Origin of the sequence: Dermacoccus sp. NHGro5, from assembly GCF_017565385.1 — a bacterium.
Classification (GTDB): domain Bacteria; phylum Actinomycetota; class Actinomycetes; order Actinomycetales; family Dermatophilaceae; genus Dermacoccus; species Dermacoccus nishinomiyaensis.
In genome coordinates, this window is the sequence record NZ_JAGEKQ010000010.1 from 1 (window position 1) to 52,435 (window position 52,435).

The window sequence follows — 52,435 nt, forward strand, 5'->3', positions numbered from 1 at the left end:
CGAGGGCTCCGAAGTAGAACGCTTTGCGCCACGTCATGATCTGATGACGCGACACACCCTGCTCGAGCAACCACGCCGCTTTCGTGCCATGCGGCAACGCCACATACTGCTGCACCAACGCGGTCTTCTCTTCCGCAGTCCATCTGCGCATACCCACCTCCTGAGTGACTCACACCCAGGCTGACAGTCAGGGGTGGACGAAAATCGCAGGTACGCACGGGCCGCTGTGGGGCGCCCGGGCGGCTTTGCCGGCCCCGCCACCGTCATCACCGCATGCTCGCGTGACGTCGCACAGCCGAACTAGCGAGTCCGCTTCATCCCAGACATGCAGATCGCCCCGCCCTTCCAGAGGAAGGGCGGGGCGATCTTTGGTGCGAGTGATCAGATGGCGTGCTCGCCACTGAAGTATTCGAACGTCCACAGCACGACTGCAACGCAGACAAGCGGAGCGGCGATGAACACGATCCACCAGCCGACAGCCATCCCGAACGCGAGCAGCGCAATCGCAGCGGCGAGCCACAGCGGCGTCCACGAGTAGGGCGAGAAGAAGCCCTGCTCGCCGGACACTTCGCTGATCTCGCCCTCGGGGCGGTCGCTCGGGCCCGCACCCAGCTTGCGGTCGGTGACCGCGAAGTAACCGGCGATCATGAGGCCGAAGCCGGTGCTGAGCGCGAGGCCGACGACACCCACTGGCTCGTCCCAGTGGCTGAAGTGACCGTAGATGAAGATCAGCGGCAAGTAGAAGAGGCCGAGCACGAGGAAGAGCTTGTATGACGTCTTCATGCGGTGTGAGCCTTTCCACCCAGCTGGTCAACCGTGTCCTGCGCCGGCAGGACGGAGAAGACCCCGACCTCCGGGTGGTGCAGGTCGAACGCGGGGCGCTCGGAACGGATGCGCGGGATGCTGTTGAAGTTGTGACGCGGCGGCGGGCAGGACGTCGCCCACTCGAGCGAGGCCCCGAAGCCCCACGGGTCGTCCTCCGTGACGAGCGGCGCCTTCTTCCACGTGATGTACACGTTGTAGAGGAACGGCAGCATCGAGGCACCCAGCAGGAACGAGCCAACGGTCGAGACCTGGTTCAAGGACTGGAACCCGTCCTCCGGGAGGTAGTCGGCGTAACGACGGGGCATGCCCTCGACACCCAGCACGTGCTGAACGAGGAACGTCAGGTGGAAGCCGACGAACAGCAGCCAGAAATGGATCTTGCCGATCGTCTCGTTCAGCATGCGGCCGGTGAACTTCGGCCACCAGAAGTAATACCCCGCGAACATCGCGAACACGACGGTGCCGAAGACGACGTAGTGGAAGTGCGCCACGACGAAGTAAGAGTCGGACAGGTGCAGGTCGAGCGCCGGGCTGGCGAGGATGACACCCGTCAGACCACCGAAGAGGAAGGTCGCGAGGAAGCCGAGCGCCCACAGCATCGGAGTCTCGAAGGTGAGCGAGCCACCCCACATGGTGCCGATCCAGTTGAAGAACTTCACGCCGGTCGGGACGGCGATGAGCATCGTCATGACGGCGAAGAAGGGCAGGAGCACCTGGCCGGTCGCGTACATGTGGTGAGCCCACACCGAGACCGACAGCGCGCCGATGGCGATCGTCGCGAAGACCAGTGTCTTGTAACCGAAGATCGGCTTGCGCGAGAAGACCGGCAGGACCTCGGAGATGATGCCGAAGAACGGCAGCGCGATGATGTACACCTCGGGGTGCCCGAAGAACCAGAACATGTGCTGCCAGAGCATGGCTCCGGCCGTTTCCGAGTCGAACACGTGCGCATTCATCGTGCGGTCGAGGCCGAGGCCGAACAGCGCAGCGGCGAGGACCGGGAAGACGAGCAGCACGAGGATCGAGGTGATGAGCACTGTCCACGTGAAGATCGACGTGCGGAACATTGTCATGCCGGGAGCGCGCATGCAGACGATCGTCGTGACGAAGTTGACCGCACCCATGATCGAGGCGAAACCGGTCAGCGCGAGGCCGTAGACCCACAGGTTGCCGCCGAGACCGGGGCTGTAGGTGGTGCTCGACAGCGGCGCGTACGCGAACCAACCGAACGAGGCCGCACCCTGCGGCGTCAGGAAGCCGGCCACTGCGATGAGGCTGCCGAAGAGGTAGAGCCAGTAGGCGAACATGTTGAGTCGCGGGAAGGCGACGTCGGGCGCGCCGATCTGCAGCGGCATGAGCGCGTTCGCGAAGCCCGAGAACAGCGGCGTCGCGAACATCAGGAGCATCACCGTGCCGTGCATGGTGAACAGCTGGTTGAACTGCTCCGGGTTGTCGACGATTTGCAGGCCGGGCGACCACAGCTCGGCACGGATGACCAGAGCCATCGCACCACCGAGCAGGAAGAAGATGAACGACGTGATGAAGTACAGGTTGCCGATGACCTTGTGGTCGGTCGTCGTCAACCACTTGACGATGGTTCGGCCCGCGTTGAAGTCCTCAGGACGCCGTGCCTCGGGGCGCTGCTGAAGGCCTGCGGCGGGAGTCGTAGCCGTAGCCATTACTTACCCTCCTTGACGATGTCCGGCGCGCCGACACCCTCGGGCAGGTACTGCTGGTCCTGCGGGGCGACGCTGGAACGGTTGAGGGAGTTCGACAGGAAGCCGGACTTGCCCTGCTTGCGCAGGTCGTCCATGTGCTTGTCGTACTCCGCCTGCGAGACGACCTTCACGTTGAAGAGCATCTGAGAGTGGTACGCACCGCACAGCTCGGCGCACTTGCCCTTGAAGGTGCCCTCTTGCGTCGTGTCGACGGCGAACTTGTTCACCTTGCTCGGGATCATGTCGAGCTTCTGCAGGAACTGCGGCACCCAGAACGTGTGGATGACGTCGCGCGTCGTCAGCACGAACTCGACGCGCTTGTTCACGGGCAGGTACAGCGTCGGCAGTCCGGCCTCGGCGCCCGGCTTGCCGGCCTTCATGTCACCCATGACGCCGGTGTCGTAGGTCTTGGCGTCGACGTAGTTGAAGTCCCAACTCCACTGCTTGCCGACGACGTTGATCGTCACGTCGGGCTTCGGCTTGGTGTCGAGCAGCTTGTTCTCCAGCCCGACCGTCTTGCCGAACAGCACGGCGACCATGAAGATCGGCACGACCGTGTAGAGGATCTCCATCGGCACGTTGTACTGCATCTGCGCCGGGAAGCCCGTGTCGCTCTTGCGACGGCGGTAGCGCAGGATGCACCAGAGCATGAGGCCCCAGACGAGCACGCCGACGGCGAGCGCCCAGTACCAGGTGTCCACCCAGAAATCGATCACATGGTGGGAGTTCTCGGTGACGCCCTCGGGCAGCCAGCCGCGGCTGACCTCTCCGGAGCACGCGGTCAGCGGCAGTACCGCTCCACCGACACCGACAGCAGCAATTCGACGACGCCACGAGGGGCTCGTCTTCCGTAAGGGCCGACGCACAGCGTCCACCTTCCTCAGATCCATACCAGGCACATTCAAACCTTATCCCAGGCTCAGACTTCGCCAAGGGTCGGGGGGTATCTCCTGGCTCTAACGATTGCCTAACGGCACCCGCGCGCCCGGCACCAGACCGGTGATCGGCGGCGAGGTGACGAGGTGCGCGACGGCGTCGCGGTACGCCGGACGCTCCATGGTGGTGATGCCCAGGCTCGCGAGGTGGTCCGTGCGCCACTGCACGTCGATCAGACGCGGCCCGGGCTCGGCGAACACGACCTCGCTCAGCGCCCACAGCGCCACCTTCGATGCGTCAGTCGCGACGTGGAACTTCGACTCGCCGGCGAACAACCCACCGAGCGCGAGCCCATAGAGGCCGCCGACGAGTTCGCCGTCCTGTCTCACCTCGATCGAGTGCGCCACCCCGAGGCGGTGGAGTGCGCCGTAGGCCGAGGCGACGGCGGGGGTGATCCACGCGCCGTCACGGCTCGGGTCGGCGCAGGCGGCGACAACGTCGTCGAACGCGGTGTCGATGCTCACCTCCATCGTCCGGCCCGAGCGACGCAGGCTGCGGGAGACGTGGAAGTCACCGCGACGCAGGACGCCGCGCTCCAGCGGCGACCACCAGCCAAGCGGTTCGCCGCCGCCCTCCCCCAGACCCATCGGGAAGACGCCCTGGGAGTACGCCCCGACGATCGTCGCCGGTTCGAGGTCGGCGCCGAGGGCGACGAGGTCGTCATCGGCGTCGAAGTCGGCGTCGGCGAAGTTCCACCGGCACTCGAGCTCGAGCGGGTTCACGACCGCCGATCACGCAGGCGCGCCGCCACCTCGCCTGCCGCGGCGTCACCGTAAGCCGCGCGGAAGCGGTCGAGGAAGGCGGGCGCCTTCAGCACGTACTCCTGGGTGCCGACGGTCTCGATGACGTGAGCGGCGAGCACCGAACCCAGCTGGGCGCAGCGCTCCAGCTCGAGCTGCCACGACAACCCGGCCAGGAATCCAGCGCGGAAGGCGTCGCCGACGCCCGTCGGGTCGACCGCCTGCGCGATCTGGGCGACGGGCACGTCGATCGTCGGCTCACCGCGGCGGTGGATGCTCGCGCCGTCCTTGCCGCGGGTGATGACACGTACCCCGACGCGGTCGAGGATCTCGTCGGCGCTCCAGCCCGTCTTCTGCTCCGTGAGGTGCGATTCGTACTCGTTGGTGAACAGGTACTGCGCGCCGTCGATGATGTCGCGGATGAACGCGCCGTCGCCGAAGGCCAGCTGCTGGGAGGGGTCCGCGACGAACGGGATGCCCCGACGCCGGCACTCCTGCGTGTTGCGACGCATGCCCTCCGGGTCGTGCGCGCCGATGAGGACGAGGTCAAAACCCCCGTGGCGCTCGGCGATCGGGCCGAGTTCGACCTCGCGCCCCTCCGACATCGCACCCGGGTAGAACGACGCCATCTGCGCCATGTCGTTGTCGGTCGTGCAGACGAAACGCGCGGTGTGCTGCGTCTGCGAGATGCGCACCTCAGAGGTGTCGACGCCATGACGCTCCAACCAGGAGCCGTAGTCGGCGAAATCGGCGCCCACGCACCCGATGAGGATCGGGCGCAGGCCGAGGTCGCCGAGGCCGAACGCGATGTTGCCCGCCACGCCTCCGCGGCGGATCTGCAGGTCGTTCACGAGGAACGAGACCGAGATCTTGTCGAGCTGCTCGACGACGAGCGAATCGGCGAAACGCCCGTCGAACGTCATGAGATGGTCGGTTGCGATGGAACCCGTCACTGCGATCTTCACCGCATCAACCTACCGTGAAACGCGTTCGGCGCCCACGCTGCCATCGCAGCAGTGGGCGCCGAGGCGGAGCCGATCGGATCAGCTGAAGCTGTCACCGCACGCGCAGGAGCTGCCCGCGTTCGGGTTATCGATCGTGAAGCCCTGCTTCTCGATCGTGTCGGCGAAGTCGATGGAGGCGCCGTCGAGGTACGGCGCGCTCATGCGGTCGACCACGACCTCGACGCCACCGAAGTCGCGCACGAGGTCACCGTCGAGGGTGCGCTCGTCGAAGTAGAGCTGGTAGATGAGGCCCGAGCAGCCGCCCGGCTGCACGCCGACGCGCAGGCGAAGGTCGTCACGGCCCTCCTGCTCGAGCAGGCTCTTCACCTTGGCTGCGGCGACGTCCGTCAGAATGACGCCGTGGGTGGCCGTCTCGGCCTGGGTGTTCGTCTCCACCGTCATCGTGGATCGATCCTCTCTCACGTCTTCGGTCCTGGTGGTCTCCAGGCCGTTCTTCGTGCAACACCGCGGCGGCCCGCCGTGTTCCCGCCCCACCTTACGCGCCGCCGAGGCGCGCCAGTGACGAGCGGACCGGCTCGAGCACTCCGACGACGGCGGCAGCCGCCGTCAGGCACGCGATGGCGGCGAGCAAGAACACGAACCGCCAGACGAACGCAGGGACGTGACCGACGCGCGCGAGCTCCATCGCGTCGTCACGCCCGACGTGGGGGCGGAACAGCTCGAGCGCGGAGCGCAGCCCGCCGACGAGCAGGAACCACGACGCGCTCGCCACGACGACGTTCGTGACGGGATCGGAGGCCCAACGTAGCGTCGCGACGAGCAACGCCCCGACGCACGCGATGACGACGACGCCGAACGCGTTGCGCAGGAGCAGTGCCATGAGTGCGACGACAACGGCGCCGGCGACGAGCCAGATCCGCGCCTGGTCTGCGCGCAGGGCGACCAGACCCCCGAGCCCGACGATCCCGGGCGCCGGGTACCCGGCCAGGAGGGTCAGCACGACGCCGAGCCCACCCTGTCGGCCGACGCTTACCGCCTCACCTGACGAATCACGGTTGAGCCGCACCGAGCGGACGCTGCGCCCCGCGAGAAGAGCGACGAGGGTGTGCCCCGCCTCGTGGACCGCGGTCACGGCATGACGCAACGGGCCGAACAACCAGCCTGCCAGCGCGCACACGGCACCGACGACGGCGCTCAGCAGCATGAGGTCGTCATTCATGTCCCGACATCGCCCCCTCGGGATGGATGAGGCTCTTGACCCCGGCCTTCACCACAGGCACCCGACAGCGGGTGAGGCCACGCGCCATCACGCAGGCCTCACCCGTCGTCGTCGAGCGCCCGGTGTCACGCGCCGTCCGAGGCCTTCGCGACGCGCTGCAGGAGAACCGCCTCGGCGAGGCAGACCTTCGCGAACTCGCCGAGGTGCAGCGATTCGTTCGCGCCGTGCGCGCGGGTGTCGGGGTCTTCGACACCGGTGACGAGCAGCGCAGCGTTGGGCATCATCTCCGCGAACAAGGAGACGAACGGGATCGAGCCGCCGATGCCGACGTCGACGGGGTCGCTGCCCCAGGCGTCACGGAAGGCGGCGCGGGCCTCGTCGTAGAGCGGGCCGGTGGCGTCGGCGTCGAAACCGGAACCGATCTCCTCGAGCTCCACCTCCACCTGCGCACCCCACGGTGCGTGGGAGCGCAGGTGCTCGGCGAGCGCCTCGTAGGCGGCCTGCGGGTCCTGCCCGGGGGCGACGCGCAGCGACAGCTTGGCTCGCGAACTCGCCGCGAGCGTGTTGCTCGCGACGTCGACGCCCGTCGCGTCGAGCCCGATGACGGTGATGCTCGGCCCACGCCACAACCGCGCGGTCAGCGGGCCCGTGCCGATGAGCTGCGTGCCCTCGAGCATGCCGGCGTCGCGGCGCAGCTCCTCGGGCGTGTAGTCGATGTCGACATTCTCGTCGGAGTCCAGCCCGGCGACGGCGACGCTGCCCGCGTCGTCATGAAGCGTTGCGAGCAGGCGGCACAGCGTCGTCAGCGAGTCGGGGACGGCGCCCCCGAACATGCCCGAGTGCACCGAGTGCGCCAGGGTGCGGACGGTGACGACGGCGCGGACGGTGCCGCGCAGGGTCGTCGTCAGCGCCGGCGTGCCGACGGCCCAGTTCGCTGAGTCGGCGAGCACGAGGACGTCGGACGTCAGCTCGTCCGCGTACGTGCGCAGCAGTGCGGGCAGGGAGTCGGAGGCGATCTCCTCCTCCCCCTCGATGAAGAGGGTGACGGTGCAGGGCAGGTCGTCGCCCCAGGCGCGGATCGCGGCGATGTGCGCCATGACACCGGCCTTGTCGTCGGCCGCGCCGCGGCCGTAGAGGCGACCGTCGCGCTCGGTCGGTTCGAACGGCGGGCTCTGCCAGTCGGCGTCGTCACCGGGGGGCTGGACGTCGTGGTGGGCGTACATGAGGACACGCGGCGACCCTGCGGGTCCTTCCTTGTGCGCGATGACGGCCGGGCGGCCGCCCTCGGAGACGACCTTGACGTCCATCCCCTCGGCCTCGAGCAGCTTCGCGACGGCGCGCGCGGAGTCGTCGACGTGCTGTTGGTCGAACGATCCGAGGGAGACGCTGGGGATGCGCGTGAGGGCCTTGAGGTCCTCGACGACGCCGGGCATGAGGGTGGCGATGCGCTGGCGGAGATCCTCCGGGGCGCCCGCGTTCACGGTGGCAGTCACAGCCGCCACGGTATCCCCCGCGCGCCCGTGTCGGGGATGGGAGGCGCGCGGGCGTGACGTAAAGTGGCGCGGGTGCGAGCAGTGAAGAAGAAGACGAGCAGCGGCGCCACCGCCGTCGGAGCCACCGCGGTCGAGAAGGATGCGACGCGCGAGCCGGCCGCCCCGACGAATGATGCGGCGCACACTCCGCGCCCCGGTGCGAAGAACCGCCCGACGCCTAAGCGCAGGGACCAGGAGGCCGCTCGTCGGCGCCCCCTCGTCGAGACCGACCGCAAGGCAGCCAAGGCGGCAGAGAAGGAGCGCGCACGCGAGGCGCGCGCCCAGCAGCGCGCAGCCGCCGATCGTGGCGAGGAATCCGCGCTGCCGCTGCGCGACCGCGGCCCCGAGAAGCGCTACATCCGTGACCGCGTCGACGCCCGCCTCAGCCTGGGCGAGGTCGCGATGCCGCTCATGTTCATCCTGATCTTCTCGTGGTTCCTGCTGCCCAAGCTGGCCGCCATCACCCTGGCGCTCGTGTGGGTCATCGTGCTCGCGGGCCTCATCGACTCTGCCCTGCTGTGGCGCCGCATCAAGAAGGACCTCATCGCCAAGTTCGGTGCCGTGCCGCGCGGCGGCGCCCTCTATGCGGTGACGCGCTCGATGCAGATGCGCCGCCTGCGCTTCCCCCGTCCGACGGTGAAGCGGGGCGACACGGTCGCCTGACGCGCCTCACCTCGGCACGTCCAGAACGAACGCATGACGAAGGGGGTCGCACCATCCGGTGCGAGCCCCCTTCGTCATGTCGTCAGAGGAGACGCCGCCGAGGCGGGAGGCGCTCATCGCGTCAGCTGCTGCGCGTCTGCACCTCGACGAACGGCGGCTTCGTGACGACGGCCTCGAGCATGCGACCACGCACGTCGACGACGACCTGGTCGCCCTCGGCGAGCATCGGCGAGACGAGCGCGAGCGCGACGCCCATGCCGAGAGTCGGCGAGAACGTCCCGGACGTCACCTCGCCGAGTTCAGCGCCCTCGGCGTCACGCACGATGCAGTGCGCGCGCGGGATGCCGCGGCCGGTGAGCTTGAGGCCACGCGAGATGCGGCGCGGGCCCTCGGCCTTCTCCTTGGTCAGGGCGTCCTTTCCCCAGAACGCGTCCTTCTTCCAGCCGACGGCCCAGCCGGAGCGCGCCTGCACGGGCGTGATGTCGAGCGAGAGATCCTGCCCGTGCAGGGGGTATCCCATCTCGGTGCGCAGGGTGTCGCGCGCCCCGAGGCCACAGGGCAGACCCTCGTAGGGGGCCGCGGCCTCGACGAGGGCGTCCCACAGCGCGAGGGCATCGTCCCAGCGGCAGACGAGTTCGTAGCCGCGCTCACCGGTGTAGCCGGTGCGGCACACGGTGACGGGGCGGCCCTGCCAGTCGGCCTCGTCGAAGCTCATGTAGTCGTGGTCGACGGGCAGAGCGAGTGCGGAGACGACCTCGTCGGACTTGGGACCCTGGACGGCGAGCACGGCGTATTCCTCGTGCGCGTCGGCGACCTCGATACCCTCCGGCGCGGCCTCCTCGAGGCGGCGCACGACCTCGGCCGTGTTCGCGGCGTTGGGGATGAGGAACAGATCGTCCTCGGCCTTGACGTAGACGATCAGGTCGTCGACGACCCCGCCGCTCTCGTCGCAGCACATCGTGTACTGGGCCTGGCCGGGCCCGATCTTGCGCAGGTCGTTCGTCAGGCACGAGTTGACGAAGTCGAGCGCGCCTGCACCCTTCACCGTCGCCTTGCCCAGGTGGCTCACGTCGAAGATGCCGACGCGCTCACGCACCGCGGTGTGCTCGCGCACGACACCTCCGCCCGGATACTCGATGGGCATGTCCCATCCTCCGAAGTCGGCCATCTTCGCCCCGAGGGCGCGGTGACGCTCGTCGAGGGGCGAGAGCTTGTTCTCAGTCATGCCTCGAACCTACCGCGCCCACCGCGTCCTACGGGCCGTTAAGCTCGGCCCAGCAGCATGCACGCCGATGACCTCGGCATCACCCACGAAAGGGGCCCCCACATGGTCGACATCACCCTCAGCGACAAGAGCGCGGACGCCATCGCAGCCGACGCCACCGTCGTCCTCACCGCACCGATGAAGGACGGCGCCCGCGTCATCGACCCCGTCGGAGTCTCCCCCGCCGCAGTCAAGGCGCTCAACGAGGCTCTCGCGACGCTCGAGGCGAAGGGTCGCGCCGACGAGGTGCTGCGCCTGTCGGGTGCCGGCGACCTGAGCGGCCTCGTCATCGCCGTCGGCTCGGGCGTCGACGCCGAGCAGGCGCCGACGAAGGCCTCCGCGCTGCGTGACGCCGCCGGTGCCGCCGCGCGTTCGCTCACGGGCACCTCGAGCGCCGTCTTCGCCTTCCCCGCGGTCGCCGACGACCTCGTCCAGGCCATCTGCGAGGGCATCGCCCTCGGCGCGTACGCCTACACCGCGTACAAGAGCAAGCCGAAGGAAGCCCTCGCCAAGGCAACGCTGCTCGTCACCGACGCGAAGTCGCCCGGCGCCCTCGCGGGCGTCGAGACCGCGGCGGCCGTCGTGACCGCGCAGAACTGGGCGCGCGACCTCGTCAACATGCCGCCGCTCGACCTCAACCCCGCCTCGTTCGCCGACATCGTCCGCAAGCGCATGTCGGGCACCAAGGTCAAGGTCGACATCATGGACGAGAAGGCCCTCGCGAAGGCCGAGTGCGGCGGCCTCATCGGCGTCGGCCGCGGCTCGGCGCGTCCGCCGCGCCTCGTGACGCTGACGTACAAGCCCGCGAAGGCGACGAAGCACATCTCGATCGTCGGCAAGGGCATCACGTTCGACTCCGGCGGCCTGTGCATCAAGCCCGCCAACGGCATGGCGACGATGAAGTGCGACATGGCCGGCGCTGCCGCCGTCGCGGCCTTCCTCGAGGCCGTCGCCGCGCTCGAGCTGCCGGTCGCCGTCACGGGCTACCTGTGCCTCGCCGAGAACATGACGGGCGCCGACGCGCAGCGTCCCGGCGACGTCATCCGCATGCACGACGGCACGACCGTCGAGATCGACAACACCGACGCCGAGGGGCGCCTCGTCATGGCTGACGGCCTGTGCTACGCCACCGAGGAGGAGCCCGATCTCATCATCGACATCGCGACGCTCACCGGCGCGGCCGTGCTCGCGCTCGGCAACCGCACGGCGGCGATCGTCGGCAACAACGACGAGGTGCGCGACGAACTGATCGCGGCCTCCGAGCGCGTCGACGAGCACATGTGGCCGATGCCGCTGCTCGAGCACCTGCGCCCGAGCATCGACTCCGAGGTGGCCGATCTCAAGCACACCGGCGAGCGCATGGGTGGGCTCATCACCGCGGCGATGTTCCTCAAGGAGTTCGTCGGCGAGAAGAACGGCGAGCAGATCGACTGGATCCACATGGACATCGCGGCGCCCGCGTTCAACGAGGGCAGCCCCTACGGCGTCAACCCCAAGGGCGGCACCGGTTTCGCCGTCCGCACCCTCGTCGAGCTGGCTCGCGCCTGATCGAGCAGGCCCGCGGGTGGGAACGGCCGTTTTCCTACCCGCGGGTATTCGGGGCGGGTTTCCGCAACCCCGTCCGCGAGTGACAAGATGGCCTTGATCGGGGAGATCCGCTCGCTGCGAAGTGCCCCGGAGTTCACAACTTCATCCGCGAAACCAAAGTGAATTTTGGATTGAGGAGACCTCCACCCATGTCTGACCGCGTGACCATGCCGGCCCTCGGCGAGTCGGTGACCGAAGGCACCGTGACCCGCTGGCTGAAGAACGTCGGCGACACCGTCGCCGTTGACGAGCCGCTGCTGGAGGTCTCCACGGACAAGGTCGACACGGAGATTCCGTCGCCGATCGCCGGAACGCTGCAGGAGATCCTCGTCGAAGAGGATGAAACGGTGCCGGTCGGCGCCGACCTCGCCGTCATCGGCGACGGCGACGCTCCCGCGTCGTCCGACTCCGGTTCCGACTCCTCCTCCGACGACTCGCAGGAGGCCGAGCCGCAGGCCGAGGCCGACGAGAAGAAGGACGAGGCCGCCGAGAGCGCGCCGCAGGCGTCCGAGAGCTCGAACTCCTCGAACGACTCCGCCGCTGAGGTCTCCGGCGGCGAGAAGGTGACGATGCCCGCGCTCGGCGAGTCCGTCACCGAGGGCACGATCACGCGCTGGCTCAAGTCCGAGGGTGACGATGTCGCCGTTGACGAGCCCCTGCTCGAGGTCTCCACGGACAAGGTCGACACCGAGGTTCCCTCCCCCGTCGCGGGCAAGCTGACGAAGATCCTCGTCGCCGAGGACGAGACGGTGCCCGTCGGCGCCGACCTCGCCGTCATCGGCGGCTCGGCCGGCTCGAGTTCCTCCGACGACTCGGCCGAGGCCGAGAAGGCGCAGAAGAACCAGGACGAGGTCGACTCGAAAAAGCAGGACGAGGCCGTCGAGGCCGCGGAGTCGAAGAACGAGACGCCGGCCCCGGTCAAGGACGACGAGGCCGCCGAGAAGGAAGCCCCGAAGGCCGAGTCGTCGGCGAGCGAGGCGCCGAAGGACGAGGCCCCCAAGGCCTGCGCCGGCTCCGACAAGCAGCAGGAGACGTCGACGAAGGTCGACAACTCCGGCACCTACGTCACGCCTCTGGTGCGCAAGATCGCGGCCGAGAACAACATCGACCTGTCGACGATCACGGGCACCGGCGTCGGTGGCCGCATCCGTAAGCAGGATGTCCTCGACGCTGCGAAGAAGGCCCAGGAGCCGAAGCAGGAGGCCGCCCCGGCTGCGTCCGCCGCGGCTCCGGCAGCATCCTCCACCCCGGCCGCGTCGACGACGACGCCGCAGCCGTCCGCCGAGGCTCAGGCCAAGCGCGGCACGACAGAGAAGATGTCGCGTCTGCGCAAGGTCATCGCGCAGCGCATGGTCGAGTCGCTCGCCGTCTCCGCGCAGCTGACGGCCGTCGTCGAGGTCGACCTCACGAAGGTCGCGAGCATCCGTGCGCGCAACAAGGAGAGCTTCAAGTCTCGCGAGGGCGTCAACCTCTCCTACCTGCCGTTCATCACGACAGCTGTCGTCGAGGCGCTCAAGGCGTTCCCGCAGGTCAACTCCTCGGTCGACGGTGACAACATCATCTACCACAACGCCGAGCACATCGGCATCGCGGTCGACACGCCGCGCGGCCTGCTCGTGCCCGTCATCAAGGACGCGGGTGACCTGTCGATCGCCGGCATCGCGAAGAAGATCGCCGACCTCGCCGCTCGCACGCGTGACAACAAGGTGACGCCGGACGAGCTGGGTGGCGGCACGTTCACGATCTCGAACATCGGCTCGAACGGTTCGCTCATCGATACCCCGATCATCAACCAGCCGCAGGTCGCCATCCTCGGCACCGGCGCGATGGTCAAGCGTCCCGTCGTCGTCACCGATGAGTTCGGCAACGACTCGATCGCGATCCGTCAGATGATGAACCTCGTCCTCACCTACGACCACCGCGTGGTCGACGGCGCCGACGCCGGTCGCTTCCTCTCGGCCATCAAGGCTCGCCTGGAAGAGGGCGCCTTCGAGGTGTGATCGTCGCGGGCTAGTCTGACCGCATGACTGGACAGCGCATCGCCATCACCGGTTCCTCCGGAGTGATCGGCGGTGCGCTGTCATCATGTCTGCGTCGCCGCGGCGACACCGTCATCCGGATCGTCCGACGACCGGCGGTCACACCCGGCGAGGTGACGCTGCCCGAGGCCCGCAGCTCGAACAGCCGATTGGTCGAGACGCTCGCCACCGTCGATGCGGTCGTCAACCTGGCCGGGGCGGGCGTCGGGGATCATCGGTGGAGCCGCGCGTACAAGGACGCGATTCGCGAGTCGCGGATCGAGACGACGTCGAGGCTCGCCGACGCACTGGCGGAGGTGCCCCAACGGATTCGTCTCGTCTCGGGTTCGGCGATCGGCTTCTACGGCGATCGCGGTGACGAGGTGCTCGACGAGACGAGCGCACCCGGGGAAGACTTCCTCGCTCGCGTCTGCATCGAGTGGGAAGCTGCGGCGATGAGGGCTGCGAAGCGCCACGACGTCGCCCTCTCGCGCACCGGTCTCGTCATGACGGGCGAGGCCGGAGCGTTCGCTCCCCTCCTGACGACGACGCGGCTGGGCGCAGGGGGCCCATTGGGTTCGGGGCGGCAGTGGTGGAGCTGGATCACGCTGCGTGACGAGGTGCGCGCGCTGGTGTTTCTTCTCGACCACCCCGACGTCGTCGGGCCCGTCAACCTCGTCGCACCGCGCGCGAGTCGGCAGGCCGATCTCGCACAGGCACTCGCGCGCTCGCTGCGGCGCCCCGCTGCCCTGCGCGTACCGAAGGGGGCACTGCGCTTCGTCCTCGGTGAGATGGCCGACCAGGTGACCGCGTCGACGCGGGTACGCCCCCACGTGCTCGAAGCTGCCGGGTTCGACTGGCAGGACGAGAACCAGGACCAGGCGCTCGACCGGCTCGTCGCGTCGGCGCTCTGACCGGCGCGCGTCGGGAGGCTGATCGGGCGCGTGGCGCGCTCTCGTCCGGTTCATGGCGGAGATGCGCCTCAGCTCGCTGACCAGGACGAGATGCGCCAGCCCGTGCCGTCGTGGCTGAGGACGAGCCGGACGTCATCGTGACGCGCAGCAACACGCTCGCTCGCGGTCTTGGTGCGGACGTCGTACCCCGACGTCGTGATTCGGCTCGTCAGGCACACCTGGCCACCGCTGCATGACGTCGGCGTCAGCGCGCCGATCGCGTAGCCGAGGCCGTCGTACGACGCGCCCTGCGCGCTCGCCCGCGTGAAGGCCTGCAGGTCGTGCGTGTGAGCAGCCGAGCCCGGCACGAGGCACCGGCCCAGGCCTTCTCGATCCAACGTCGACCAGGCCTTGGCCCGGCAGTCGAGCAGCGCGACGACCTCCTGACGCGTCGGAGCCGTCATCGTGGGCGTCTTCGCACCGGACGCGGGCACCGCCGTCCCCGCCTCCGGGTTGGTCGAGGGCGACACCGCGTTCGGCATCGTCTTCGACGGCGGTGCGGGCGTCACCGTCGTCGAGGACGAGGTCGAGTTCGCCGGTGTCACACCAGGGTTGGCGCGCGCGTAGGCCGCGCTCGTCGAAGATCCGGCGTCATTCGCCGAGTCTCCGCCTGCGTGAACGGGCCACATCGCTGCTGCTGTGACGACGCACGCCCCCAGCAGCGCCGCGGGCACCCAGCGACCAGCTCTCCAGCGCGCGCCCGCCGCGTCAGCACGTCGCCCAGCGTCGACGGCCCCTGGACGCCACGTCCGTCTTCCCCCGACCTCGCCGCGGGTTTCAGCGCCACGACGCCCCCGTCGCCCACGACGTCCGCCCCTGAGTGACGACCCATGGCGCTCCGCGTCGGCCGGCTCGAGGAACTGCCGCCGCTGCGCCTCGTCCCGCAGTCGTCGCGTGATCGACTCACCAACGGCAGGGGTGTCACTCCCCTCGCCAATCGGCACGGCGGTCGGCACGGGCACCGGGCGTGCGGTGGCGACACCGCGCAGCCGGGTCGCCAGCTCCGCGGCGTGCGGGCGCGACGACGGCGTCTGTGCGAGGCACGCCGTGATGAGGTCGACGAGCGCGTCCGGCGCGTCGGGCAGGACGTCGACGAGGTGCGGCCGCAGGGCTGCGACGGGCGGCGGCGTCCCCAGGAGACAGAACCAGGCGAGCGCCCCGAAGGAGTACACGTCGGCCGCAGCGCTGGGCGGTTCACCGTCGACGATCTCGGGTGCGACGAACCCGTAGGTGGCCCAGTCGGCCCCGTCGGCGCGTGCCGCGACACGCGTGGCCCCCAGGTCTGCGATCGCAGGGCGTCCCTGGTGATCGAAGAGGATGTTGGACGGGGTGAGGTCGGCGTGCACGCATCCTCGGTCGTGGAAACCCGCCATGGTCGCCGCGACCGGAGCGAGCGCCGTCACGCACTCGCCGACGGTGAGTCCGCCGCGTCCTCGCACGACGTCGTCGAGGCTGCCGCCGGCCATGTACTCGAGCACGAGCGCGCTGTGGCCCTCGGCGCTCGTCGTGAGATCGAGGGCCTCGACGACGTGGGGCCCCGCGTGGCGCCGCAGCATCCGCCATTCCGAACGCGCGGTGATCGCGGGTTCCGTGCTGACCTTGATCGCGACGGTGCCCTGCGGCCCGGTGGCGCGCCACACCGACGAGCTGCCGCCCTGCCCGATGCGCGCTTCGATGGTGTATCCGGCGATCGTGGGTGCGGTGGCGTCGGGCATGGTGACTCCTGGGTTCGGCGTGCGAGGGGCGCCGCGGTCGGCGTCACTGGTTCCACCATCGCCCAGGCGGGCCGAAGCGTGCGTCGAGTTATCCACAGGCAGGCCGGCGGCCGTCGCGGCGTGTCGGAGAGTAGGCTCGGGGGATGCGTATCCAGCACCTCGGCTTCGCCCCTGACTTCGTCGACTACGAGCAGGCGTGGGAGGTGCAGCGTCAGGTCCACGCCGACGTCGTCGCGGGCGGCGAGGACACGGTGCTACTGCTCGAGCACTCCCCCGTCTACACGGCGGGCAAGCGCACCGAGGCGCACGAGCGTCCCTTCGACGGCACGCCCGTCGTCGACGTCGACCGCGGCGGCAAGATCACGTGGCACGGTCCAGGTCAGCTCGTGGGCTACCCGATCATGGCGCTGCCCATCCCCATCGACGTCGTCGCGCACGTGCGTCGCCTCGAGCAGCTCATGATCGACGTGTGCGCCGAGTTCGGCGTCGACGCCGACCGCGTGGAGGGACGTTCCGGCACCTGGGTGCTCGCCGACGACAAGGGCCCCGACCGCAAGATCGGCGCCATCGGCGTGCGCGTCTCGAAGCGCGCGACGATGCACGGTTTCTCGCTCAATTGCGACTGCGACCTGTCGTGGACGCAGACGATCGTGCCCTGCGGCATCGCCGATGCCGGGGTGACGACACTGAGCCGCGAGGTCGGTCGTGACGTCACCGTCGCCGAGGTGCTCCCTGTCGTGGAGCGTCACCTGTCGGCGATCGTCGCCCCGTCGAAGGCGGCGTGAGCGCCGTCCGCGTACTCGCCGGGAAGTTTTCACCCGCGTACGCTGTTGTTCTGAGCGCTGGCGCGCATCTTCGCGCCGTGTCGCCCTCAATCGCCAAGCTGAGGAGTGCTTTTCTGTGACCGTCGCGCCCGAAGGCCGTCGACTGCTGCGCGTGGAAGCGCGCAACGCCGAAACGCCCATCGAACGAAAGCCGAGTTGGATCCGCACCACGGCGAAGATGGGCCCGGAGTACAACTCGCTGCAGAATCTCGTCAAGGGTGGCGGCCTGCACACCGTGTGCCAGGAGGCCGGCTGTCCCAACATCTTCGAGTGCTGGGAGGACCGTGAGGCCACGTTCCTCATCGGCGGCGACACCTGCACGCGACGCTGCGACTTCTGCGACATCGCGAGCGGCAAGCCGTCCGCCCTCGACCTCGACGAGCCGCGCCGCGTCGCCGAGTCCGTCCGTGAGATGGGCCTGCGCTACGCCACCGTCACCGGCGTCGCGCGCGACGACCTGCCCGACGGTGCCGCGCAGCTGTACGCCGACACCGTGCGCCTCATCCACGAACTCAACCCGAACACGGGTGTCGAGATCCTGCCGCCCGACTTCGGCGCCGTCCCCGAGCTCGTCGGCAAGGTCTTTGACGCCCGCCCCGAGGTGTTCGCCCACAACCTGGAGACGGTACCGCGCATCTTCCGACGCATCCGCCCGGCGTTCACGTACGAGAAGTCGCTCAAGGTGCTGACGATGGCGCGCGAACAGGAGCTCGTGACGAAGTCGAACCTCATCCTCGGCATGGGTGAGGAGGAGCACGAGATCGACCAGGCGCTCGTCGACCTGCACGAGGCGGGCTGCGACATCATCACGATCACGCAGTACCTGCGCCCCTCGAAGCTGCACCACCCGATCGACCGGTGGGTCAAGCCGGAGGAGTTCGTGCACTGGTCCGAGCGTGCCGAGGAGATCGGTTTCTCCGGCGTCATGGCGGGTCCGCTCGTGCGTTCCTCCTACCGAGCCGGCCGTCTGTACGCCCAGGTCATGGCCAAGCGCGGCCAGGAGCTGCCGGAGAACCTGCTGCACCTCGCGGAGGCGGCGTCGTCGCCGGCGCGTCAGGAAGCTGCGTCTTTGGTGGCCCGCGCCGAGACCCGCGTATCCTGACCCCATGGCATCAACCTCCCCCACCAACGAGCCCAAGAAGTCGCGGTTCCGCCGCGGTTCGAGCGGCGGCGCCACGAAGGCCGACGGTGCGTCGAGCACGAGAGGCGAGGCCAAGGAGCCGGGCCGCTCCGCTCAGTTCCGTCAGGTGTTCGAGACGGCGCGCGCCAACGACCCCGCGCTGCTGGCGTGGATGATCGGTGCGTTCGCGCTCGTGTTCGTGCTGCTGCTCATCATCGGCTTCAGTATCGGCCACCCGATCTACCTCGGCATCATCGGCGTGCTGCTGGGTGTGCTCGCCGCACTGCTCGTGCTCGCCCGCCGCGCGAACACCGCGATCTACAAGTCGATCTCGGGTCAGCCGGGCGCGAGCGTCGCCGTCATGTCGTCGCTGCGCAAGGGCTGGTTCGTCGAGCAGGAGCCCGTCGGCGTCGACATGGGCCGCAACCGCCAGGTGCGCGACCTCTCGGGTGCCGCGATGGTGTACCGCGCCGTCGGCAAGCCGGGCGTCGTGCTCGTCGCGGAAGGCCCCAAGGGCATGGCCGAGCGTTTGCTCTCCAGTGAGAACAAGCGCACGACGCGGGTGCTCGGCCCCGAGGTTCCGGTGCACACGCTGCGCGTCGGCACCGACGAGGGCTCCGTCCCCGTCGAGCGTCTGCAGAAGGACATGCAGAAGATGCCCAAGGTGCTCACCGACGACGAGGCCGCTCGCATCACCAAGCGCTTGCGCGCCCTTGGGTCGGGCCGCCCCGCAGCTCCGGCCGGTATCGACCCCACGAAGGCACGCGTCAACCGCGCCGCGATGCGTGGCCGCTGAGCCTCCACGCACGAACACGAGAGCCCGCCACCTCGAGGTGGCGGGCTCTCGTGTGTTCTGGGGCTTGTCGCTTGTTCCCGCGCCCACGTGGTGCGACGCGGCGATGCATGTCGTCCCATCCGGGTGACGGGGCGTGAGGCGGGGCAACCCGCATGGGTCGTGCCATGAAGGTCATGCTGCCTGGGGCGTGCGCGCGGCGAGCGTCAATGTCGCATCGAGTTCAGCGCGTACGGACGATGACGGTGCCGGCAAGCTTGTCGTGCAGCCCGCGTCCGCTCGAGTCGGTGACGACGGCGGGGATCGCGAGGCAGAGCAGCACGGTGCGGACTGCGCCGGCGAGTAGACCGGGGGCGGCGCCGTCGCTGACGCGCTGCACCTGCATCCCCATGACGCGGTGCCCGAGCGTCATCCCGAGGGTGCTGACGAGCAGGAGGTTCTCGACGGCGAAGACGGCGAGCGGTTTGAAGCCCTCGGCGCCGCTCCCGCCCCAGCGGTAGCCCAGCAACCCCATGGCGATGACGGAGCAGAGCGCCCAGTCGATGAGCAGCGCGACGGCGCGCGGGGCCAGCCGCGCGAAGGAACCGGGGCCCTCGACGGGGCGGTTCTCGGCGGGGTCGGCATCGGCGAGGGGGGCAGCTGGGGGCACGTTCGTTTCCGTTCGGTGGTGTCTCGCACTGTGAGTCGTAGCGCGCCCTCCAAGACTAGAGGTGAGGTGCCTGGATAGGTTGGAGGGGTGGTCGCGCGCCGTGCGCCGACCGGCGTGAACTGTTCACATGTTTCGTAACACCGACGAAACATGAGGGCCATGCCCGGGTAATCGGGGGGTCCTAGCATCATGGGCAACACGTGGTGTGGTGTCGACCGGCATCGCACACCCCAGTCAGGAGGATCCATGTTCAAGACCGCTGAAGAGGTCGTGAAGTTCATCGAGGATGAGGACGTCAAATTCGTCGACATCCGCTTCTGCGACCTGCCGGGCGTCATGCAGCACTTCAACATCCCGGCCGAGAGCTTCGACGCTGAGGCGATCGAGACCGGCCAGATGTTCGACGGCTCGTCCATTCGCGGTTTCCAGGCCATCCACGAGTCCGACATGAAGCTCATCCCGGACCTGCAGACGGCCTACCTGGACCCGTTCCGTGAGTACAAGACGCTCATCATCAACTTCTCGATCGTCGACCCGTTCACGGGCGAGCAGTACTCGCGCGACCCGCGCAACATCGCGGCGAAGGCCGAGGCGTACCTGAAGTCGACGGGGATCGCCGACACGGCGTTCTTCGGCGCCGAGGCCGAGTTCTACGTCTTCGACGACGTGCGTTTCGAGACGAAGCAGAACGCCGGCTACTACTACATCGATTCGATCGAGGCGGCCTGGAACACGGGCCGCGTCGAAGAGGGCGGCAACCTGGGGTACAAGACCCGGTACAAGGGAGGTTACTTCCCCGTCCCGCCCGTCGACCACTTCGCCGACCTGCGCGACGAGATGGTGCTGAAGCTGCACGAGGTCGGCCTCGAGGTCGAGCGCAGCCACCACGAGGTCGGCACGGCCGGTCAGATGGAGATCAACTACAAGTTCAACACCCTGCTGCAGTCGGGTGATGACGTCATGAAGTTCAAGTACGTCATCAAGAACGTCGCGTTCCAGAACGGACGCTCGGCGACGTTCATGCCGAAGCCGTTGTTCGGCGACAACGGTTCGGGTATGCACACGCACCAGTCGTTGTGGAAGGACGGCGAGCCGCTGTTCTACGACGAGCGTGGTTACGGTGGCCTGTCGGACATCGCTCGCTGGTACATCGGTGGTCTGCTCAAGCACGCGCCGTCGCTGCTCGCGTTCACGAACCCGACGGTCAACTCCTACCACCGTCTCGTACCGGGTTACGAGGCGCCGGTGAACCTCGTGTACTCCGCGCGCAACCGTTCCGCGTGCGTGCGTATCCCGATCACGGGCACATCGCCGAAGGCGAAGCGTGTCGAGTTCCGTGTCCCGGACCCGTCGGCGAACCCGTACCTGTGCTTCGCGGCGCAGCTGATGGCGGGCCTCGACGGCATCAAGAACCGCATCGAGCCGCCGGAGCCGGTCGACAAGGACCTGTACGAGCTGCCGCCCGAGGAGCACGAGGCCATTCAGCAGGTTCCGGGTTCGCTCGGTGACGTGCTCGACGCGCTCGAGGCCGACCACGAGTATCTGCTCGAGGGTGACGTGTTCACGGAGGACCTCATCGAGACGTGGATCGAGTACAAGCGTCTGAACGAGATCGACCCGATTCGTTTCCGTCCGCACCCGCACGAGTTCGAGATGTACTACGACATCTGAGCCTGGGAGGCAAAGGCCGAGCGGGTTCAGATGTCGGAGAAAAAATGGTCATCTGAACCACCTCTGCATCTGGAGGCGAAGGTTGAGGGCCCGAGGCGGGCAGCGAGCGTGAGCGAGCTGCCCCCCCGGGCCCTCTGTCGTGGCCGAGCGGGTTCAGATGCCGGAGAAAAAAAAGGTCATCTGAACCACCTCTGCATCAGGAGGCGAAGGTTGAGGGCCCGGGGCGGGCAGCGAGCGTGAGCGAGCTGCCCACCCCGGGCCCTCGGCCGTAGCCGAGCGGGTTCAGATGTCGGAGAAAAAATGCTCATCTGAACCGATCTTCATCGATAGCCCCGCACCGTAGCCGAGGAGGACGACCGGCGGCCAGCTACGGTGGGCGTCATGGCTGACAACCTCGAATCCGAGATCTTCATCGCTGCTCCCCCGGAGCAGGTGTGGCCGCTCGTCAGTGACCTGCGGCGGATGCCGCAGTGGTCACCGCAGTGTCGCAAGGTGATTGCGCGGGGCCCGATCCGCCGTGGCACGTTCATGCTCAACGTCAATCGTGACGGCAATCTGTGGTGGCCGACGCGTGCGAAGGTGACTGATTTTCACGACCTGCAGCGCGTCGCTTTCCTGGTGCTCGACAACGGCACGACGTGGAGTTTCACGCTCACGCCGCAGGACGGCGGCACCGTGCTGACGCAGCGACGTGACGTGCCGCCGGGCGGTACGTCGAAGGTGTCGGCGCTGCTCGTCGACAAGGTGCTCGGCGGTGAGGACGACTTCGAGGCCAACCTCGTCGCCGGCATGAACACGACGCTGCAGCGCATCCGCGCAGCCGTCGAGGCGCGCTCAGCTCAGGAGTGACAGCCGACGGCTTGGCGCAGCGGGCCCGTCCTCGACCTGAGCCGGCGCCACTCGCGTCGTGCCCAAGAGATGCAGCCCCCGTTCTTGCGCCCGAGTGCACCCGGGTGCACTCAGGCTAAAGAACGGGGTTCACTTCCCCAGGGTGTCGCTTACTCAGGGCGTGAGTCAGACGTTGGCGGACGCCGGGTGCACGATCTCGGACGCGCCGAGACGGTCGAGAATCCACGCGGTCTCGAACGCCGCCTCCTTCCACGCCTCGTACCGCCCGCTGACGCCGCCGTGGCCCGCGACCATCTCGGTCTTGAGCAGAATCGGTCGCTCGTTCTGGTCACTCGTGACGGTGCGGCGCAGCATCTGCACCCACTTCGCGGGTTCGACGTAGAACACGCGCGTGTCGTTGAGGCTCGTCGTCGCGAGCACCGACGGGTAGTCGACGTCGCGGACGTTCTCGTACGGCGTGTAACTCTTCATGTACGCGTACACGTCCGGGTCGGCGAGCGGGTTGCCCCACTCCTCCCACTCCCCCTGCGTCAGCGGCAGCGACGGGTCGAGCGTCGTCGTCAACGCGTCGACGAACGGCACCTGCGCGTGCACGGCGCAGAACAGCTCAGGCGCCTCGTTGAGCGCCGCGCCGATGAGGAGGCCGCCGGCCGAACCCCCCTCGGCCGCAAGGCGATCGGGGGCCGCCCACCCCGTCTCGACGAGGTGACGCCCCGCCGCGACGAAGTCGGTGAACGTGTTCTTCTTGTGCTCGAGCCGCCCGTCGAGATACCAGGATCGGCCCATCTCACCGCCACCGCGCACGTGCGCGATGGCGAACACGACGCCGCGCTGCAGCAGGCTGAGCCGCAGGACGGAGAAATACGGGTCGATCGACGACTCGTACGAGCCGTACCCGTACAACAGCACGGGGTTCGTCCCATCGGGCGTGACGTCGCGGTGCGCCACGAGCGAGACCGGCACCTGGGCGCCGTCGGGAGCCGTCACCCACAGACGGTGCTGCTGGTAGTCGGCCGGGTCGTGGCCGCCCAGCACCTCGCGACGCTTGAGCAGCGTCACCTCGTCCGTCGTCGTGTCCCAGTCGAAGATGGCGCGCGGCTCGATGAACGACTCTGTTGCGACCATGAGCGTCGTCGCCTCGTACGTCGGGTTCGCCCCGACACCGACGACGGTGAGTTCGCCCGCGAACGGCAGCTCGCGCGCCGCCCCGAAACCGTCGCCCTCCTTGGGCAGGAGCCGCACGGTCGGCAGGCCGCCGGCGCGCAGACCGACGAGCATGAAGTCGCGGTAGGCGGAGACCCCGAGGATGCGCTCGCCCTCGGCGCCCACGAGCAGCGGCTGCCAGTTGTCGACGCCGGGGTCGGCGAGCGGCGCCACGGCCACGTCGAAGTCGACGCGGTCACGGTTGTGCACGATGTAGAGCCGGTCCTCGTCGATCTCGATGTCGTAGTCGAGCCCCTCGGTGCGCGGCTGCACGACGCGCCAGCCGGCGGCCTCGTCGTGCAGATCCATGAGGTGGAACTCGGAGGTGTTCTTCGACCCCATCGACAGGATGAGCCACCGATCGTCATGCGTGCCGCCGATGCCGAGCCAGTAGGCCGCGTCGTCCTCCTGGTAGAGCAGCACGTCCTCGCTGGGGTCGGTGCCGACGACGTGACGCCACACCTGGTGCGGGCGCCACGACTCGTCGACGCGCGTGTAGAAGTACGCATCCCCCGCAGCCGACCACACGAGGCCGTACCCGACGTCGGTGACGCTCTCCTCGATCGTCTCGCCCGAGGCGATGTCGCGCACCGTGACGGCGTAGCGCTCGTCACCCGCGAAGTCCATGAGCGCGGCGAGCCGGTTCTGGTCGGGCGTCAGCGCGAGTGCGCCGACCGAGTAGAACTCCTTGCCCTCGGCCTCGACGTTGCCGTCGAGCAGCACCTGCTCCCCCGCGAGCGCCTCCCCCGGCCGCGGCGTCGGACGGGCCTCACCGTCACGGTACGGTGCGCGGCAGCTGATGCCGTACTGCTTTCCCTCGAGGGTGCGCGTGTAGTACCACCAGTCCTTGTCGCGCACCGGGATCGACAGATCGGTCTCTTTCGTGCGCGCCTTGATCTCGTCGAAGAGACGCTCGCGCAGCGGCTCCTGCGCGGCGAGCACGGCGTCGGTGTAGGCGTTCTCCGCGTTCAGATGCGCGATGACGTCGGGGTTGCTCTTGTCGCGCAGCCACTCGTAGTCGTCGACGAAGACGTCCCCGTGGTGGGTGCGCTGCGTCGGCACGCGACGAGCGATCGGCGGCGTCGGCTGATTCGGCTGAGTCGCCGTGGTGTCGGTCATGGGTGTTCCTTCCGAACGATCGTCGTGCGTCAGCCGAGGCACGAGGGGCCCAGGAGGGCCTTGAGGTCACCGAACAGCGCGGGCGTCGCGTTGACGCGCAGGCTGTCGTCGAGCTTGACGGTGAGGGTGCGCCCCGGCCGCGAGAGCTTGAGGTGCACCTCGGTGATGCCGGGGTGCTCCCCCAGCACCTCCTTGAGCCGCTCGGCCAACCCCTGCGTCGCCCGCGCGTACGGCAGGTGCAGCAGCACCGGGCCGCGTGGGCCGTCCGTCAGCTCGGGCAGCGTCAGCTCCATCGCGTTGAGCGCGACCGACTCGTCACGACGGTTGACGCGCCCCTTGACGGCGCACACGACGTCCTGGCTCAGCATCGTCGAAACCGTCGCGTACGTCGAGGGAAAGAACAGGCACTCGATCGCACCGTCCATGTCCTCGACGGTCGCGATGGCCCACAGATCGCCCTTCTTCGTGCGTTTGATCTGCAGGCCCGTGATGAGCCCGGCGATCGTCACCGTCGCACCGTCGGGCAGCGCGTCCTCGGCGAGCAGGCGCGCGACCGACGTGTCGGAGAACTGCGCGAGCGCCGCCTCGATGCCGAACAGCGGGTGGTCGGAGACGTACAGGCCGAGCATCTCGCGCTCGAACGCGAGCTTCGTCTGCTTGTCCCACTCGATCGGCGGAATCTGCGGTAGCGCGGCGAACTCGATGCCCGGCGCATCGTCACCGAAACCGGCGAACAGCGAATCCTGCCCGTGCTCCTCCTTGCGCTTCTCGTCGATGAGCGCATCGACGTACAACTCATGGATCTGCACGAGCCCCTGACGCTGGTGGCCGAGGTCGTCGAACGCGCCCGCCTTGACCAGTGACTCGACCGTGCGCTTGTTGAGCACCGTCGCGGGGCACTTGCGCAGGAAGTCCTCGAACGAGGTGAAACGGCCCTTCTCCTCACGCGCCGCGATGATCGCCGCGACGACGTTGGAACCGACGTTGCGGATCGCCTCGAGCCCGAAACGGATGTCCTCGCCGACGGCCGCGAAGTTGCCGATCGACTCGTTGACGTCGGGCGGCAGCACCTTGATGCCCATGTGGCGGCACTCGTTGAGGTACAGCGCTGACTTGTCCTTGTCGTCACGCACCGACGTGAGCAGCGCCGCCATGTACTCGGCCGGGTAGTTCGCCTTGAGATAGCCCGTCCAGTACGACACGAGCCCGTACGCCGCGGTGTGCGCCTTGTTGAACGCGTAGTCGGAGAACGGCAACAGGATGCTCCACAGCGTCTGCACCGACTCCTTCGAGAAGCCGTTGTCGAGCATGCCCTTCTCGAAGTTGACGTACTCGGCGTCGAGCACCTCCTTCTTCTTCTTGCCCATCGCGCGCCGCAGCAGGTCGGCGTTACCGAGGGTGTACCCGGCGAGCTTCTGCGCGATCTCCATGACCTGCTCCTGATAGATGATCAGGCCATACGTCATGTTGAGGATCGGCTCGAGCGCCTCGGTCAGCTCGGGGTGGATGTAGTCGATCTGCTGCTTACCGTTCTTGCGCAGCGCGAAGTTGGTGTGCGCGTTGGCGCCCATCGGGCCGGGACGGTACAGCGCGAGAGCGGCGGAGATGTCCTCGAAGTTGTCGGGCTGCATGAGACGCAGTAGCTGGCGCATGCCGCCGCCGTCGAGCTGGAACACGCCGAGCGTGTCACCTCGCGCGAGCAGGTCGTACGTCTTCGCGTCCGTCATGTCCTTGCTCAGCGCGTCGAGGTCGATGTCCTCGTCACGGTTGGCCTTGATGTTCTTGAGCGCGTCGTCGAGGATCGTCAGGTTGCGCAGGCCGAGGAAGTCCATCTTGACGAGGCCGAGCGTCTCGCAGCTCGGGTAGTCGAACTGCGTGATGACGGCGCCGTCCTGCAGGCGACGCATGATCGGGATGACGTCGATGAGCGGTTCGCTCGACATGATGACGCCGGCCGCGTGCACGCCCCACTGACGTTTCAGCCCCTCGAGGCCGACGCCCGCGTCGAAGATGTTCTTGAACGTCGGGTCGGAGGCGATGAGCTCACGGAACTCGCCGCCCTCGGCGTAGCGCGGGTGGCTCTCGTCGTACATCTTCGCCAGCGGCACGCCCTTGCCCATGACGTCGGCCGGCATCGCCTTCGTCATCTGCTCGCCGATGGCGAACGGGAAGTCCATGACGCGCGAGGCGTCCTTGACGGCCTGCTTCGCCTTGATCGTGCCGTACGTGACGATGTACGACACGCGATCCTCGCCGTACTTGTCGACGACGTACCGGATGACCTCCGAGCGCCGACGCTCGTCGAAGTCGACGTCGAAGTCGGGCATCGACTGACGTTCGGGGTTGAGGAAGCGCTCGAAGATCAGACCATGCGGGACGGGGTCGAGGTCGGTGATGCCCATCGCGTACGCGCACATCGAACCGGCACCCGAACCACGCCCCGGCCCGACGCGGATGCCGTTGCGCTTCGCCCAGTTGATGAAGTCGGCGACGACGAGGAAGTAGCCCGGATAGCCCTTGCCGATGATGACGTCCTGCTCGTACTTCGCCTGCTTCACGGCGTAGTCCGGCACACCCTCGGGGAAGCGACGGCGCAGCCCCGTCTCGACCTCCTTGATGAACCAGGACGTCTCGTCCTCACCCTCGGGGCAGGGGAAGCGCGGCATGTAGCGCCCTTCGCCCTCGGTGAAGGACACCTCGCACTGCTCGGCGATGAGCAGGGTGTTGTCGCACGCGTCCGGGTGGTCGCGGAAGAGGTGACGCATCTCGTCGGCCGACTTGAGGTAGAACTCGTGGCTGCCGAACTTGAAGCGGTTGGGGTCGGTCAGGCGCGAACCCGAGTTGATGCACAGCAGCGCATCGTGGTGGACCGCGTCCTCCTTGTTCGTGTAATGCAGGTCGTTCGTCGCGAGCAGCGGCAGGTTGAGGTCCTTCGCCAGCTTGAGCAGGTCACTGCGCACGCGCCGCTCGATGTCGACGTCGAGGTCGTGCTCCATCAGCTCGCAGTAGAAGTTGCCGTCACCGAAGATGTCGCGGAACTCCGCCGCGGCCTCGCGCGCCTTGTCGTACTGCCCCAGACGAAGGCGCGTCTGGATCTCCCCCGACGGGCACCCCGTCGTGCCGATGATGCCCGTGCCGTACGTGCTGAGCAGCTCTCGGTCGAGTCGCGGATACTTCGAGTACACCTGGTCGAGCGAGGCCTGCGAGCCCATGCGGAACAGGTTGTGCATGCCCTCGTTGTTCTTCGCGAGCAGCGTCATGTGTGTGTAGAGACCGCGGTTGGAGACGTCGTCGGCCTCCTGTCCGCGCTCGCCCCACGTGGTGCGCGTCTTGTCGGTGCGGTGCGTGCCCGGCGTCATGTACGCCTCGAGGCCGATGATCGGCTTCACGTCATACTTGCGCGACTTCGACCAGAACTCGTAGGCACCGAACAGGTACCCGTGGTCGGTGGTCGCGATCGCGGGCATGCCGAACTCCTGCGCACGCGCGAACATGTCATCGATACGGGCTGCACCGTCGAGCATCGAGTACTCGGTGTGGTTGTGCAGATGGACGAAGCTCTTCGACTGACTGGACATCGCCATGAAGTCTACGACCGGCCACCGACAACCCCGCCGGATGCGCGACGCCCGGCTCCCGGGGCGAGCCGGGAGCCGGGCGGAACGTCGCGGAATTCCGCGTCAGGCGCTGATGCGATCGAGCGCGCGCTGCAGGTCGGCCGGGTACGGCGAGGTGAACGTCACACGTTCACCGCTACCGGGGTGGTCGAATCCGAGCTCGACGGCGTGCAGCCACTGACGCTCCAGCCCGAGCTTCTTCGCGAGCGTCGGGTCGGAGCCGTACAGCGGGTCGCCGACGCACGGATGATGCATCGCTGAGACGTGGACACGGATCTGGTGGGTGCGCCCCGTCTCGAGATGGATCTCAAGCAGCGACGCCGACCGGAACGCCTCGAGCAGTTCGTAGTGCGTCACCGACGCGCGGCCGGAATCCATGACGGCGAACTTGTAGTCGTGGTTGGGATGGCGCCCGATCGGGGCGTCGATCGTGCCCTCGATCGGGTCGGGCAGGCCCTGCACGAGCGCGTGGTACGTCTTGTCGACCGTGCGGTCACGGAACGCCTGCTTGAGCAGGGTGTACGCACGCTCGCTCTTGGCGACGACCATGAGACCGCTCGTGCCGACGTCGAGGCGCTGCACGATGCCCTGACGCTCCGGTGCGCCCGAGGTGGAGATGCGGTAACCCGCAGCGGCGAGGCCACCGACGACATCCGGGCCGTCCCAGCCGACGCTCGGGTGCGCGGCGACGCCGGCCGGCTTGTCGACGACGACGATCTCGGTGTCGTCGTGCACGATGTTCATGCCGGGCACGGGTTCGACGCGGGGCGTCGCCTCACGCGGCCCGGTACGCTCCGGCATCGCGACCTCGAGCCACGCGCCGGCGCTCACGCGCTCGGACTTCGCGACCCGCTTGCCGTCGACGCTGACGGAGCCCTCGGCCGCGAGTTCGGCGGCGCGGGTGCGGGAGAAACCCAGCAGGCGGGCGATGGCCGCGTCGACGCGCTCCCCCTCGAGCCCTTCTGGGACGAACAACGACTTGACCTCGCTCATCGCTGAGCCTCCTCGGTGGTGGGCGACGCGCCATCATCTGCGCCGTCGTGGGCGCCCTCGCGCGTTCCGTCGAGACCGATGCCGCGGAAGGTCAGCAACACAACGAGGGCCGCGGCGACGCAGATCGCCGAATCGGCCAGGTTGAAGATCGGCCAGTGCGGCAGCTCGAGAAAGTCCACGACGTGGCCACGACCCCCACCCGGCTCACGGAAGAATCTGTCGATCAGATTGCCGACGGCTCCTCCGATGATCAGCCCGAAGGCGAGGGCCCACGGGACGCTACGCAGCTTGCGCGCCGTCACGGCGAGCACGACGACCACGACCACCGCCAACGCGGTGATGAAGAGCGTCGAATTCGTGCCGAGGCTGAACGCGGCGCCGGGGTTGTACGTCAACCGCAGCCGCAGGAACGAGCCGAGCAGATCACGCGGGCGGCCGTCACTCAGGGCGTCCTGCGCCCATTGCTTGCTGGCCTGGTCGGCCGCGATGACGCCGAGCGCCGCCACGGCGACGAGCGCGAGAGGGCGCCCCGAGACGCGGGACGGGGGGACGGTGGGTGTGGCGCCCGAGTTCAGCGGCGCTCCTGCTTCTTCTTGCATGTCATGCATAGGGTCGCACGAGGGAAGGCCTGGAGTCGAAGTTTGCCGATCGGGCCGCCGCACGATTCGCACACGCCGTACGTGCCGTCGTCCATCCGCTCGAGGGCGCGTTCGCTCTGACGCAGCACCTCCGCGGACTTGCGGGCCAACGAGATCTCGTGCTCGCGCTCGAAGTTCGCGTTGCCGACGTCGGCCTGGTCGTCGCCCGCCCCGTCGCCCGGGTTGCGCAGCAGCCCCTCGAAGTCCGTGGCTAGTTCGTCGAGCTCGGCGCGCACGCGGGCCACGTCGGCCTCGAGCTCGGCCCGCACCTCGGCGAGTTCGGCGTCGCCCCACGGCTCCTCGGCGCCGCCGACGGCCAGGTCGCTCGCGGCGGTCTTCTGTGTCGCCATGGTGGTCACTCCAGTCTCCCAGCGGCGCCCGCTCGGGGCGCACGATGATGCGGATCTTACGCAGAGGATAGGCCACATCAGGCGGGTCGAGGCGAACAACAGATGAAGTTTCACGTACCCGCTAGTAGGACCAACGAAGGGACGCACGAAGCGGGCTCGTGGACGACAGATCGTCCACGAGCCCGCTTGGTGACGGCCATCAGGCCGCGGACATCACGCTTTGGTGTCGGGCGTCTGCTGCTTCTCGTCGAGCCTACGCAGCTGCTCGTTCAGGTAACCCTTGAGGTTCGAGCGGTAGTCGGTCTCGAAGCCCTTGAGCCGCTCGATCTCGGCTTGCAGCGCCGTGCGTCGCGTCTCGAGGTCGGACAGGATGCTCGTGCGACGCTGCTCGGCCTCGGCCACGAGCGCGGCCGACTTCTCGGTACCCGTGCGCACGAGCTTGTCGTGCTGGCTCTGCCCGCTCGAGACGAGTTCGTCGTGCTTGGCCTGAGCCTTCTTGACGAGGTCGTCGTGCTCGCTCTGGCCGCGCTTGACGAGGTCGTCGTAGGTCGACTGGCCCGTCGTCAGCAGTTCGTCGTGACGCTGCTTGGCGCTCGACAGCAACTTCTCGCTCTTCGTGTTCGCCTCCGTGACCACCTTGTCGCGGTGCGCGGTGGCTTCGCCGATGAGACGATCACGCTCGGTCTCGCCGTCACGCACGTGCTGGTCGTGCAGACGCTGTGCGAGGGCGATGACGCCCGCCGCGTCGGTGCCGGCGTTGGTCTCGTTCGTGGCCGGCTGCGTCGACGTCGCCGAGGCGGCCTCGCGGGCCTGCTTCAGCTCGTTCTCCAGCTGCGTGATGCGCGCGTCGGCCTCGGCCAGCTTCGCCTGCGCGTTCTTGGCCTCCTCGCGGGCTGTCTGGAGGTCGCGACGGGCGCTCGTGAGGTCGGCGCTCGCCGCGTCCTGACCTGCGTCGGCAGCCTCGTTCGCCTTGGGGGCACGCGCCTTGTCGAGTTCGGTGCGCGACGTTTCCAGTTCCTTCTTGAGGCGCGCGATCTCCGCCTTGTCCTCGTCGCTCGAGCCACTCGCGGCTGGAGCCGCAGCGTTGTTCACCGGCGTGAGGGCCGGGACGGCCGTCGTCTTCGACTGGCCCGCCATCGTCGCGTCGCCGTCTCCGCCGTGGCTGCGGCGGCAGTCGTCGAGCTTGTCGCTCAGCGAGTCGTTCTCGGCGTTCAGCCGGCGCAGCTCGACGACGATCTCGTCGAGGAAGTCGTCGACCTGAATCTCGTCATATCCGTTGCGCCCGAACCCCTTCGGCTTCGAGAACTCCTTCTTGACGACGTCTTCCGGCGTCAGCGCCATGTATTCACCTCAGTAACGCTCGAAGCCGAGGCGGGGCCTCGGCAAATCCGTTTCGTGCACGCCGATGCGGGCACGCTCAAAAATTTCCCAACTTCACCTTAGGAGATTAGCCGCGACTTGCACAGCCAGCGCCACGATCAAGAACGCCAGGTCGATGCCGACGCCGCCGAGGCGCAGGGGCGGAACGACGCGGCGCACCGCCTTGATCGGCGGGTCGGTGACGGTGTAGACCGCCTCCGCGACGACGAGCACGACGCCACGCGGCGTCCACTGCCGCGCGAACACCTGGATCCAGTCGAAGACGAGGCGCGCGATGAGCAAGACGAAGAACACGTCGAGCACGGTCGCGAGCGCCGTTCTGACGCCGTTCATCGAGTCTCCTTCATCACCATGACGCCATTCTCCCACGCATGGGCGCGGCCGCCGTCATCCAGGGACAACGGCGGCCGCGGCCCGAGCGCGAGGCGACGATTCAGCTCTGGTTGAACAGCCCGCGCGTCGCCTTGGCGACCTCGGGCCCGCTCGTGGAGACCTCGACGTTCTCGGGCGAGAGGAGGAAGACCTTGCTCGTCACGCGCTCGATGGAGCCGTGCAGACCGAAGACGAGACCGGCGGCGAAGTCGACGAGACGCTTGGCGTCCGTGTCGTCCATGTCGGACAGGTTCATGATGACGGGGACGTTGTCGCGGAAGGCCTCACCGATCTCCTTGGCCTCGTTGTACGTCCGAGGGTGGATGGTCGTGATGCGACTCATGGTCGAGGCCTCCGTGTCGGAAAAGTCGTGGTGGGTCACCTCGGGGCGCAGCGGCGTGACCTCGGCAGGGGCGCGACGTTCGTACGCGTCATAGTCGTCGTGACGCTCGTCGTCGTAGGCGACCTCGTACTCCTCGACGTACTGCTCGCTCGCGCGCGGCGCGTGCGTGTCCACGTCGGACAGTCCGAGGTATTCCATCGTCTTGCGCAGTGCGCTCATTCTTCCTGCTCCTGTGTCCGCCTGGCCCCTCGCGGAAAGGGCACCACATAGCTCGTCGGTGTCAGGCTCGAAGTTACCCGGCGAGCGGACGCGAACCGAGTATTGCGCTTCCGACACGCAGGTGTGTCGCGCCGATCTTCACCGCGTCCTCGAGATCGCCCGACATCCCCGCCGACAACGACGTGGCCTGCGGGAAGTTTGCGAGGAAATCTTGACGGACGTGCGCGAGACGCGAGAACGCGGCGGCCGGCTCCTCTCCGAGTGGCGCGACCGCCATGAGCCCGCACAACCGTAGGTGCGGCGCCTGCTCGACCGCCGCGGCCACCTCGTGCAGCTCGGTCTCCTGCGCGCCACCGCGCCCCGAACCGTCACGCTCGAGAGCGACCTGCACGAAGATGTCGAGGGGGTTCTCGCGATCCGCGGCGCCGGCGTCGAGCAGCGGCACGAGCTTGAGCCGGTCGAGCGACTGCACGACGTCCGCGTGCCGCGCGATGCGGCGCGCCTTCTTGCTCTGGATCTGGCCGATGAAGTGCCGACGCGGTGAGGCGATGAGATCCGGACGCTCGGCGCGCAGCGCATCGACCTTCTCGACGAGCTCCTGCTCGCGGTTCTCCCCCACGTCGCCCACCCCGAGGTCGGCGAGCGCGACGAGGTCGGTGACGGGGAAGAACTTCGTGACGACGACGAGCGTCGGGGCGTCGTCACGCCCGGCCGCGCTCGTGGCGGCGGCGATGCGGACGCGCACGCGCTCCAGGTTGGCCTGCAACTCGGCGCGACGCGCGGGCGAGGCGTCGAGACCACGGCGACTGGGGTCGGAATCGGCGGTGCGTGACGGCGTCGCAGGCTGCATCACGACACGGCCGCCTTGCGGACGATGAGCCCGGCGAAGCGACCCGTCGCGCCGTCGCGACGATACGAGTACAGGCGAGGCTCCTCACGCGTGCATCCCGGCACCCATTCGAGCGGGACACCGGCGTCCGCGAGCTGCGACGCGACGCCCGCCGCGACGTCGATCGCCGGCGTGCCCGTCCACGTGATGGCGGCGCTGGCCGGGTGGGCCTGACGCGCGGCGTCATGCATCTCGCGCGGCACCTCGTAGCAGCGCCCGCAGATCGACGGGCCCAGCACTGCGCTGATGTCGCGCGCTCCGAGGTGGCGCATCGCCTCGAGCGCCGCCGGCACGACGCCGGCGAGCATGCCGGGACGCCCGGCGTGCGCGACGCCGATGACGCCGGCCGCGTCATCACTCAGGAGAACCGGCGTGCAGTCGGCCACCATGACGCCGAGCGCGAGGCCGCTGTCACGGCTGACCATCGCGTCAGCGCTCGGTCCGGCCTGACCGGAGGCGACGTCGGCGAGGGTGACCTCCGCGACGCTCGCGCCGTGGACCTGATCCATCCAGGCGATGGGGACGCCACCCAGCTGCGCGGAGACCCGCTCCCTGTTCACGCGCACCGCACGCTCGTCGTCACCGACGTGCAGCCCGAGGTTCAACGCCGAGAACGGCGCCTCACTGACCCCGTCGAGGGAATCGGTGAAGCACCGTTCGAGCGAGCCGCTCGGCGACTCACGCCGGTCGTGCCAGAAGAACATCGACCGGGCTCCGGATCACTTGAGGAAGTCGGGGACGTCCAGGTCGTCACGATCCTCGAACGTGACCTCCTTGGGCGGGCGTACGACCTCGGCGGCCTGCTGGCCTCCCTGCTGCGCCTGGTCCTGCTGAGCGTCCTGGGCGTGCTGCTGCTCACCCTGACCCGGCTGGACGCGGGCCGGCGGCGCGGAGACGCGCGTCGGACCGGCGGTCGTACCGGGAACGGCGACGGGCTTGATCGTCGCCGGGGCGGCAGCCTGCGGCTGATAGGACTGCTGCGCCTGCTGGGACGGCATCTGCGCGGACGTCTGCTGCTGCGCGGGACGCTGCTGAGCGCCACCCTGCTGAGCAGGACGCTCATCGTTGCGCTTCTGCGGCGCACCACCGTCGAAACCGGCGGCGATGACGGTGACGCGCACCTCGTCGCCCAGGGCGTCGTCGATGACGGCACCAAAGATGATGTTGGCCTCGGGGTGCGCCGCCTCCTGCACGAGGCGAGCGGCCTCGTTGATCTCGAACAGACCGAGGTCGGAACCGCCCTGGACCGACAGCAGGACGCCGTGGGCGCCGTCGATGCTCGCCTCGAGCAGCGGGCTCGAGATAGCGAGTTCGGCGGCCTGCACCGCGCGGTCCTCGCCACGGGCCGAACCGATGCCCATGAGCGCCGAGCCGGCACCCTGCATGACGGACTTGACGTCGGCGAAGTCGAGGTTGATCAGACCTGGGGTCGTGATGAGGTCGGTGATGCCCTGGACACCGGACAGGAGCACCTGGTCGGCCGAGCGGAAGGCGTCAAGCATCGAGACGGCGCGGTCGCTGATCGACAGCAGCCGGTCGTTCGGGATGACGATGAGCGTGTCGACCTCTTCGCGCAGCGCGGAGATGCCGAGCTCGGCCTGGTTCGCGCGACGACGGCCCTCGAAGGTGAACGGGCGGGTCACGACACCGATCGTCAAAGCACCGAGGCCGCGGGCGATCTTCGCGACGACGGGCGCACCACCCGTGCCCGTGCCACCACCCTCACCGGCGGTGACGAACACCATGTCGGCGCCCTTGAGGACCTCTTCGATCTCCTCAGCGTGATCCTCCGCCGCCTGACGACCGACCTCGGGGTCGGCGCCGGCACCGAGACCGCGCGTCAGCTCACGGCCCACGTCGAGCTTGACGTCGGCGTCACTCATGAGCAGGGCCTGGGCGTCGGTGTTGATCGCGATGAACTCCACACCCTTGAGGCCGACCTCGATCATCCGGTTGATGGCGTTGACGCCACCGCCGCCGATACCGACGACCTTGATGACGGCCAGGTAGTTCTGGGGAGTTGCCACGAGAAGAGGCCTTTCGAAAGCGGGTGCGAGTATGCAGAGCCGATGCTACGCGACCGGATGCCCGGACGCGAACATCTCGACGTCAACTCGAACGTGACCCCGCCAGGCACGTGGCCCGCCGACCCGCGCACCACCGCACCCCCTCGGCGACCCGGGACCCCTGAGGCAACGGAAGACCCCCGGCATTCCGCAGAATCCCGGGGGGTCTTGGCCGCCGAAAAGATTAACCTTCGACTTCACCTTCACGCGTATTGAGACCAGTGAGGATGCGCGGGCCGAGGTGCGTGACATCGCCCGCGCCGACGGTCACGACGAGGTCGCCCGGGCGAGCCACGTCGAGCACGCGAGCGAGCGCGTCGTCGGCCGTGGGAGTGAACTCGCCGCGTCCGGACGTCATGCGATCGGTGATCAGCGCGCCGCTCACCCCGGCGACGGGCTGCTCGCGCGCGCCGTACACGTCGAGGACGAAGGCGTGGTCGGCGCCATCGAGCGCCGCGGCGAGACCGGTCGCCGCGTGCTGCGTACGCGAGTACAGGTGGGGCTGGAAGATGACGATGAGTTCGCCGTCGTCCTTGAGCCCGGCCGCCGTACGCACGAGGGCGTCGAGCTTGCCGGGGTTGTGGGCGTAGTCGTCGACGACGCGGACGCCGCCCGCCTCACCACGCGGCTCGAACCGACGCGAGGTGCCGCGGAAGGCCCCGAGCCCGCGCGCGACATCGGCCGGCGCGAGGCCGAAACCGTGGACGAGGGCGGTGTAGACGCCCGCCGCGTTGAGCAGGTTGTGGGCACCCGGCACATGCAGCGCGACGTCGTGGACGGCATCCCCGTCGCGAAGGCTCATGCGCCAGTCGAAGCCCTCCCCGCTCTCCGCGACGATACGCACGTCTGCGTCGGTGTCGCGCCCGTACGTCAAGACGCGCGCGCCCGCGGCGCGACGGCGCTGGGCCAGGGCCAGCGAGCCCTCGTCGTCAGCGCAGGCGACGAGCAGACCCTGCGGCGCGATCGTCGCCGCGAAGGTCTCGTAGGCACGAGCAAGGTTGGCCGACGTGCCGTAGAAGTCGAGGTGATCGTCCTTGATGTTCGTGACGATCGCGACCTGCGGGTGGTAGACGACGAACGAGCCGTCGCTCTCGTCGGCCTCGACGACGAAGATCTCGCCCTCGCCCGGTGCCGCGTTGACACCGAGCCCCGCGACGTTGGCGCCGATCGCGAACGACGGCTTCTCTCCCGCCGCGACGAGGGCGGCCGTCGCCATTCCGCTCGTCGTCGTCTTGCCGTTGGCGCCCGCGACGGCGAGCCCGCGACCCGCGCGCATGAGCATCGCGAGGCCCTGGCTGCGGTGCAGCACCGGCAGACCGCGCCGTCTGACCTCGACGAGTTCGGGGTTGGCCTCGTTGATGGCGCTTGAGATGAGGACGACGGCGCCGTCCGGCACGTCGGCAACGTTCGCGGCGTCGTACCCGAGCTCGATGCGTGCTCCCTGGGCACGAAGGTCGTCGAGTACCGGCAGGTCGACGTTGTCGGAGCCGCTCAGGGTGACGCCCGCGGCGAGGAACAACCGCGCGACGCCCGACATGCCTGAGCCGCCGACCGCGATCATGTGCACGTGTGGCACGTCCGCGAGAGCGGGCAGCGGCGCGGCGAAGTCGAACCGCTCGTTCACACCGTTGCTCATGCCCGGCCCCCGGTCGCTGCAGCGTCCTCGATGAGGTCGACGAGGCGTGCGGCGCCATCCGCGTGCCCGCGGCTGCCGGCTGCCGCACGCATGCGGGCCAGCTCGTCGGCGTCCGTCACGAGCGGGATGACGACGCGCTCTACCCACGTCGCGTCGACGTCGCCGTTGTCGACGAGCAATGCTCCCCCGGCCTCGACGACGTCCTTCGCGTTGAGTCGCTGCTCGCCGTTGCCGATGGGCAGCGGCACGTAGATCGCGGGGATCGCGAGCGTGGACAGTTCGCTCACCATGCCGGCGCCGCTTCGCGTGACGACGAGGTCGGCCACCGCGTAGGCGAGGTCCATGCGGTCGCAGTACTCCTCGACGACGTAGCGCGGCCCCGAGGCGGTGGCCGGGGCCTCGAACCCCTTGCCCCGCCCGGTGATGTGCAGGACCTGCACCCCGGCCTCACGCAGCGCCGGCGCGGCCGCGGCGAAGGCCTCGTTGAGACTCGCTGCACCGAGCGAGCCACCGGTGATGACGAGCGTCGGGCGTCCGGGTTCGAGACCGAAGTACGTCATCGCCTCGGCGCGCAGCATCGCGGGGCGAAGCTCTCGGATCTCGCGTCGCAGCGGCATCCCGACGACCTCGGCGCCCGCCAGCGGGGTGCCGGGGAACGTCGTCGCCGTGTGCGCGGCCCATCGCACGCCGAGCTTGTTCGCCAGCCCCGGCCGGGCGTTCTGCTCGTGGATGACGATGGGGATCCCAGCCTTGCGCGCCGCGAGGTAGACGGGCGTCGAGACATACCCGCCGAAGCCGACGACGACCTGCGGGCGGCGTTCGGCAACGAGTGCCTCCGCCTGGCGCAGCGCCCCCCGGAACGCGGCGGGAAACCTCAGCGCGGCGACGTTCGGCCGACGCGGGAAGGCGACCTTCGGCACGTAAGACAGCGTGAAACCGTGCTCGGGCACCAGTCGCTCCTCGATGCCGTCAGGGGAACCGACGACCGTGATGACGGCTTCGGTGTGGCGGTCGGTGATCTCCTGCACCGTCGCGAGCAACGGCAGGACGTGACCGGCCGTTCCTCCTCCGGCGAGCAGAACGCGTTCGAGCGTCATGTCAGTCAGCCTTTCCGTCGAGGGAGCACGGCGAGTGTGCGCGCCACGCGGCGCGGTTTGAGGGTGAGAGCTTCGGCGGCACCTGGTTCCTGCCTGGCGAAGGCCAACAGGATGCCGATGCCGAACAGTGTCATGACGAGCGCCGACCCGCCATAGGAGACCAGCGGGAGCGGCACACCGACGATCGGGAAGATGCCCAGGACCGAGCCGATGTTGACCACTGCCTGGAAACAGATCCACACCATGATGCCGGCACTCGCGACGCGGACGAACATGTCACGCGTCTGCGCGATGAGCCGGTAGCACGCGTAGGCGAGCACGACGTACAACGCGAGCACCGTGAGGGCACCCGGCAGACCGAGCTCTTCGCCGATGATGGCAAAGATGAAGTCGTTGTGAGCCTCCGGCAACCACTGCCACTTCTCACGCGAGGCGCCCGGCCCGAGGCCCCACACTCCGCCCCCGGCGAGAGCGTACATGCCGTGCACCTTCTGGTAGCACCCGTCGAGATCGACGTTGTCGCACCCACCGAGCCAGGCCTGGATGCGCGAGGTCCGGTTACCACTCGTCCAGATCGCGATGGGCAACGTGACGAGGGCGAGGGCCGCCAGCCAACCGAACAACGCCTTGCGCGCGCCGGCACACCACAACATGCCGAGGTAGATGACCGAGACGACCATCGTCGTCCCGAGATCCTTGCCGAGCATGATCAGCCCGATGAGCAGGACGACATAGGGCACGGTAGGCAGGATCGAGCGACGGGGGTCGTGCAGGTGGGCCTGTCGGTTGGACAGGACGAGCGCCACCATGAGGATCAGCGCCACCTTGCCGATCTCGGACGGCTGGATCTGCAGCCCGCCCACTCGGATCCAGTTGCGGTTGCCGAGTACCTCCACACCGATCCCGGGCACCATGACGAGCACCTGCAGGAAGAGTGCGGCGAGCATGAGAGGAAAGGCCATCACCTTGAACACCCGGATCGGCAGACGACTCGTCACGGTAGCCACGATGACACCGACCACCGCGAATACCGCCTGCTTCGTGAAGTCCGAATACGGCGACTGCGTATCCATGTACGACGTCACGCTCGAGGCGGACAACACCATGACGAGTCCGAGTCCGACGAGCATGCCCGCCGAGCCGAGGATCAGGTAATACGTGGCCAGCGGCGACTCGAGCCACTTCAGGCGCCCTCTGAGCTGACGCGAGGCCCCCTGCACCGCAGGCGAATCCCGCCATGACAGGCGCGTCGCCGTCATGCCCCGGATCCGCTGAGTGCCGCGACCGCGTCGGCGAACGCGTCACCGCGCGCGCCGTAGGAGGCGTACATGTCGAGACTCGCCGCTGCCGGTGCGAGCAGCACGGTGTCGCCGCGCTGGGCGGCTGCGTTCGCCGCCGCGACGGCCTCACGCATCGCCTCGTCGGCATCGCTCGTCTCGATGACGGTGACGGGCACCTGCGGCGCGTGGGCCGCGAGAGCGTCGGCGATGATGCCCCGGTCACGACCGAGCAGCACCGCGGCGCGCAGCCGCGAGGCGTTCGCGCGCACGAGATCATCGACCTCGGCGCCCTTGAGCAATCCGCCGGCGATCCAGACGACGGGGTCGAACGCCTGCAGCGACGCCTGGGCCGCGGGCGGGTTCGTCGCCTTCGAGTCGTCGACCCAGCGCACGCCGCCGACCTCGGCGACGCTCGCCATCCGGTGCGGCTGGGGCGTGTAGTCGACCAGGCCCTGACGGACGGCGGCGAGCGTCACGCCGTAGCTGCGGGCGAGCGCGGCCGCGGCGAGCGCGTCGGCGACGTAGTGCGGTGCGGAAGCGTTCGGGCCGAGGTCACTCAGGATGGCGAGTTCGGCTGCGCTGGTGCGTCGTTCGGCGATGAAGGCACGGTCGGCGAGGACGTCGTCGACGATGCCGACCATCGACGGCCCCGGCGTGCCGAGCGTGAACCCGATCGCGCGACAGCCGTCGACGACCTCGGCGTCCTCGACCATCGCCTCGGTCGCGGGATCGTCCACGTTGTAGACGCACGCGACCTGGGTGCGCTCGTACACCCGCCCCTTCTGACGCTTGTACTCCTCGTAGGAGCCATGCCAGTCGATGTGGTCGGGGGCGACGTTGAGGCAGCAGGACGCGTACGGCGACACCGTGCGCGACCAGTGCAGCTGGAACGACGACAGCTCGACCGCGATGACGTCGTACGGCTGCGGGTGCAGTACTGCCTCGAGCAGCGGCATGCCGACATTGCCGGCGGCCACCGCGCGCAGCCCCTGCGCCTTGAGCATCGACTCGAGCATCGTGACGGCCGTCGTCTTGCCGTTGGTCCCGGTGATCGTCAGCCACGGCGCACCGCCCTCGCGCGGGCGCATGCGCCACGCGAGCTCGACCTCACCCCAGACGGGAATGCCGCGCGACATGGCGTCCTGCATGATCGGCGCGCTCGGCGCCACGCCCGGCGAGGTGACGATGAGATGCGTACCCTCCGGCGCCGCGTCCATGTGCTCGGCGCCGAACGCGACGTCGGCGCCGAGGACGTCGAGGATCTGCGCGCGTTCGGCCATGACGTCGCTGTGGTCGCGCGAGACGACGCGCACGCGGGCGCCGCGCTCGAGGAGCGCGTCGGCGGCCGCGAACCCGGACACGCCGAGCCCGATGACGAGCACCGACAACCCGGACCAGTCGGCGTCGCGGTGCGTGAGGTCACGCTCCCCCGCGAACGGTTCGTAAGAAGGGTCGAGGGCCCACAGGTCGTGCTGGCTCACTGGCTGACGTTCCATTCCGCGTAGAAGATGCCCAGACCGAACGCGACGCACAGCCCCGCGATGATCCAGAACCTGATGACGACGGTGATCTCGTTCCAACCCACCATCTCGAAGTGGTGGTGCAGCGGCGCCATCCGGAAGATGCGCTTGCGTCGGGCCTTGAACGAGCCGACCTGGAGGATGACCGAGAGCGTCTCGATGACGAACAGCCCGGCGAGGATGACGACGAGGAACTCGGTGCGCGTCGTGATGGCGAGGCCCGCGAGCGCGCCGCCGAGGGCGAGCGAACCGGTGTCACCCATGAAGATCTTGGCCGGCGTCGCGTTCCACCACAGGAAGCCGAAGCAGGCACCCATGAGCGCCGCGGCGACGACGGCGAGGTCGTGAGGGTCGCGCACGTCATAGCACTTGGCGGCGTGCGTCATCATCTCCGAGTACTGGCAGTTCTGGTTGAACTGCCAGATCGAGATGAGCACGTACGCGCCGAACACCATGACGCACGCGCCGGTGGCGAGCCCGTCGAGACCGTCGGTGAGGTTGACGCCGTTCGAGGTACCCGCGATGAGCAGGTTCGCCCAGATGACGAACAGCAGCAGGCTGACGACGGTGCCGCCGACCGCGAGCGACAGGCTCGAGTCGCGCACGAACGAGATGGCGTAGCTCGCGGGTGTGAGGCCGTTGGAGTTCTCGAACTGCAGTGCGAGCACTGCGAAGATGACGGCGACGAGCGTCTGCCCCCCGAGCTTCTGCAGTGACGTCAGCCCGAGCGATCGCTGCTTCGTGATCTTGATGGCGTCGTCGGCGAACCCGACGAGCCCCAGCCCCGCCATGAGGAACATGACGAGTAGGCCGCTCGCGCTCATCGGCGTCATCGTGAACAGGTGGGCGCAGCCGTACGCGAGCAGGCTCGCCGCGATGATGACGGCGCCACCCATCGTCGGCGTGCCGCGCTTGGTGTGGTGCGTCGTGGGGCCGTCGTCGCGGATGAACTGCCCGTATCCCTTGCGCACCAGGAACTTGATGAACATGGGGGTGCCGAACAGAGCGGCGATCAGCGACACGATGGCCGCGATGAGCACGCCCTTCATGAGGTCACCTCCGTGACAGGAAATGCGGGTGTACCGGATTCTTCGACCAACCTATCCCCCAGCATGCGAAGACCCGAGTCACGACTCGACTTGAACAGCACGACATCCCCCGGTGCGATCTGCTCGACGAGCACGTCGTGTGCCGCGTCGATGTCGTCGACGGTGGTGACGGCGTCCGCCGTCATGCCCGCCGTGCGCGCCCCCTGCGCGATGGCCTGCGCGCCCGCGCCGACGACGACGAGGCGGTCGATGCCCAGTTCGGCGGCGAGCTGCCCGACGGCGGTGTGCTCGTCATGCGAGGCCTCGCCCAGTTCGCGCATCTCACCGAGCGCGGCGATGCTGCGGCGTGAGGTACCCATGTGGGCGAGGGCTCGCAGCGCGGCACGCATCGAGTCGGGGTTGGCGTTGTACGCGTCGTTGACGAGCGTCACGCCGCCGCCGACCTCGCTGACCTCCATGCGCCAGCGCGACGCGGCCCCGGCTCCGGCGACGGCCTCGACGACGTCGCCGAGCGCGAGTCCGAGGCTGGTCGCGGCGGCGATGACGCTGAGCGAGTTGCCGACCTGGTGCTCGCCGACGAGGGCGAGACGCACGTCTGCCTCCCCGAGGGGGCAGGTGAGGTGATAGCTCGGGCGACCGGCCTCGTCGATGCTCACGTCGGTGGCACGGTAGTCGGCGTCCTCGCCGAGCCCCACGAGGATGACCTTTGCCTGCGTGCGGCTCGCCATCGCGCGCACCCGCGAGTCGTCGACGTTGAGGATCGCGACGCCGTCCTGCGGCAGCGCCTCCACGAGCTCACCCTTCGTCCGGGCGATTGCCTCGACGGAGCCGAACTCGCCCATGTGCGCCTGCCCGACGTTGAGCACGATGCCGATGCTCGGCGGCGCGATCTTCGTCAGGTACGCGATGTGCCCCACCCCCGAGGCGCCCATCTCGGCGACGAGGTAGCGCGTCGCCTCGTCGATGCGGCAGACCGTCAGCGGGACCCCGACCTCGCTGTTGAGCGAGCCGTAGGGGGCGATCGTCGGCGCGAACCGCGCGAGCACCGCACCGAGCAGATCCTTCGTCGACGTCTTGCCCGACGAGCCGGTGATGCCCACGATCTGCAGGTTGGGTGCACGGTCGACGACGGCGCGCGCCACCTCGGCGAAGGCCAGTTCGACGTCGTCGACGACGACGCACGAAGCACCGTCGACCGCTCGCTCGCCGAGAACTCCGGCAGCGCCGACCGCCAGCGCGGCCGGGACGAAGTCGTGCCCGTCCGCGTGCTCACCGACGCGCGCGACGTAGAGCGAGCCGGCGGCGCACTCGCGCGAGTCGGTGACGACGGGACCGGTGATGCGAGCGTCGGGGCCGACCAGGCGTCCCCCGGTGACGGTCGCGATCTCCTCGAGTGATAGTTCGATCACTGGGACGACGACTCCTTCGAACGGTATTCGATCGGATAGGGCAACTTGTCGCTCTTGTTCGGGGGAATCTTACGGTTATGCAGGGCGTACCCCATGACCTTGGAGAACACGGGCGCGGCGAGGTCGCCACCGAAGGTGCCCGCCTGCGGCTTCTGCAGCGTCACCGACACGATGAGCTGCGGATCCTTCGCGGGCGCCATGCCGATGAAACCCGCCGTCACGCCGTCGTACGTCTTCTTCTGCGCGTCGTAGCGCTGGGCCGTCGAGGTCTTGCCGGCGACGTCGTACCCGTCGACGGCCGCGAGCGGCGCCGAGCCCTCCTTCGACACGACGCCCTGCATCATGCCGATGAGCTCGCGCGAGGTCTTCTCACTGAACACGCGCGTCGGCGTGCGATCGTCCTGCGGCGCCTTCATCGTCCCGTCGGCGTCCTGCACCTTCGACACGAGGCTGAGCGGCGAGCGCACCCCACCGTTGGCGATGGTCTGGAACAGCGCCGTCTGCTGCACCGCAGAACTCGCGAGGCCCTGACCGAACATCACGGTGTACCACGTGTCCCCCACCCAGTTCTTGACGGGCGGGACGATGCCCGCGGACTCGCCGGGAAAGCCGATTCCGGTCGTCTTGCCGAGCCCGAACTTCATCATGTACGAGTACAACGTCTCCTTGGGCATCTTCTCGCCCGCGAGGATCGTGCCCATGTTCGACGATTGTGCGATGACACCGGCGAGGGTCAGGTACTCGACGCCGTGGGGGTGCGAATCCTGGAACGGGCGCCCGGCGCGCTCCAACTTGGCGGGCACCTCGACGTGCGTCGTGGGCCTCGCGAGGCCTTCCTCGAGGAGCGCGCCCGCCGTCACCATCTTCTGTGTCGAACCGGGTTCGAAGGTGTCGGTGAACGCACGGTTCTGCAAGGCGTCGGACGCGGCCGAACTCATGTCGTTGTTGTCGAAGCTCGGGTAGCTCGCGGTCGCGAGAAGGTGCCCCGCCTTGTCGGCGACGACGATCTCGCCCGACTGCGACTTCGTCTTCTTGACGGCCGCGACGAGTTCGTTCTGCGCGTACCACTGGATGTCGTTGTCGACGGTGAGCTGCACGGCCCGGCCGCTGACGGGCTGCTGGTCGAGGTTGTCCCCCGTCGCGATCGGCTCGCCGTTGCGAGCGCGCTCGATCTGGTGGATGCCGTCCTTGCCGCGCAGCTGCGCGTCGAGCATCTGCTCCACCCCGCCGCCAGGCACGCCGGCCGAGTTCACCCAGCCGACGAGCGGGGCGACGGAGGTGCGCTGCGGGTATTCACGCTTCTGACGCAGTTCCGAGGAGATGCCGGGCAGCTCCAGCGCCTTGAGCTGGCTCCACTGCGCCGGCGTGATGTCCTTCGCGAGGTACACGAAGCGGCTCTTTCGCTTGCTCGCCTCGTCGAGCTTGCTCGCGTAGTCGCTCGCGTCGCCGCCGAGCACCTGGGCGAGTTGTGCGCCCACGCCGTCGATGCCCTTGGGCGACCTCTTCGAGTTCTTGCGGTACTGCGAGGCCGCAACAGGGTCTCCCGCGATGTCGCGGCGTTCGACGCTGCGGGCGAGGACCGCACCGTTCTCGTCGGTGATGGTGCCGCGCGCGGCCGGCACGTTGGTGCGCGTGAGCCGCTGCGTCAGCGCCTGCTGGGACAGCTCGTCCGCGTTCCACCACTGCACGCTGAACAGTTCGTAGGCGAAGATCGCGAACACGAGCGTGAATGCCATGAGCATGAGTCGCGAACGTCGGCGCGGGTGCCCGACGGCCGCGAGACGTGCCCGGGCGGGTTCGTTCCAGCGCACCGGGCGGCCCTGGCCGTCGCTGTTCTGACGAACGCCTCGCGCACCACCACCCGCAGCCGGCCGTTCGCGAGGCCGATCCTGACCCTGGGGTCGTCCCTGTCGCCGGTTCTGCGCCGGAACCCGACCGCGAGATCCAGGACGCTGGGAGCCGTCGGGACGGGGGCGGCGAGGCTGGCCGGGCTGAGAGCGCCGGGGTCGATCCACGTCAGCTCTCCTCGTCCCGCTCGTCCACGTCGTGCTCGCTCTACGTCTTACTTGCTCGTCTTCTTCGCCGCCTCGGCCTTCTTGGCCGCCTCGGCCTTGGCCGCAGCAGCGTCGGCCGCTGCCTTCTCCTTGGCTCGAGCCTGCGCCTGCGCCACCGGGTCGGTGATGTGCAGACCGACGGTGCCGCTGGCGATCACCTCGCCGGCCGCCTTGCTGGCGGGGGTGCTCGGGAGCGTGTTCACACTAAGCGCCGTGCCCGCCTGGCTCGGGTGTGCCACGCCGAGCTTCTTGCCCGTGTCCCGACTCACATAGGTGATCGACGCCGGCTTGACCATGCCGTAGCTCTCGGCCTTCAGCGTGAGCTCCTCGGGCGCGGACACGGCCGAGATCTCGCTGTCGAGCGCCTGCTCTCGCTCGTTGAGCGTGGAGACGTCACTGCGCAGCGTCGAGAGGGTGAACGACTGCTCGGCGCGCATCGTGTTGAGGAACAACAGCGCAAGCGCCGAGGCCATCGCGACGAGGACGGCGAGCGCCATGAAGCGAGTGTGCCCGGCGCGCTCGGCGGTGGCGACCTGAGTCGCTGGCCGAGCCGGACGCGCACCGGAACGGGCCGAGGTGACGCGGGGGCGACTCGTCGTCACTCGACGAGGGGCGCGGGTGGGGGCGGCCAGCTGGGTCATGACTGGCTTCCTTTCGCTCGGGTGCGTTCGATGACTCGTAATCTGACGGAGGCACTGCGGGGGTTGCGCGCGAGTTCGTCCTCGCTCGGGACGGCGGCGCCCCGGGTGACGAGCGCGAACTCGGGACGGTGCTCGGGTAGTTCCACCGGTAGACCGGGCGGCGCGGTCGAGGCGGACGCAGTTGCGAAGGCGCGCTTCGTGATGCGGTCCTCCAGCGAGTGGAACGACAGCACGGCGAGGCGTCCGCCGACGGCCAGCGAGTCGAGCGCCGACGTCACAGCCTGCTCCCAGCCGCGCAGTTCGTCGTTGACCTCGATGCGCAGGGCCTGGAAGGTGCGCTTGGCCGGGTGGCCGCTCTGACGCTGCGAAGCGAGCGGGATGACCGAGCGCAACATCTCGACGAGCCGACCCGACGTCGTCCACGGCTGCTTCTCTCGCTCCTTGACGACGGCGTGCGCGATCTTGCGGGCGAAGCGCTCCTCGCCGTACGTCTTGAGGATGCGCTCCAACTCGTCCTGGCTGGCGGTGTTGAGGACGTCGGCGGCCGTGGGCCCGTCGCTCGTCTGGTCCATCCGCATGTCGAGTGGCGCGTCGGCGCGGTAACTGAAGCCGCGGTCGAGCTCATCGAGCTGCAGGCTGGAGACGCCGAGGTCGAACAGCATCGCGTCCGCGGGGCGGGGCAGGACGTCGGCGACCTCGGTGTTGACGGCGTGCACGCCTTCGAAGCGGTCACCGAAGCGGGCGAGGCGTTCACCGGCCAGACGCAGGGCCTCGGTGTCACGGTCGATCCCGATGGCGCGGGCCTCGCCGAAGCGCTCGAGCACGGCCTCGGTGTGGCCACCCATGCCGAGGGTGGCGTCGACGTAGAGAGCGCCGGAGCGCTCGAGCGAGGGGGCGAGAGCGTCGAGGATCTCGGTGAGCATGACGGGCACGTGACGATCGGCTGCGAGGCCGCGTGACATCTCCATCGGTGCTCCGTCGCTCGAATCGGGGTGGGCGGCATTCGGCCGGCGGCGCTGCTGTCGCCAGGGCCCCCGCCGCTGGGCTTCCGGCACCGGGGAAGGTGTGTCGGATTCTCAGCGGCCGGAGACCTCGCGACAGCAGGGCTACAGCAAACCGGGAACGACTTCTTCGGCCTGCTCGGAGAACGGCTGTTCCGCGCCGGCGAGGTAGTCGTTCCACGCCTGCGTGTCCCAGATCTCGACGCGGTTACCCGCACCGATCACCGTGCATTCCTTCGAAAGACCCGCGTACTCGCGCAGCAGCGGCGGGATCGTCACACGGCCCTGCTTGTCGGGGATCTCGTCGCAGGCCCCCGAGAGCAGGACGCGCTGATAATCACGCACCGCACGCGAGGTGACGGGTGTCGTGTTCATCGCGGCAGCGATGCGCTCGAACTCGTTCATCGGAAAGACGTACAGGCAGCGTTCCTGCCCACGCGTCATGACGAGGCCCGCAGCGAACTTCTCGCGAAACTTCGCGGGAAGGATCATGCGGCCCTTGTCGTCGAGACGCGGCGTGTGGGTACCCAGAAACACGGCTGGGCACCTCCCGTCACCGATCTCGCTCCGATGACCCCCACTCTACTCCACTTCACCCCACCATGTCGCCCCACCATGTCTGATCTCGTGATCTGGGCAGAGCGATTTCCGCGTCATTGCAGGGCTGACGGCGGGTGGGGCGCGGTGGAGGGAAAAAACCGCCGCTCCCCGACCGTGGGGGCGCGGGGTCCGGCTCGGTCGACGGCTTCACGGCCACGGCACCTCGTCGAGAGCGCAGGTGGAGCGATGTGGAGGAACCCGGTGGAGCGCAGTGGAGGGCGTGCGTGGAGCGCGGTGGAGGGCGATGCGCTCGTCGGCCATGCGGGTGACGACGCATCCGAGCCCGCGGGGCGAACTGTGGCCGGGGAGGGAAGTTTGGCAAGATCGTGAGTCATGGAACGCCGCAGCCCCGAGCCTCGCCCCGCGACCACCGACGTCCTCGGCCTCGCCGACGCCGTACGCCGCAACGTCGCCCTCGTCGTCGAGGGCAAGGACGACGTCGTGCTCACGGCCGTCACCGTGCTGTTCGCGGGCGGTCACCTGCTCGTCGAGGACGTGCCGGGCGTCGGCAAGACCGTGCTCGCCAAGGCCCTGGCCCGTTCGGTCGACGCGACGATGCGACGCATCCAATTCACGCCCGACCTGCTCCCGAGCGACATCACCGGTGTCAACGTCTACGACCAGGGCAAGGGTGACTTCACGTTCCGTCCAGGCGCGGTGTTCGCGAACATCGTCATCGGTGACGAGATCAACCGCGCCTCGCCGAAGACGCAGTCGGCGCTGCTCGAAGCGATGGAGGAGCACCAGGTGAGCATGGACGGGCGCACCATGCCGCTGCCGCGCCCCTTCATGGTCGTCGCGACACAGAACCCCGTCGAGATGGACGGCACCTTTCCCCTGCCCGAGGCGCAGCGCGACCGTTTCATGGCGCAGATCAGCATGGGTTACCCCTCTGCGCGCGCCGAGCTCGACATGCTTCTGCACCACGGTGAGAAGGACCCGCTCGACACGCTGCGTCCCGTCGCCAGCGCCGACGACGTCGAGCACGCGATCGATGCCATCGCGTCGCTGCACACGAGTGACGCGCTGCGTCAGTACGTCGTCGACCTCGTCGCCGCGACGCGCAGCCACCCCAGCCTGCGTCTCGGCGCGAGCCCGCGCTCCTCGCTGCAGCTGCTGCGCGCGGCGCGCGCCCACGCCGCCATCGCGGGGCGCGACCACGCGCTACCGGAGGACGTCGCCGCCATGGCGCCCGCCGTCCTGTCGCACCGTGTCCTCATGAACCGCGCCCAGCGCGACGAGACGCCCGGTGACGTCGTGCGCCACCTCGTCGAGACCGTGGCTGTGCCGTCGGCGTCGCGATGAGCGCGCTGCCGCGCCTCACCCGTCGTGGCCTGCTGCTCGCGGGAGCGGGCGTCTCCCTCGTGCTCATCGGCGCGTTCTCGGGTTTCACCGACCTCGTGCGAGCCGGAATCTTCGCGTTGCTGCTCCTCGTCCTCAGCGTGCTGACGCTGTTCGTCGCGACACGCGCGTCGGCGCAGGTGCGTCACGTCGGCCCGCGGTTGCCGCTCGAACCCGGTGACCGCGAGCGTGTCGCCGTCCACGCCGAGCTGTCGCTGTCGGCGCGATTCTCGGGTGCCACCCTCCAGGAACCGCACACGTTCGGCGGCCCGACGCCGTCGTGGCCGGTCGAGGGGCGCCACTTCGACGGCGAATACGCGGTGAGCGCACCTCACCGCGGCCGCTTCGTCACCGGTCCGACGCGCCTGGTCGTGCGTGACCCATTCGGCCTCGCGCACCTGACGCGGGACGTCGCCGCGCGCCGTGAGATCCGCGTGTGGCCCCGCCAAGACGTCGCGCTCACGCCGCAGCGCGAGCGCAGCCTCGTCGGCGACTCGAGCATCGAATCGCACCTCGCCTTCGGCGGCGAGGTCGGGGCGAGCGTGCGCCAGTACGTGCGCGGTGACGACATGCGCCTCGTGCACTGGCCCGCCACCGCTCGCCGCGGTGAACTCATCGTCCGCCAGCTCGACCCACCGACCGACGAGACCGCCCGTGCCCGGCTCGTCGGGCACGTCGAGACCCCGGGTGTCGACGCCGGATGGGAAGGCCTCGTCGAAGCCTGCGCCTCGTGGCTGAGTGCACGCGCCCGCGCGCACCAGCCGTTCGCGCTGCGGGTCGGCGCCGAGACCTACCGCGATCTCCACGACGCGATGGACGCCCTCGCCGTCGCGGGTGATTGCCCCCTCGTCGACGACGCCGCGTCCGCGCACGTCGTCTTCGTCCACGCCGACACCGCGGGCTCACTGGGGCCGGCGCCGTCCGGGGGTGAGGCGTTCGTCGCCGGATCACCCGATGCCGTGACGTCGATGCGCGCCCGCCTCGACGCCGACGGGTGGAGCACACACACGGTTCGCGAGGCGCGCCCCGTCACCACCGCCCCCGCCGAAGGAGCTCGATGACCACCCGCCGCATCCTCGCCGAGGTCGCCCTGGGGCTGCTGTGCCTGAGCGCCTGCTGGCCGCTCGTCGAGTTGTCGAAGGCCGGCAGCGTCGGCGTGCCGATCGTCGTGGCCGCGCTCGTCGTGTGGGCGATCGGCGCCGGGCTGCGACGCGTGGGTGCACGCTCCTGGCTCATCGTGCTCGCGCAGGCGGCGGCCGTCGTCGTCGCGCCACTCGCGGCGCTCGCCGCGCACGGGGTCTCCCCGACCCCGTCCGCTCTGCGGGCCGCCGGCCACGAGGCGCAGAAGGTCGCGAACTCCTCCGTCGCTCCCCTGCCGGCCCTCGCCGGCGTCATCGCCGCGCTGACGCTCGGCGCCGCGCTCGTCGCCCTCGTCGTCGACTACGTCGGCGGCACCTCGAAGCTGCCGGCCGCCACCGTCCTGCCCGTCGCGGCGCCGTTCGTGCTCGCGACGACCGCGCTCGGTCAGACGCTGCCGCTGCCCTACTTCGCTGCTGCCGCAGCCGCGTGGGCGCTCCTGATGTGGCTGAGCACGAGTCGTTCCCGCACGTTGACGGGTGCGCCCGTCTTCGCCGCCGTGACGGTGCTGGCCGTGGCCGGCGCCGCCGCCCTGTCGGGGCACGTGCCGACCCGCGCGACTCCGGCTCTCGCCGAGGGTGGGGCCCGGGGCGTCGACACGAGCGTGGACTTCTCGACATCGCTCGACCTGAGCAATGATCTGTCCTCGCGCAACGCGGCGCCCGTCCTCACCTACACGACCGAGGACTCACAGCCCGGCCCGCTCCGGGTGACGACGAGCTCGACGTACGCGGACGGCCAGTGGCGCGCCCGCACGAACGAGCCGACGACGAAGGTGAAGGCCAACAGCGAGTTCCCGGCGCTCGGCTACGACCCGGCCGTGCCGACGACGAGCTCGCAGGCCACCGTCACGCTCAACGCGATGAAGCCGCCGTTCATCGCCGCGCCGACGACGCTGCGCGCCGCCGCCTTCGGCCAGGGCCACGACACCTTCGACGTCGGAACGACGACCGGCGTGCCGCACCTCGACGCTCAGGTGCCCGCGTACGCCGTCATCTTCCGGACGTTCACGGCGGCAGCGCGCCCCGTCGACGACTCGGCCGTCAGCGCCGGAACGGGTGGGGTGACGCAGGACGACCTCGACGTCGCCTCGCTGCGGCAGGCGGCCCGCACGCGGATCGACGCGCTGCTCACCGCCTCCGGCGCCGGAGATGCGACCTCGCGTTTCGACAAGGCCGTCGCCATCCAGAACCACCTGCGCACCGACCCGTCCTACACGTACTCGCTGACGCTCGCCCCGACCCGCACCGTCGACGGCGCGCAGCTCGACCCCCTGTCCAACTTCCTCGAGACAAAGCAGGGTTACTGCACCCAGTACGCCACCGCGATGGTGATGAGCGCGCGCTCGCTCGGCATCCCGGCGCGCGTCGCGATCGGATTCCTTCCCGGCACGAAGCGGGGCAACGAGTACGAGGTCCGCGCCGCGGACGCGCACGCCTGGCCGGAGCTGTACTTCCCCGGCATGGGGTGGACGCGGTTCGAGCCGACGCCCGGTTCGCGCTCGGGCGCGGCCCCGGCCTACGCACGGACGAGCCCGTCGGCGACGAAGTCGTCGTCGAGCGCCCCGACGACGAGCTCGAGCGCGCCCGTGCCGTCCACTCGTTCGGTTGCCCCGTCGACGACGCAGACGTCGAGGTCGACCTCGCACGGCGCGCCGGTGACGCCCCACGACGACGGCGTTCTTGGTCGCGTCCTGCTGACGCTGCTCGGCGCACTGGCCGTCATCGCCCTGCTCGGCGCATTGCCGCTGCTCGGTTGGTGGCGACGCAACCGCCCGGTGCGTCAGGCACGTGAGCCCCGCGAGCGTGACGAGGCGCTGTGGCACCGCATGGTGTGGAACCTGCGCGACCTCGGGTACGTCATCACGACCGAGCGATCCCCACAGGAAGCGGCCGGCCGGTTCGCCGACGACAACCCGCGCGCGTCGACGCACCTCGTCCAAGCCGTCGAACGCGCGGCACACTCGATCGAGAACTCGCGCTACGCTCCGACGCCTGCGCGGGGCATGGCTGCCACGACCGAACGCGTGACGCGCGCAGCACGCTCCGACGCCTCCGTCGGCGCTCGCCTGCGGGCGTGGCTGCTGCCCCGCTCAGCGTTCGGGGCACGGAGCTGACGTCGCCGCGGGGCCCTTCGAGCGTGGGTCCCGCGGTGCGTCAGACGTTCTGGCTCGTCCGGTGTGCCGGATGGTCGGGCGTTCGACCCGTTAAGGTCGCGGATATCTGCGTTTTCCCTACGCCCAGACTTCTTGAACGAGGGCCCTCTAACACGGCATACACGCCACTGGCCCACATCCACTCGAGTGGATGTGGGCCAGTGGCGTCGTGCGCGAGGCTGCGAACGCCTCGCGCCTCGTCCACGACTCTCAGTCGAGGATTCTCAGTCGAGGTAGTTGCGCACTAAGAACGCGTTAGCGCTGTGCGGATTTCAGGTGGTGGCG

At 68.9% G+C, this 52,435-nt stretch carries 44 protein-coding genes; 12 read left to right on the top strand and 32 right to left on the bottom strand.

The annotated features are described in order from the left end of the window. Window positions 1-381: 381 nt before the first annotated feature. The 8 genes from J4Z35_RS05560 to J4Z35_RS05595 all read right to left on the bottom strand — a co-directional run bounded on the left by J4Z35_RS05560 (window position 382) and on the right by J4Z35_RS05595 (window position 7,896). Window positions 382-783: a cytochrome c oxidase subunit 4 gene (locus tag J4Z35_RS05560; protein WP_062258761.1), complete on the bottom strand. Its 402-nt coding sequence runs from the start codon at window positions 781-783 to the stop codon at window positions 382-384. Continuing rightward, window positions 780-2,504: a cytochrome c oxidase subunit I gene (gene ctaD, locus J4Z35_RS05565; protein WP_062258759.1), complete on the bottom strand. Its 1,725-nt coding sequence runs from the start codon at window positions 2,502-2,504 to the stop codon at window positions 780-782. Before ctaD ends, J4Z35_RS05560 begins: the two co-directional genes overlap by 4 nt. Beyond that, on the bottom strand, window positions 2,504-3,433 hold the full coding sequence (gene coxB / locus J4Z35_RS05570; RefSeq protein ID WP_006946600.1) for a cytochrome c oxidase subunit II: 930 nt from the start codon (window positions 3,431-3,433) through the stop codon (window positions 2,504-2,506). Before coxB ends, ctaD begins: the two co-directional genes overlap by 1 nt. Before the next feature lie 66 nt (window positions 3,434-3,499). Further along, a complete protein-coding gene (aat, locus tag J4Z35_RS05575; RefSeq protein WP_006946588.1) occupies window positions 3,500-4,201 on the bottom strand; it encodes a leucyl/phenylalanyl-tRNA--protein transferase in 702 nt (233 codons plus the stop codon). Beyond that, the gene (locus tag J4Z35_RS05580; protein ID WP_074041243.1) at window positions 4,198-5,184 is read right to left on the bottom strand and encodes a carbohydrate kinase family protein; all 987 of its coding nucleotides are present in this window, start codon (window positions 5,182-5,184) and stop codon (window positions 4,198-4,200) included. The genes aat and J4Z35_RS05580 overlap by 4 nt, the downstream gene beginning before the upstream one ends. Window positions 5,185-5,262: 78 nt before the next feature. Continuing rightward, entirely contained in the window at window positions 5,263-5,625 is a 363-nt protein-coding gene (locus J4Z35_RS05585; protein ID WP_006946562.1) for an iron-sulfur cluster assembly accessory protein, read from the bottom strand. Window positions 5,626-5,719: 94 nt separating this feature from the next. Continuing rightward, entirely contained in the window at window positions 5,720-6,403 is a 684-nt protein-coding gene (locus tag J4Z35_RS05590) for a M50 family metallopeptidase (RefSeq protein WP_006946591.1), read from the bottom strand. 125 nt (window positions 6,404-6,528) lie between these two features. Continuing rightward, a complete protein-coding gene (locus J4Z35_RS05595) occupies window positions 6,529-7,896 on the bottom strand; it encodes a dipeptidase (protein WP_006946573.1) in 1,368 nt (455 codons plus the stop codon). A 72-nt stretch (window positions 7,897-7,968) separates the two neighbouring features. Between J4Z35_RS05595 and J4Z35_RS05600 the strand changes: the two genes are divergently transcribed. Further along, window positions 7,969-8,598 carry a DUF3043 domain-containing protein gene (locus J4Z35_RS05600; protein WP_006946565.1) on the top strand — a complete coding sequence of 210 codons (630 nt, stop codon included), beginning with the start codon at window positions 7,969-7,971 and terminating at the stop codon, window positions 8,596-8,598. 121 nt (window positions 8,599-8,719) lie between these two features. Here J4Z35_RS05600 and gcvT read toward each other — a convergent pair whose 3' ends face one another. Continuing rightward, window positions 8,720-9,823: a glycine cleavage system aminomethyltransferase GcvT gene (gene gcvT / locus J4Z35_RS05605; protein WP_062258756.1), complete on the bottom strand. Its 1,104-nt coding sequence runs from the start codon at window positions 9,821-9,823 to the stop codon at window positions 8,720-8,722. Window positions 9,824-9,925: 102 nt separating this feature from the next. Here gcvT and J4Z35_RS05610 point away from each other — a divergent pair, with 102 nt between their 5' ends. From J4Z35_RS05610 to J4Z35_RS05620, 3 genes are all read left to right on the top strand, one after another. Next, window positions 9,926-11,410 (top strand): leucyl aminopeptidase, encoded by a 1,485-nt coding sequence (locus J4Z35_RS05610; RefSeq protein ID WP_074041242.1) that lies wholly within the window; start codon window positions 9,926-9,928, stop codon window positions 11,408-11,410. A gap of 188 nt (window positions 11,411-11,598) precedes the next feature. Beyond that, the gene (sucB, locus tag J4Z35_RS05615) at window positions 11,599-13,449 is read left to right on the top strand and encodes a 2-oxoglutarate dehydrogenase, E2 component, dihydrolipoamide succinyltransferase (RefSeq protein WP_074041241.1); all 1,851 of its coding nucleotides are present in this window, start codon (window positions 11,599-11,601) and stop codon (window positions 13,447-13,449) included. 23 nt (window positions 13,450-13,472) lie between these two features. Beyond that, complete coding sequence (locus J4Z35_RS05620) at window positions 13,473-14,381, top strand: TIGR01777 family oxidoreductase (RefSeq protein ID WP_074041240.1); 909 nt, start codon at window positions 13,473-13,475, stop codon at window positions 14,379-14,381. A 68-nt stretch (window positions 14,382-14,449) separates the two neighbouring features. Here J4Z35_RS05620 and J4Z35_RS05625 read toward each other — a convergent pair whose 3' ends face one another. Continuing rightward, window positions 14,450-16,135 carry a serine/threonine-protein kinase gene (locus J4Z35_RS05625; RefSeq protein WP_074041239.1) on the bottom strand — a complete coding sequence of 562 codons (1,686 nt, stop codon included), beginning with the start codon at window positions 16,133-16,135 and terminating at the stop codon, window positions 14,450-14,452. A 143-nt stretch (window positions 16,136-16,278) separates the two neighbouring features. Between J4Z35_RS05625 and lipB the strand changes: the two genes are divergently transcribed. The 3 genes from lipB (at window position 16,279) to J4Z35_RS05640 (ending at window position 18,875) form a co-directional block, all read left to right on the top strand. Then, window positions 16,279-16,920, top strand: coding sequence for a lipoyl(octanoyl) transferase LipB (gene lipB / locus J4Z35_RS05630; RefSeq protein ID WP_006946636.1), 642 nt, complete (start codon window positions 16,279-16,281; stop codon window positions 16,918-16,920). Window positions 16,921-17,035: 115 nt separating this feature from the next. Then, a complete protein-coding gene (gene lipA / locus J4Z35_RS05635; protein ID WP_006946581.1) occupies window positions 17,036-18,061 on the top strand; it encodes a lipoyl synthase in 1,026 nt (341 codons plus the stop codon). A 4-nt stretch (window positions 18,062-18,065) separates the two neighbouring features. Next, a complete protein-coding gene (locus tag J4Z35_RS05640) occupies window positions 18,066-18,875 on the top strand; it encodes a DUF4191 domain-containing protein (RefSeq protein WP_006946616.1) in 810 nt (269 codons plus the stop codon). Window positions 18,876-19,095: 220 nt separating this feature from the next. Here the strand turns inward: J4Z35_RS05640 and J4Z35_RS05645 are convergent, their stop codons facing one another. Beyond that, complete coding sequence (locus J4Z35_RS05645) at window positions 19,096-19,521, bottom strand: RDD family protein (RefSeq protein WP_062258745.1); 426 nt, start codon at window positions 19,519-19,521, stop codon at window positions 19,096-19,098. Window positions 19,522-19,767: 246 nt separating this feature from the next. Here J4Z35_RS05645 and glnA point away from each other — a divergent pair, with 246 nt between their 5' ends. Further along, the gene (glnA, locus tag J4Z35_RS05650; RefSeq protein ID WP_006946569.1) at window positions 19,768-21,192 is read left to right on the top strand and encodes a type I glutamate--ammonia ligase; all 1,425 of its coding nucleotides are present in this window, start codon (window positions 19,768-19,770) and stop codon (window positions 21,190-21,192) included. Between the two features lie 381 nt (window positions 21,193-21,573). Next, a complete protein-coding gene (locus J4Z35_RS05655; RefSeq protein WP_074041033.1) occupies window positions 21,574-22,041 on the top strand; it encodes an SRPBCC family protein in 468 nt (155 codons plus the stop codon). A 165-nt stretch (window positions 22,042-22,206) separates the two neighbouring features. On the opposite strand, the gene J4Z35_RS05660 is transcribed toward J4Z35_RS05655, so the two are convergent. The 21 genes from J4Z35_RS05660 to mraZ form a co-directional block, all read right to left on the bottom strand. Further along, the gene (locus J4Z35_RS05660) at window positions 22,207-24,363 is read right to left on the bottom strand and encodes a S9 family peptidase (RefSeq protein ID WP_074041034.1); all 2,157 of its coding nucleotides are present in this window, start codon (window positions 24,361-24,363) and stop codon (window positions 22,207-22,209) included. Window positions 24,364-24,392: 29 nt separating this feature from the next. Beyond that, the gene (dnaE, locus tag J4Z35_RS05665; protein ID WP_074041046.1) at window positions 24,393-27,941 is read right to left on the bottom strand and encodes a DNA polymerase III subunit alpha; all 3,549 of its coding nucleotides are present in this window, start codon (window positions 27,939-27,941) and stop codon (window positions 24,393-24,395) included. A 102-nt stretch (window positions 27,942-28,043) separates the two neighbouring features. Beyond that, entirely contained in the window at window positions 28,044-28,973 is a 930-nt protein-coding gene (locus tag J4Z35_RS05670; RefSeq protein ID WP_038567756.1) for an RluA family pseudouridine synthase, read from the bottom strand. Further along, on the bottom strand, window positions 28,970-29,572 hold the full coding sequence (gene lspA, locus J4Z35_RS05675; protein WP_083604005.1) for a signal peptidase II: 603 nt from the start codon (window positions 29,570-29,572) through the stop codon (window positions 28,970-28,972). Before lspA ends, J4Z35_RS05670 begins: the two co-directional genes overlap by 4 nt. Then, window positions 29,545-29,961 (bottom strand): TraR/DksA family transcriptional regulator, encoded by a 417-nt coding sequence (locus J4Z35_RS05680; RefSeq protein ID WP_038567752.1) that lies wholly within the window; start codon window positions 29,959-29,961, stop codon window positions 29,545-29,547. Before J4Z35_RS05680 ends, lspA begins: the two co-directional genes overlap by 28 nt. Before the next feature lie 213 nt (window positions 29,962-30,174). Further along, window positions 30,175-31,302, bottom strand: coding sequence for a DivIVA domain-containing protein (locus tag J4Z35_RS05685; RefSeq protein WP_074041035.1), 1,128 nt, complete (start codon window positions 31,300-31,302; stop codon window positions 30,175-30,177). 93 nt (window positions 31,303-31,395) lie between these two features. After that, complete coding sequence (locus J4Z35_RS05690; protein ID WP_038567748.1) at window positions 31,396-31,674, bottom strand: YggT family protein; 279 nt, start codon at window positions 31,672-31,674, stop codon at window positions 31,396-31,398. A 100-nt stretch (window positions 31,675-31,774) separates the two neighbouring features. After that, window positions 31,775-32,275 (bottom strand): cell division protein SepF, encoded by a 501-nt coding sequence (gene sepF / locus J4Z35_RS05695; RefSeq protein WP_006946575.1) that lies wholly within the window; start codon window positions 32,273-32,275, stop codon window positions 31,775-31,777. A gap of 73 nt (window positions 32,276-32,348) precedes the next feature. Then, window positions 32,349-33,128 (bottom strand): YggS family pyridoxal phosphate-dependent enzyme, encoded by a 780-nt coding sequence (locus J4Z35_RS05700; RefSeq protein ID WP_171969881.1) that lies wholly within the window; start codon window positions 33,126-33,128, stop codon window positions 32,349-32,351. Beyond that, window positions 33,125-33,868: a peptidoglycan editing factor PgeF gene (gene pgeF, locus J4Z35_RS05705; RefSeq protein ID WP_006946611.1), complete on the bottom strand. Its 744-nt coding sequence runs from the start codon at window positions 33,866-33,868 to the stop codon at window positions 33,125-33,127. The genes J4Z35_RS05700 and pgeF overlap by 4 nt, the downstream gene beginning before the upstream one ends. A 15-nt stretch (window positions 33,869-33,883) precedes the next feature. Continuing rightward, complete coding sequence (gene ftsZ / locus J4Z35_RS05710) at window positions 33,884-35,191, bottom strand: cell division protein FtsZ (RefSeq protein ID WP_074041036.1); 1,308 nt, start codon at window positions 35,189-35,191, stop codon at window positions 33,884-33,886. A gap of 223 nt (window positions 35,192-35,414) precedes the next feature. After that, on the bottom strand, window positions 35,415-36,866 hold the full coding sequence (gene murC, locus J4Z35_RS05715; protein ID WP_074041037.1) for a UDP-N-acetylmuramate--L-alanine ligase: 1,452 nt from the start codon (window positions 36,864-36,866) through the stop codon (window positions 35,415-35,417). After that, window positions 36,863-37,963: an undecaprenyldiphospho-muramoylpentapeptide beta-N-acetylglucosaminyltransferase gene (gene murG / locus J4Z35_RS05720; protein WP_006946518.1), complete on the bottom strand. Its 1,101-nt coding sequence runs from the start codon at window positions 37,961-37,963 to the stop codon at window positions 36,863-36,865. Before murG ends, murC begins: the two co-directional genes overlap by 4 nt. Window positions 37,964-37,968: 5 nt before the next feature. After that, window positions 37,969-39,222 carry a putative lipid II flippase FtsW gene (gene ftsW / locus J4Z35_RS05725; protein WP_006946534.1) on the bottom strand — a complete coding sequence of 418 codons (1,254 nt, stop codon included), beginning with the start codon at window positions 39,220-39,222 and terminating at the stop codon, window positions 37,969-37,971. Further along, on the bottom strand, window positions 39,219-40,724 hold the full coding sequence (gene murD, locus J4Z35_RS05730) for a UDP-N-acetylmuramoyl-L-alanine--D-glutamate ligase (RefSeq protein ID WP_082740964.1): 1,506 nt from the start codon (window positions 40,722-40,724) through the stop codon (window positions 39,219-39,221). The genes ftsW and murD overlap by 4 nt, the downstream gene beginning before the upstream one ends. Then, window positions 40,721-41,812 carry a phospho-N-acetylmuramoyl-pentapeptide-transferase gene (mraY, locus tag J4Z35_RS05735; protein ID WP_006946613.1) on the bottom strand — a complete coding sequence of 364 codons (1,092 nt, stop codon included), beginning with the start codon at window positions 41,810-41,812 and terminating at the stop codon, window positions 40,721-40,723. Before mraY ends, murD begins: the two co-directional genes overlap by 4 nt. After that, window positions 41,809-43,221 carry a UDP-N-acetylmuramoyl-tripeptide--D-alanyl-D-alanine ligase gene (gene murF / locus J4Z35_RS05740; RefSeq protein ID WP_062258725.1) on the bottom strand — a complete coding sequence of 471 codons (1,413 nt, stop codon included), beginning with the start codon at window positions 43,219-43,221 and terminating at the stop codon, window positions 41,809-41,811. Before murF ends, mraY begins: the two co-directional genes overlap by 4 nt. Next, window positions 43,218-44,957 (bottom strand): penicillin-binding protein 2, encoded by a 1,740-nt coding sequence (locus J4Z35_RS05745; protein WP_237723950.1) that lies wholly within the window; start codon window positions 44,955-44,957, stop codon window positions 43,218-43,220. Before J4Z35_RS05745 ends, murF begins: the two co-directional genes overlap by 4 nt. Before the next feature lie 326 nt (window positions 44,958-45,283). Further along, complete coding sequence (locus tag J4Z35_RS05750; protein WP_136788337.1) at window positions 45,284-45,772, bottom strand: hypothetical protein; 489 nt, start codon at window positions 45,770-45,772, stop codon at window positions 45,284-45,286. A 140-nt stretch (window positions 45,773-45,912) separates the two neighbouring features. Then, a complete protein-coding gene (rsmH, locus tag J4Z35_RS05755; protein WP_074041040.1) occupies window positions 45,913-46,884 on the bottom strand; it encodes a 16S rRNA (cytosine(1402)-N(4))-methyltransferase RsmH in 972 nt (323 codons plus the stop codon). A gap of 138 nt (window positions 46,885-47,022) precedes the next feature. Then, entirely contained in the window at window positions 47,023-47,454 is a 432-nt protein-coding gene (mraZ, locus tag J4Z35_RS05760; protein WP_074041041.1) for a division/cell wall cluster transcriptional repressor MraZ, read from the bottom strand. A 396-nt stretch (window positions 47,455-47,850) separates the two neighbouring features. On the opposite strand from mraZ, the gene J4Z35_RS05765 reads away from it, so the two are divergent. Genes J4Z35_RS05765 through J4Z35_RS05775 form a run of 3 tightly spaced genes read left to right on the top strand, consistent with a single transcriptional unit; the run spans window position 47,851 to window position 52,111 of the window. Beyond that, a complete protein-coding gene (locus J4Z35_RS05765; protein WP_038567730.1) occupies window positions 47,851-48,822 on the top strand; it encodes an AAA family ATPase in 972 nt (323 codons plus the stop codon). Beyond that, window positions 48,819-49,919, top strand: coding sequence for a DUF58 domain-containing protein (locus J4Z35_RS05770; RefSeq protein ID WP_074041042.1), 1,101 nt, complete (start codon window positions 48,819-48,821; stop codon window positions 49,917-49,919). The genes J4Z35_RS05765 and J4Z35_RS05770 overlap by 4 nt, the downstream gene beginning before the upstream one ends. After that, complete coding sequence (locus tag J4Z35_RS05775) at window positions 49,916-52,111, top strand: transglutaminase domain-containing protein (RefSeq protein WP_074041043.1); 2,196 nt, start codon at window positions 49,916-49,918, stop codon at window positions 52,109-52,111. Before J4Z35_RS05770 ends, J4Z35_RS05775 begins: the two co-directional genes overlap by 4 nt. The last annotated feature ends 324 nt before the right edge of the window (window positions 52,112-52,435 follow it).

Bases quoted from the DNA above. Each gene is read 5' to 3' on its own strand.
- J4Z35_RS05560 (WP_062258761.1), bottom strand. From the start codon at position 783: ATGAAGACGTCATACAAGCTCTTCCTCGTGCTCGGCCTCTTCTACTTG.
- ctaD (WP_062258759.1), bottom strand. From the start codon at position 2,504: ATGGCTACGGCTACGACTCCCGCCGCAGGCCTTCAGCAGCGCCCCGAG.
- coxB (WP_006946600.1), bottom strand. From the start codon at position 3,433: ATGGATCTGAGGAAGGTGGACGCTGTGCGTCGGCCCTTACGGAAGACG.
- J4Z35_RS05585 (WP_006946562.1), bottom strand. From the start codon at position 5,625: ATGACGGTGGAGACGAACACCCAGGCCGAGACGGCCACCCACGGCGTC.
- J4Z35_RS05590 (WP_006946591.1), bottom strand. From the start codon at position 6,403: ATGAATGACGACCTCATGCTGCTGAGCGCCGTCGTCGGTGCCGTGTGC.
- gcvT (WP_062258756.1), bottom strand. From the start codon at position 9,823: ATGACTGAGAACAAGCTCTCGCCCCTCGACGAGCGTCACCGCGCCCTC.
- J4Z35_RS05610 (WP_074041242.1), top strand. From the start codon at position 9,926: ATGGTCGACATCACCCTCAGCGACAAGAGCGCGGACGCCATCGCAGCC.
- sucB (WP_074041241.1), top strand. From the start codon at position 11,599: ATGTCTGACCGCGTGACCATGCCGGCCCTCGGCGAGTCGGTGACCGAA.
- J4Z35_RS05620 (WP_074041240.1), top strand. From the start codon at position 13,473: ATGACTGGACAGCGCATCGCCATCACCGGTTCCTCCGGAGTGATCGGC.
- J4Z35_RS05625 (WP_074041239.1), bottom strand. From the start codon at position 16,135: ATGCCCGACGCCACCGCACCCACGATCGCCGGATACACCATCGAAGCG.
- lipB (WP_006946636.1), top strand. From the start codon at position 16,279: ATGCGTATCCAGCACCTCGGCTTCGCCCCTGACTTCGTCGACTACGAG.
- J4Z35_RS05640 (WP_006946616.1), top strand. From the start codon at position 18,066: ATGGCATCAACCTCCCCCACCAACGAGCCCAAGAAGTCGCGGTTCCGC.
- glnA (WP_006946569.1), top strand. From the start codon at position 19,768: ATGTTCAAGACCGCTGAAGAGGTCGTGAAGTTCATCGAGGATGAGGAC.
- J4Z35_RS05655 (WP_074041033.1), top strand. From the start codon at position 21,574: ATGGCTGACAACCTCGAATCCGAGATCTTCATCGCTGCTCCCCCGGAG.
- J4Z35_RS05660 (WP_074041034.1), bottom strand. From the start codon at position 24,363: ATGACCGACACCACGGCGACTCAGCCGAATCAGCCGACGCCGCCGATC.
- dnaE (WP_074041046.1), bottom strand. From the start codon at position 27,941: ATGTCCAGTCAGTCGAAGAGCTTCGTCCATCTGCACAACCACACCGAG.
- J4Z35_RS05670 (WP_038567756.1), bottom strand. From the start codon at position 28,973: ATGAGCGAGGTCAAGTCGTTGTTCGTCCCAGAAGGGCTCGAGGGGGAG.
- lspA (WP_083604005.1), bottom strand. From the start codon at position 29,572: ATGCAAGAAGAAGCAGGAGCGCCGCTGAACTCGGGCGCCACACCCACC.
- J4Z35_RS05680 (WP_038567752.1), bottom strand. From the start codon at position 29,961: ATGGCGACACAGAAGACCGCCGCGAGCGACCTGGCCGTCGGCGGCGCC.
- J4Z35_RS05685 (WP_074041035.1), bottom strand. From the start codon at position 31,302: ATGGCGCTGACGCCGGAAGACGTCGTCAAGAAGGAGTTCTCGAAGCCG.
- J4Z35_RS05690 (WP_038567748.1), bottom strand. From the start codon at position 31,674: ATGAACGGCGTCAGAACGGCGCTCGCGACCGTGCTCGACGTGTTCTTC.
- sepF (WP_006946575.1), bottom strand. From the start codon at position 32,275: ATGAGCGCACTGCGCAAGACGATGGAATACCTCGGACTGTCCGACGTG.
- pgeF (WP_006946611.1), bottom strand. From the start codon at position 33,868: ATGTTCTTCTGGCACGACCGGCGTGAGTCGCCGAGCGGCTCGCTCGAA.
- murC (WP_074041037.1), bottom strand. From the start codon at position 36,866: ATGAGCAACGGTGTGAACGAGCGGTTCGACTTCGCCGCGCCGCTGCCC.
- murG (WP_006946518.1), bottom strand. From the start codon at position 37,963: ATGACGCTCGAACGCGTTCTGCTCGCCGGAGGAGGAACGGCCGGTCAC.
- ftsW (WP_006946534.1), bottom strand. From the start codon at position 39,222: ATGACGGCGACGCGCCTGTCATGGCGGGATTCGCCTGCGGTGCAGGGG.
- mraY (WP_006946613.1), bottom strand. From the start codon at position 41,812: ATGAAGGGCGTGCTCATCGCGGCCATCGTGTCGCTGATCGCCGCTCTG.
- J4Z35_RS05745 (WP_237723950.1), bottom strand. From the start codon at position 44,957: ATGGCATTCACGCTCGTGTTCGCGATCTTCGCCTACGAACTGTTCAGC.
- J4Z35_RS05750 (WP_136788337.1), bottom strand. From the start codon at position 45,772: ATGGCGCTCGCCGTCCTCGTCGCGATGGCCTCGGCGCTTGCGCTGTTG.
- rsmH (WP_074041040.1), bottom strand. From the start codon at position 46,884: ATGGAGATGTCACGCGGCCTCGCAGCCGATCGTCACGTGCCCGTCATG.
- J4Z35_RS05765 (WP_038567730.1), top strand. From the start codon at position 47,851: ATGGAACGCCGCAGCCCCGAGCCTCGCCCCGCGACCACCGACGTCCTC.
- J4Z35_RS05770 (WP_074041042.1), top strand. From the start codon at position 48,819: ATGAGCGCGCTGCCGCGCCTCACCCGTCGTGGCCTGCTGCTCGCGGGA.
- J4Z35_RS05775 (WP_074041043.1), top strand. From the start codon at position 49,916: ATGACCACCCGCCGCATCCTCGCCGAGGTCGCCCTGGGGCTGCTGTGC.